Source organism: Crocosphaera sp., assembly GCF_030064895.1.
Lineage (GTDB): Bacteria > Cyanobacteriota > Cyanobacteriia > Cyanobacteriales > Microcystaceae > Crocosphaera.
This window is the reverse complement of record NZ_JASJEB010000007.1, coordinates 1-57,671: the sequence shown is the minus strand read 5'-3', so window position 1 is coordinate 57,671 and position 57,671 is coordinate 1. Positions and strand designations below refer to the sequence as shown.

Annotated in this window: 51 protein-coding genes and 3 pseudogenes (1 of these 54 running past the window's edge); 29 read left to right on the top strand and 25 right to left on the bottom strand. The window is 35.8% G+C overall.

Features of this window, described 5'->3' with window-relative positions; all coding sequences use genetic code 11:
* The 4 genes from gyrA to QNJ66_RS03165 form a co-directional block, all read right to left on the bottom strand.
* A protein-coding gene (gene gyrA, locus QNJ66_RS03180) for a DNA topoisomerase (ATP-hydrolyzing) subunit A (RefSeq protein ID WP_300502968.1) crosses the window boundary here: on the bottom strand, positions 1 to 718 show its beginning. It extends 1,862 nt beyond the left edge of the window; only the first 718 of its 2,580 coding nucleotides appear in the window; it begins with the start codon at positions 716 to 718; its stop codon lies beyond the left edge, outside the window.
* Between the two features lie 483 nt (positions 719 to 1,201).
* The gene (locus tag QNJ66_RS03175) at positions 1,202 to 2,029 is read right to left on the bottom strand and encodes a hypothetical protein (protein ID WP_300502966.1); all 828 of its coding nucleotides are present in this window, start codon (positions 2,027 to 2,029) and stop codon (positions 1,202 to 1,204) included.
* 229 nt (positions 2,030 to 2,258) lie between these two features.
* Positions 2,259 to 2,660 (bottom strand): preQ(1) synthase, encoded by a 402-nt coding sequence (gene queF / locus QNJ66_RS03170; protein WP_300502964.1) that lies wholly within the window; start codon positions 2,658 to 2,660, stop codon positions 2,259 to 2,261.
* A gap of 69 nt (positions 2,661 to 2,729) precedes the next feature.
* Positions 2,730 to 4,007: an ATP-binding protein gene (locus QNJ66_RS03165; RefSeq protein WP_300502962.1), complete on the bottom strand. Its 1,278-nt coding sequence runs from the start codon at positions 4,005 to 4,007 to the stop codon at positions 2,730 to 2,732.
* 238 nt (positions 4,008 to 4,245) lie between these two features.
* Here QNJ66_RS03165 and QNJ66_RS03160 point away from each other — a divergent pair, with 238 nt between their 5' ends.
* Complete coding sequence (locus tag QNJ66_RS03160; protein ID WP_300502960.1) at positions 4,246 to 4,569, top strand: DUF3155 domain-containing protein; 324 nt, start codon at positions 4,246 to 4,248, stop codon at positions 4,567 to 4,569.
* A gap of 75 nt (positions 4,570 to 4,644) precedes the next feature.
* On the opposite strand, the gene QNJ66_RS03155 is transcribed toward QNJ66_RS03160, so the two are convergent.
* A complete protein-coding gene (locus QNJ66_RS03155; protein WP_300502958.1) occupies positions 4,645 to 5,178 on the bottom strand; it encodes a cofactor assembly of complex C subunit B in 534 nt (177 codons plus the stop codon).
* Between the two features lie 260 nt (positions 5,179 to 5,438).
* Between QNJ66_RS03155 and QNJ66_RS03150 the strand changes: the two genes are divergently transcribed.
* From QNJ66_RS03150 to rbsK, 4 genes are all read left to right on the top strand, one after another.
* Entirely contained in the window at positions 5,439 to 6,596 is a 1,158-nt protein-coding gene (locus QNJ66_RS03150) for a ferrochelatase (RefSeq protein ID WP_300502957.1), read from the top strand.
* A gap of 197 nt (positions 6,597 to 6,793) precedes the next feature.
* On the top strand, positions 6,794 to 8,536 hold the full coding sequence (locus QNJ66_RS03145; RefSeq protein ID WP_300502955.1) for an ABC transporter ATP-binding protein: 1,743 nt from the start codon (positions 6,794 to 6,796) through the stop codon (positions 8,534 to 8,536).
* Between the two features lie 136 nt (positions 8,537 to 8,672).
* On the top strand, positions 8,673 to 9,821 hold the full coding sequence (locus QNJ66_RS03140) for a DUF2235 domain-containing protein (protein ID WP_300502953.1): 1,149 nt from the start codon (positions 8,673 to 8,675) through the stop codon (positions 9,819 to 9,821).
* A gap of 175 nt (positions 9,822 to 9,996) precedes the next feature.
* Positions 9,997 to 10,926: a ribokinase gene (gene rbsK / locus QNJ66_RS03135; RefSeq protein WP_300502951.1), complete on the top strand. Its 930-nt coding sequence runs from the start codon at positions 9,997 to 9,999 to the stop codon at positions 10,924 to 10,926.
* Here the strand turns inward: rbsK and QNJ66_RS03130 are convergent.
* From QNJ66_RS03130 to QNJ66_RS03120, 3 genes are all read right to left on the bottom strand, one after another.
* Positions 10,890 to 12,839: a diguanylate cyclase gene (locus tag QNJ66_RS03130; protein WP_300502949.1), complete on the bottom strand. Its 1,950-nt coding sequence runs from the start codon at positions 12,837 to 12,839 to the stop codon at positions 10,890 to 10,892. The genes rbsK and QNJ66_RS03130 overlap by 37 nt on opposite strands.
* A gap of 736 nt (positions 12,840 to 13,575) precedes the next feature.
* Positions 13,576 to 14,490 carry a histone deacetylase gene (locus QNJ66_RS03125; protein ID WP_300502947.1) on the bottom strand — a complete coding sequence of 305 codons (915 nt, stop codon included), beginning with the start codon at positions 14,488 to 14,490 and terminating at the stop codon, positions 13,576 to 13,578.
* 130 nt (positions 14,491 to 14,620) lie between these two features.
* On the bottom strand, positions 14,621 to 15,862 hold the full coding sequence (locus tag QNJ66_RS03120) for a transposase (protein WP_300502945.1): 1,242 nt from the start codon (positions 15,860 to 15,862) through the stop codon (positions 14,621 to 14,623).
* Positions 15,863 to 16,180: 318 nt separating this feature from the next.
* Between QNJ66_RS03120 and QNJ66_RS03115 the strand changes: the two genes are divergently transcribed.
* Complete coding sequence (locus QNJ66_RS03115) at positions 16,181 to 17,293, top strand: hypothetical protein (RefSeq protein WP_300502943.1); 1,113 nt, start codon at positions 16,181 to 16,183, stop codon at positions 17,291 to 17,293.
* Positions 17,294 to 17,319: 26 nt separating this feature from the next.
* Complete coding sequence (locus QNJ66_RS03110; RefSeq protein WP_300502941.1) at positions 17,320 to 17,601, top strand: hypothetical protein; 282 nt, start codon at positions 17,320 to 17,322, stop codon at positions 17,599 to 17,601.
* Positions 17,602 to 17,642: 41 nt separating this feature from the next.
* Here QNJ66_RS03110 and trxA read toward each other — a convergent pair whose 3' ends face one another.
* The 4 genes from trxA to egtD all read right to left on the bottom strand — a co-directional run bounded on the left by trxA (position 17,643) and on the right by egtD (position 22,461).
* Positions 17,643 to 17,960 (bottom strand): thioredoxin, encoded by a 318-nt coding sequence (gene trxA, locus QNJ66_RS03105; protein WP_300502939.1) that lies wholly within the window; start codon positions 17,958 to 17,960, stop codon positions 17,643 to 17,645.
* 325 nt (positions 17,961 to 18,285) lie between these two features.
* The gene (locus QNJ66_RS03100) at positions 18,286 to 19,497 is read right to left on the bottom strand and encodes a GTPase (protein WP_300502938.1); all 1,212 of its coding nucleotides are present in this window, start codon (positions 19,495 to 19,497) and stop codon (positions 18,286 to 18,288) included.
* 398 nt (positions 19,498 to 19,895) lie between these two features.
* Positions 19,896 to 21,239, bottom strand: a complete 1,344-nt coding sequence (gene ovoA / locus QNJ66_RS03095) for a 5-histidylcysteine sulfoxide synthase (protein ID WP_300502936.1) — start codon at positions 21,237 to 21,239, stop codon at positions 19,896 to 19,898.
* Between the two features lie 214 nt (positions 21,240 to 21,453).
* Positions 21,454 to 22,461 (bottom strand): L-histidine N(alpha)-methyltransferase, encoded by a 1,008-nt coding sequence (gene egtD, locus QNJ66_RS03090; RefSeq protein ID WP_300502934.1) that lies wholly within the window; start codon positions 22,459 to 22,461, stop codon positions 21,454 to 21,456.
* A 12-nt stretch (positions 22,462 to 22,473) separates the two neighbouring features.
* On the opposite strand from egtD, the gene QNJ66_RS03085 reads away from it, so the two are divergent.
* From QNJ66_RS03085 to QNJ66_RS03070, 4 genes are all read left to right on the top strand, one after another.
* Entirely contained in the window at positions 22,474 to 22,635 is a 162-nt protein-coding gene (locus tag QNJ66_RS03085) for a hypothetical protein (RefSeq protein ID WP_300502932.1), read from the top strand.
* A 161-nt stretch (positions 22,636 to 22,796) separates the two neighbouring features.
* The gene (locus QNJ66_RS03080; RefSeq protein ID WP_300502930.1) at positions 22,797 to 23,357 is read left to right on the top strand and encodes a hypothetical protein; all 561 of its coding nucleotides are present in this window, start codon (positions 22,797 to 22,799) and stop codon (positions 23,355 to 23,357) included.
* Between the two features lie 86 nt (positions 23,358 to 23,443).
* Complete coding sequence (locus QNJ66_RS03075) at positions 23,444 to 23,878, top strand: hypothetical protein (protein WP_300502928.1); 435 nt, start codon at positions 23,444 to 23,446, stop codon at positions 23,876 to 23,878.
* Positions 23,879 to 24,053: 175 nt separating this feature from the next.
* Entirely contained in the window at positions 24,054 to 25,229 is a 1,176-nt protein-coding gene (locus QNJ66_RS03070; protein WP_300502926.1) for a DUF2235 domain-containing protein, read from the top strand.
* A 639-nt stretch (positions 25,230 to 25,868) separates the two neighbouring features.
* Here QNJ66_RS03070 and QNJ66_RS03065 read toward each other — a convergent pair.
* Positions 25,869 to 26,183, bottom strand: a complete 315-nt coding sequence (locus tag QNJ66_RS03065) for a DUF3593 domain-containing protein (RefSeq protein WP_300502924.1) — start codon at positions 26,181 to 26,183, stop codon at positions 25,869 to 25,871.
* Positions 26,184 to 26,498: 315 nt separating this feature from the next.
* On the opposite strand from QNJ66_RS03065, the gene QNJ66_RS03060 reads away from it, so the two are divergent.
* Positions 26,499 to 26,900 carry a fasciclin domain-containing protein gene (locus QNJ66_RS03060; RefSeq protein WP_300502922.1) on the top strand — a complete coding sequence of 134 codons (402 nt, stop codon included), beginning with the start codon at positions 26,499 to 26,501 and terminating at the stop codon, positions 26,898 to 26,900.
* An 84-nt stretch (positions 26,901 to 26,984) separates the two neighbouring features.
* Here QNJ66_RS03060 and ndk read toward each other — a convergent pair whose 3' ends face one another.
* Positions 26,985 to 27,434, bottom strand: a complete 450-nt coding sequence (gene ndk, locus QNJ66_RS03055) for a nucleoside-diphosphate kinase (RefSeq protein WP_300502920.1) — start codon at positions 27,432 to 27,434, stop codon at positions 26,985 to 26,987.
* Positions 27,435 to 27,640: 206 nt separating this feature from the next.
* Between ndk and QNJ66_RS03050 the strand changes: the two genes are divergently transcribed.
* The 3 genes and pseudogenes from QNJ66_RS03050 (at position 27,641) to QNJ66_RS03040 (ending at position 33,098) form a co-directional block, all read left to right on the top strand.
* Positions 27,641 to 32,254 (top strand): tetratricopeptide repeat protein, encoded by a 4,614-nt coding sequence (locus QNJ66_RS03050; protein WP_300502919.1) that lies wholly within the window; start codon positions 27,641 to 27,643, stop codon positions 32,252 to 32,254.
* A gap of 196 nt (positions 32,255 to 32,450) precedes the next feature.
* Positions 32,451 to 32,788: pseudogene (locus QNJ66_RS03045) on the top strand (type II toxin-antitoxin system RelE/ParE family toxin).
* Positions 32,789 to 32,792: 4 nt separating this feature from the next.
* Complete coding sequence (locus QNJ66_RS03040; RefSeq protein WP_300502917.1) at positions 32,793 to 33,098, top strand: transcriptional regulator; 306 nt, start codon at positions 32,793 to 32,795, stop codon at positions 33,096 to 33,098.
* A gap of 93 nt (positions 33,099 to 33,191) precedes the next feature.
* Here the strand turns inward: QNJ66_RS03040 and sufC are convergent, their stop codons facing one another.
* Entirely contained in the window at positions 33,192 to 33,962 is a 771-nt protein-coding gene (gene sufC / locus QNJ66_RS03035; RefSeq protein ID WP_300502915.1) for a Fe-S cluster assembly ATPase SufC, read from the bottom strand.
* A gap of 84 nt (positions 33,963 to 34,046) precedes the next feature.
* Positions 34,047 to 35,489 carry a Fe-S cluster assembly protein SufB gene (sufB, locus tag QNJ66_RS03030; protein WP_300502913.1) on the bottom strand — a complete coding sequence of 481 codons (1,443 nt, stop codon included), beginning with the start codon at positions 35,487 to 35,489 and terminating at the stop codon, positions 34,047 to 34,049.
* Positions 35,490 to 35,769: 280 nt separating this feature from the next.
* Between sufB and sufR the strand changes: the two genes are divergently transcribed.
* The 6 genes and pseudogenes from sufR to QNJ66_RS03000 all read left to right on the top strand — a co-directional run bounded on the left by sufR (position 35,770) and on the right by QNJ66_RS03000 (position 39,742).
* Positions 35,770 to 36,429 carry an iron-sulfur cluster biosynthesis transcriptional regulator SufR gene (gene sufR, locus QNJ66_RS03025; RefSeq protein ID WP_300502911.1) on the top strand — a complete coding sequence of 220 codons (660 nt, stop codon included), beginning with the start codon at positions 35,770 to 35,772 and terminating at the stop codon, positions 36,427 to 36,429.
* Positions 36,430 to 36,606: 177 nt separating this feature from the next.
* Positions 36,607 to 36,906 (top strand): type II toxin-antitoxin system HigB family toxin, encoded by a 300-nt coding sequence (locus QNJ66_RS03020; RefSeq protein ID WP_300502909.1) that lies wholly within the window; start codon positions 36,607 to 36,609, stop codon positions 36,904 to 36,906.
* Positions 36,869 to 37,288: a transcriptional regulator gene (locus QNJ66_RS03015; protein WP_300502907.1), complete on the top strand. Its 420-nt coding sequence runs from the start codon at positions 36,869 to 36,871 to the stop codon at positions 37,286 to 37,288. Before QNJ66_RS03020 ends, QNJ66_RS03015 begins: the two co-directional genes overlap by 38 nt.
* An 84-nt stretch (positions 37,289 to 37,372) precedes the next feature.
* Positions 37,373 to 37,630, top strand: a complete 258-nt coding sequence (locus QNJ66_RS03010; protein WP_300502905.1) for a hypothetical protein — start codon at positions 37,373 to 37,375, stop codon at positions 37,628 to 37,630.
* A pseudogene (locus QNJ66_RS03005) lies at positions 37,623 to 37,868 on the top strand (DNA cytosine methyltransferase); the annotation flags it as partial. The gene QNJ66_RS03010 and the pseudogene QNJ66_RS03005, both read left to right, overlap by 8 nt.
* A gap of 170 nt (positions 37,869 to 38,038) precedes the next feature.
* Entirely contained in the window at positions 38,039 to 39,742 is a 1,704-nt protein-coding gene (locus QNJ66_RS03000) for a protein adenylyltransferase SelO family protein (protein ID WP_300502902.1), read from the top strand.
* Between the two features lie 35 nt (positions 39,743 to 39,777).
* Here QNJ66_RS03000 and QNJ66_RS02995 read toward each other — a convergent pair whose 3' ends face one another.
* Positions 39,778 to 40,269 carry an SH3 domain-containing protein gene (locus QNJ66_RS02995; RefSeq protein ID WP_300502900.1) on the bottom strand — a complete coding sequence of 164 codons (492 nt, stop codon included), beginning with the start codon at positions 40,267 to 40,269 and terminating at the stop codon, positions 39,778 to 39,780.
* Positions 40,270 to 40,490: 221 nt separating this feature from the next.
* Between QNJ66_RS02995 and QNJ66_RS02990 the strand changes: the two genes are divergently transcribed.
* Positions 40,491 to 41,663, top strand: coding sequence for a MerR family transcriptional regulator (locus QNJ66_RS02990; protein WP_300502898.1), 1,173 nt, complete (start codon positions 40,491 to 40,493; stop codon positions 41,661 to 41,663).
* 34 nt (positions 41,664 to 41,697) lie between these two features.
* On the opposite strand, the gene QNJ66_RS02985 is transcribed toward QNJ66_RS02990, so the two are convergent.
* Positions 41,698 to 43,200 carry an AAA family ATPase gene (locus QNJ66_RS02985; protein ID WP_300503027.1) on the bottom strand — a complete coding sequence of 501 codons (1,503 nt, stop codon included), beginning with the start codon at positions 43,198 to 43,200 and terminating at the stop codon, positions 41,698 to 41,700.
* 171 nt (positions 43,201 to 43,371) lie between these two features.
* Here QNJ66_RS02985 and QNJ66_RS02980 point away from each other — a divergent pair, with 171 nt between their 5' ends.
* Together QNJ66_RS02980 and QNJ66_RS02975 are read left to right on the top strand one after the other, a co-directional pair.
* A complete protein-coding gene (locus QNJ66_RS02980; RefSeq protein WP_300502896.1) occupies positions 43,372 to 44,010 on the top strand; it encodes a histidine phosphatase family protein in 639 nt (212 codons plus the stop codon).
* A 5-nt stretch (positions 44,011 to 44,015) separates the two neighbouring features.
* Complete coding sequence (locus QNJ66_RS02975; protein ID WP_300502895.1) at positions 44,016 to 44,990, top strand: DUF4351 domain-containing protein; 975 nt, start codon at positions 44,016 to 44,018, stop codon at positions 44,988 to 44,990.
* A 96-nt stretch (positions 44,991 to 45,086) separates the two neighbouring features.
* Here QNJ66_RS02975 and QNJ66_RS02970 read toward each other — a convergent pair whose 3' ends face one another.
* The 3 genes from QNJ66_RS02970 to QNJ66_RS02960 all read right to left on the bottom strand — a co-directional run bounded on the left by QNJ66_RS02970 (position 45,087) and on the right by QNJ66_RS02960 (position 48,258).
* Positions 45,087 to 45,923 carry a TIR domain-containing protein gene (locus QNJ66_RS02970; RefSeq protein WP_300502894.1) on the bottom strand — a complete coding sequence of 279 codons (837 nt, stop codon included), beginning with the start codon at positions 45,921 to 45,923 and terminating at the stop codon, positions 45,087 to 45,089.
* Positions 45,924 to 46,017: 94 nt separating this feature from the next.
* A complete protein-coding gene (locus QNJ66_RS02965) occupies positions 46,018 to 47,361 on the bottom strand; it encodes a caspase family protein (protein WP_300502893.1) in 1,344 nt (447 codons plus the stop codon).
* Between the two features lie 393 nt (positions 47,362 to 47,754).
* Positions 47,755 to 48,258 (bottom strand): tetratricopeptide repeat protein, encoded by a 504-nt coding sequence (locus QNJ66_RS02960; RefSeq protein ID WP_300502891.1) that lies wholly within the window; start codon positions 48,256 to 48,258, stop codon positions 47,755 to 47,757.
* A gap of 81 nt (positions 48,259 to 48,339) precedes the next feature.
* Here QNJ66_RS02960 and QNJ66_RS02955 point away from each other — a divergent pair, with 81 nt between their 5' ends.
* The 3 genes from QNJ66_RS02955 to QNJ66_RS02945 are packed head-to-tail and all read left to right on the top strand — an operon-like array spanning position 48,340 to position 52,923.
* Positions 48,340 to 51,045 (top strand): CHAT domain-containing protein, encoded by a 2,706-nt coding sequence (locus tag QNJ66_RS02955; protein ID WP_300502889.1) that lies wholly within the window; start codon positions 48,340 to 48,342, stop codon positions 51,043 to 51,045.
* Positions 51,046 to 51,086: 41 nt separating this feature from the next.
* Positions 51,087 to 51,527: a hypothetical protein gene (locus QNJ66_RS02950; protein WP_300502887.1), complete on the top strand. Its 441-nt coding sequence runs from the start codon at positions 51,087 to 51,089 to the stop codon at positions 51,525 to 51,527.
* Positions 51,508 to 52,923 carry a hypothetical protein gene (locus QNJ66_RS02945; protein ID WP_300502885.1) on the top strand — a complete coding sequence of 472 codons (1,416 nt, stop codon included), beginning with the start codon at positions 51,508 to 51,510 and terminating at the stop codon, positions 52,921 to 52,923. The genes QNJ66_RS02950 and QNJ66_RS02945 overlap by 20 nt, the downstream gene beginning before the upstream one ends.
* Positions 52,924 to 52,983: 60 nt before the next feature.
* Here the strand turns inward: QNJ66_RS02945 and rpsD are convergent, their stop codons facing one another.
* The 3 genes from rpsD to dndD form a co-directional block, all read right to left on the bottom strand.
* The gene (gene rpsD, locus QNJ66_RS02940; RefSeq protein WP_300502883.1) at positions 52,984 to 53,592 is read right to left on the bottom strand and encodes a 30S ribosomal protein S4; all 609 of its coding nucleotides are present in this window, start codon (positions 53,590 to 53,592) and stop codon (positions 52,984 to 52,986) included.
* Positions 53,593 to 53,697: 105 nt separating this feature from the next.
* Positions 53,698 to 54,081 (bottom strand): DNA sulfur modification protein DndE, encoded by a 384-nt coding sequence (gene dndE / locus QNJ66_RS02935; protein ID WP_300502881.1) that lies wholly within the window; start codon positions 54,079 to 54,081, stop codon positions 53,698 to 53,700.
* A 352-nt stretch (positions 54,082 to 54,433) separates the two neighbouring features.
* Entirely contained in the window at positions 54,434 to 56,434 is a 2,001-nt protein-coding gene (gene dndD, locus QNJ66_RS02930; RefSeq protein WP_300502879.1) for a DNA sulfur modification protein DndD, read from the bottom strand.
* Positions 56,435 to 56,546: 112 nt separating this feature from the next.
* Here dndD and QNJ66_RS02925 point away from each other — a divergent pair, with 112 nt between their 5' ends.
* Together QNJ66_RS02925 and QNJ66_RS02920 are read left to right on the top strand one after the other, a co-directional pair.
* Positions 56,547 to 56,888 (top strand): DUF6883 domain-containing protein, encoded by a 342-nt coding sequence (locus QNJ66_RS02925; RefSeq protein WP_300502877.1) that lies wholly within the window; start codon positions 56,547 to 56,549, stop codon positions 56,886 to 56,888.
* Between the two features lie 14 nt (positions 56,889 to 56,902).
* Entirely contained in the window at positions 56,903 to 57,154 is a 252-nt protein-coding gene (locus QNJ66_RS02920) for a DUF4926 domain-containing protein (protein WP_300502875.1), read from the top strand.
* 159 nt (positions 57,155 to 57,313) lie between these two features.
* Here the strand turns inward: QNJ66_RS02920 and QNJ66_RS26150 are convergent.
* Positions 57,314 to 57,544, bottom strand: a pseudogene (locus QNJ66_RS26150) (DNA phosphorothioation system sulfurtransferase DndC); the annotation flags it as partial.
* Positions 57,545 to 57,671: the final 127 nt, after the last annotated feature.

Here is a 57,671-nt window from a genome sequence, read left to right as displayed (position 1 = left end):
AACCCCGTCCGCTGAGGTAAGCGTCGTGGATGCCGGAACGACCTAATATTTGTCCACCGGTGGGAAAGTCGGGGCCGGGGATGATTTTAATTAGTTCTTTTTCTGTTAATTCTGGGTTATGGATGAGGGCGATAGTCCCGTCGATTAATTCTCCCAGGTTGTGGGGGGGAATATTGGTGGCCATTCCTACGGCGATACCGGAGGAACCGTTGAGGAGAAGTTGCGGTATTCTGGCTGGTAATACTATGGGTTCTTGTTGCGAGCCATCGAAGTTATCGGCAAAGTCGACTGTATCTGCTTCAATATCTCTGAGTAAGGCGTTGGTTGATAAAGCTTGCAGACGACATTCTGTGTAACGCATGGCTGCGGGGGGGTCGTTATCCACCGAACCAAAGTTACCGTGGCCTTCTATGAGGGGACTACGCATGGAAAAGTCTTGGGCCATGCGCACTAAGGCATCATATACTGCTGTGTCACCGTGGGGGTGATATTTCCCTAATACTTCCCCGACAACACGGGCGCATTTTCTAAAGGGGCGATCGGGAGTTAAACCCAGTTCATACATAGCGTAGAGGATGCGACGATGAACCGGTTTTAAACCATCCCTGGCATCGGGTAATGCTCGTCCCACAATAACGCTCATGGCGTATTCTAAATAAGAACGGGACATTTCATTACTCAAGTCTGTGGGGATAATTCTATCTTGAGGGATGGTCATAAGTGTCTTAACTCCGTTAACAAGGATAGTTTAGAGGATGATTTTCTTATATTTTTGACAAAAAAGCCCAATATTAATTTTAATTAGCTTATTTTATCGCTCACCACCCTACATTTTAACATAAAAAGAAGGACAAATGGATCTATCTAATCCCTCTATATAACCCATTTGGGATCTTTTTTTACAAGCATAAATCTTATTTAATAATTTACTTGCTCAATCACTAAACTATTTAGAATTAGTTTCAAGAACTATTTTCTTAAATTAGCTATCATGTATATGCGGTTATCTAGATAGCAGTACATACAAAATAAAATTTTGATAAACTATCTCCAAGTAGATTTTATATTTTAGATTTATTGTTGATTTAATAGGGGTATATTTTAGATTTACCAATCGAAATAAAAGGCTTGTATTTACTCAATCTGCAATCTGCTTTTCGACAATCTACAATTTTCGATCAATTTGGCATCTAAATAATTGCTAATCTTTTGAGCATAAGTCTAACCAAACATACTTAATGAAAACCACTATAAGTTTGGTAGAGTTTTTTTTTAACTTAATTAATAACAGCAAAACTAGACTAATGACTAAGGATATAACACTATAGGTAAACATGATAATAAACCAACTTAAAACTGAGAAGTTGTAAAATGTACAAATACTAATAACATAAATTCTACCAACATATAATGCAACTATGGCAAAACAAATTATAAAACCAATAGACAATAGTATAGATATTCCAGAACCAAATTTTTTACGTATTTCTAATATTGAATTAAATGTTGAATTGAGAATAAAAGAAACATTCCAATGCCATCTTTTTGCTCTTTTAAGAGTGACCAAGATATCTGTGTCATTAGTGAACGATTTAATCAAATAAATAGTGCCATAGACAAAGGCAATGATAATTGCCAAACTAATAATAATAGTAAGTGACGGAAATAATATCAATGCGATGATAGTTAAAGAAAAGACAACTGACTTTACCAAATTTATCTGATGCCCTTGCAGAATTGCATAAATGTAGTAAACAAGCCCTGTATTGAAAAAAATATATCCTAGAAAACTATCAATGTTCTCTTTGCTATAATTAGGTAATAATTCATTTTCTTTATAAGATTTATACAATCCAAAACCAAAACTAATGAACCCAAATAATACTACAAAAGTTGCATAAATAACAATTAAAGGTGACAAAGTTTTTTGAATATTATTAAGATTTTCAATCCAACTAATAGTGAAAGTTTTAGGTTCCCACAAAAATATTAACAGATATTCAATTATTTTTCTTATCGAGTTAAACATTTAAAGAACTTCCTTGTAATGTAAATTAAGCTTATTTAATTACATTCTTTCTGAAAAACTTGAAAATGTCTACCTAAGTTTAAGGACTTAACAATTAACAATTAATAATTACCTCTCACTAAGAGTGAGAGGATTGACTTTAAAGGCAAAATTTTTTTTCCTTAAAATGGGAGGCTTCAAACCAGAATTATTTAATTAATCCATTATCCATATTATCCATTGTTAATTATTAACTCTTTTTATGACTCACTTCAATCACAGTATGAACATTACCTCTGGGGTTAAAATCACCTTTTAAGGTTGCTTCCAATGGGTCACAAGCTGCTACAAAATCATCTAAAATTTGGTTAACGGACTCTTCATGAGAAATATAGCGATCGCGATAACTATTAATGTATAATTTAATGGCTTTTAATTCCACAACTTTTTCATTAGGAACATAAGTTAAATATAAGGTTGCAAAGTCAGGATAACCAGAAAAAGGACATTTACAAGTAAACTCTGGTAAAGTAACATTAATTTTATAATGACGACCCATACGAGGATTAGGAAAAGTAACTAATTTTCCTGCTTCAATTTCCCGTTCCCCGTATTTTATTGATGAAGTTTCAGTATTTTGAGCTTGAGTCATAGTAATAACTTAAAATAGTTTCCTAATTCTAATATAACAGTTATCAGGGAACATTCAGCAATTAAAAATTTAATTACTAACCAGCCAAATAATAAACCTTGTGCCTCTATCATTTTCTAAAATTGGACTAAATAACTCAATTAATCCTCCCATTTGGCTAATTATTTCTTTAACAATAGCCAACCCTAAACCGCTTCCTGCAATATCACTATTGGTTTGAATTCCTCTATAATGCCTTTCAAAAATACGCTTTTGCTCCTCAATAGGAATCCCATAACCTGTATCTTCAATTAAGATTCCTTGATATTTTTTATCATCAATTATCTTAGATAAACCTAATTTAATTGTTACTTCTCCCAATGCAGGTGTATATTTAATACTATTATCAATTAAATTACTAAAAACTTCTCTTAATGCCAAGTTGTTTCCTAATACAGATTCTAAATTTTCAGTTTTTTCAACTCGTAAATCAACACCTTTATTCTCAGCAATAGACTCCGCAGATATCAGAACTGTTTCTAAGACTTCCCAAATATAAACTTGAGTCAAAGTTAAAGACTTTTCAGGAGGCAAAGATAAAGATTTCTGTTCAGAAACTGCCACAGATTCCGTGTTTAAGGTAATCACTTCCTCCTCATTACTGAGGGAGTTTTCATAACCCTCAAACTCTTTAATCAAATCTTGCAAATGCTCCCCTTCTCGTACTATATTAGTAGCAATGGAACGACTCTGCTCATCAGTACCCAAACGCTTTAATAATAGTTTCCCAAACACTTTTAAAGCGGTCAAAGGGTTCCTCAACTGATGAAATAAATCATCAATACGATCCCGTTGTTGCTGTTCTTGTAACTGTTGTAGTTGTAGTTGTTTTTCGTACCACTCCCGACGTTTATCCAATAAACAGGCAATGGCTAAAGTATCTGCTATTTGCTGAACTTGACTAAATTCTTCTGGTTGCCAGGGATAGGCTTCTCTGTACGTCACCAGAACACCTAAAACAGCCTCCTTATACACTAAAGGTAACACAATCTGATAATCTTTAGCCTCAATCTTCTCATTTTCTGGGACAATCAAAGAGCGATCAAGATTACTAGATAAACCCTTAGATAAGTTAGATAGGGTTATCTCCTGTTTATCTTCCCTCAACTGCGTAGGTTGCTCTATGGTCTCTCTCAAAGGATAAATCAACACAGGAATTAAATTAACTGCCTTACCCTCTTCTTCTGAGGTTAAATAAACTGCACTCCACTCTGCTTGCAAAGTTTTGGCTAACAATGTCACTTGAGAGTGACATAAAGCGATAAAGTCTTGACTGGGATCAGGAATACTAGCAGTAGCAGAAAACATAAGAAAAAAAACTTTATATTAATCTTTGTAACAAATAATTAAGTTTTGTAACAACAAATCATGGTACTCAAGGATAATAAACTCTACAATAGCATGTCTGGCCTGGCATAGAGAAGATTATGAAAACTTAACATTTATGTAAGCAATGCTTGATTTTTGGAAATTAAAGGGATATAATGACCTCGGATTTTGTAACTATGACTACAAATAAATGTAGTCTAAACAGGAGGTAATGAGGTTGGCAAGAAAGCGCAAACGGAAGAGTCGTCGTCGCCAGGAAGGCCGGAAAATTCTCGAACTTGTACCCCAGTATAATATCGAAAGTGGCGAGGATAAACCAGTTACAGCCGCTAGAAAGTATATTCACGCCATTGGGATACAACCGCCGGCCTTACTTATTGTAAGACGAAACGAACACACCACTGATAGATACTTCTGGGCAGAGAAGGGTTTATTCGGCGCGCAATACGTTGAAGAAAACCATTTTCTCTTTCCCAGTCTCAAAGAATACCAGCCGCAAGTGCCTAAAGCGCAAACAAAGACTCCTGCTGTTACTGGTTAAGACGACTAAACCAAAAAAAGGACCAAATCCCCCACCGCCATTCAGGGGGATTTTTGTTCGCTAGATCATTATATCTCAATTGGCCGATTTGAGGGGGAATGTTTGTTTTAATTGGATCACTTCGTCACGATGGGCTGTTAAAGTTAAAAGACTACCGGTGTGTGATCCTTGTTGGTTCAGACTTTCCAGGGAAAAGGAAACAGTTTCTACTCTTTCGGCTTTTTTCCAGTAAAAAATTCCAGCGATGGGGGAGAGAAGTTCTAGGGCAATAAATAAGGGAGTTAGGGCAGGATAAACAAAGGATAGAACTAATATTAAGCAAAAAAGTCCTGATGCTGCTAACATACTTAGAAAAATTGCTAAAAACCAACTGGGGCGTACTAACCCTTCAAAAGTTATGGTATCTTGACCGGCATCAGAGGCTGTGATGTTGTAGGCCCGTTGTGTAAAATAGTCTTTGAGTTGCTCTAATAAAGAGGTTTTGGGGACATCTGAGATCAGTTTAACTTGTTCGGTACGATCCTTAACCGAAGCGCGAATAAAGAAAAATAACCCTACCATCAACAGAAGGGTGAGAAAAAAGGTTGAACTTAAAACAGGAGTATTCACAATCTTAAAATATTAAATCATTTACGTTAATCCTACCATTGCCTTGTCCTCTGAGTTAGATTGAGACTCACTATAGCAATTTTCAACTGGACTCCCCACAGTCCCCATACTCCCCACAATCCCCACAGTACATTATTAAGACAGAGTTTATATTATGTCCCCCCCCAGGGGAAGGTATTTTATACTGTAGGATAGGGGGCATTTAGGGAATATCCACCGCATAATTGCTTTCGTTTTAAACTATCATTGAGGTAACAAATATGGTTGCAACGCCAGATAAACAACACATTCATCCTGTTGAGGGAACCAATAAAAGCGATCGCGTAGCGGTTTTGTTGATGGGTTATGGTGAAGTTGAAAGTTATGAAGATTTTGCGAATTATAATGAACAAGCTTTAAATTTATTGACGGCCAAATTTGCTCCAGTTCCCACATGGATTTATCCTCCTTTAGCTAAGTTATTGGCTATGTTTGACCTCCATGAATGGCAACATCAACACGATCATTTTGTTTCTCCTCATAATCATATTTTTGAGCATCAACGGTCTTCTATTGAAAAGAGTTTACAAGAAAAATGGGGCGATAAAATTCAAGTTTTTAAAGCATTTAACTTCTGTAAACCGTTTTTACCTGAGCAAGTTTTAACAGAAATTAAATCCCAAGGATTTGAAAAAATATTAATCTATCCGTTGTTAGTGGTGGACTCTATTTTCACCAGTGGTATTGCTGTTGAACAGGTTAATAATGCTTTAGAATCTTTATCAGAAGGTGATGCCCATTGGTTAAAAGGTTTACGTTATATTCCCTCTTTTTATAACGAACCAGCTTACTTAGATTTAATGGCTAAATTAGTAGAAGAAAAAATCAAGAAAGATTTAGCCGATAAATACCTTCCTTCTCAAATTGGGATTATTTTATTAAATCATGGTTGTCCCCATGAAGCGAAAGGATTTACATCAGGAATTGATGAAAGTCAGATATTATATGAATTAGTTAGAGAAAGATTGATTCATCGTTATCCTTTGATTTCTGTAGGTTGGTTAAATCATCAAACTCCCTTGATTAAATGGACACAACCTAACGCAGAATTAGCTGCTAAAAATCTCATGGAATTAGGTGCAAAAGCAATTATATTTATGCCTATTGGTTTTGCTACAGAAAATCATGAAACTCTCTTGGATGTAGAACACATTATTCATGGTTTACATAAGAAATATTCCGATGTTACTTATGTACAAATGCCTTGTGTTAATGATGAACCAGAATTTTGCAAAATGGCTGCACAATGGGCAGATAAACACATTACAGAGTTATTATCAGCAGAAGCTTTAACAGTTAATCCTACTTTAGCAGTGGGTAATTTAGATGTTAACCATCATCATCATGATCACGGGAATGGACATCATCATCATCATTAATTGATCTTAAAAATAGGGGTAAAATTTAATAGTTTACTCCTATTTTTTCCGTCATCAGTGATAAGTTTTTTGTAGGGACATAATAGTATTATGTCCTTATTATTTATATTAATTTTTCCCAAATTTTTCAATTTTTCCATCAAATAGACGTTTTTATGTTACAATACGAAGTTAATTTTGCTAAATTCATAATTATAATGAAAAAAAGATCAAATTGGTGGCGATTATTACCTTATTTATTAACAGAATGGCCGTCATTATTAAAAGGGTTTTTATGTATTTTAGGCTTTGTTTTAGTGACATTAGCTTTACCTTATTTAGCAGGACAAGTTTCTTTAAATATTGGACAAGGTAATCTAGAAAAAGTTGCTTATTGGTTGGGTTTAGGAACTTTAGCTTTTTTAGTTCGGGGGATTTTTCAATACGGGCAAAATATCTTTATGATCGATGCTTCTTTGGAAATGGTGTTAAGTGTTCGTAACAAAGTTTATGCTCATTTACACAAACTGGGACTCGATTATTTTGAAGTTGCCAAGACAGGGGACTTAACCTACCGTTTAACAGCAGATATTGACAAAGTTGGCGAAATTGTAGACAAATTATCCCATCAATTTGTATCTAATGTACTGCAATTAATTGTCATTCCTGCTTATATGTTATATCTAAACTGGCAACTAACTATTGCTAGTCTAATTTTAGCCCCTCTTATGGCTACTTTGGTGAGTATGTTTGGCGAAAAAGTATTAATATTATCTCGTCGTAGTCAAAATCAAATTTCTAATCTTTCTGCCCTGTTAACAGAGGTTTTTAGTGGTGTTCGTGTGGTTAAAGCTTTTGCTGCACAAGATTATGAAGTAAAAAGATTTGCACAAGAAGCTAAACAAAATCGTCGGGCAAGATATAGGGCAGAGAAATTAAAAGCCACCCAATATCCTGTAGTGGGATTCTTACAAGCAGTTAGTATTATGTCCCTCTTTTTTATTGGAGGATGGCAAATTTCTCAGGGTAATTTAGCATCAGAAGAATTTGTTAGTTATTTAGCTGCGGTTGCTATTTTGTTACATCCTATCGATTTAATGACAAGTAATTATAATGAATTCAAACAAGCAGAAGCATCGGTTGATCGCATTTTTGAACTGATGGATGAAAAACCCACAGTTAAGGAAACAGAAAATAGTTTAAAACTGCCACAAGTTACAGGAAAAGTAGAATTTTCTGACGTTAGTTTTGCTTATAAATTAGATAAACCAGTTCTCAGAAAATTGAGTTTATTAGCAGAACCGGGACAAATTATTGCCTTGGTAGGTTCCTCTGGTGCAGGGAAAACAACATTAGTTAATTTACTGCCTCGTTTCTACGATCCCCAAGATGGAGAAATTTTAATCGATGGAATTGATATTAAAGAGGTTAGTTTAAAAAGTTTACGCCGACAAATTGGGATTGTTCCCCAAGAAACCACTTTATTCTCAGGAACTATTGCTCAAAATATTGCCTATGGCCAAGAAGAATTAGATTATGAAGCAATCGAAAATGCTGCAAAAATTGCCAACGCACACTCATTTATCAGTCAATTTTCTCAAGGGTATCAAACTTGGTTAGGAGAAAGGGGTGTTAATCTCTCAGGGGGACAAAAACAAAGAATTGCGATCGCTAGAGCCGTATTATTAAATCCTCGTATTATGATCTTAGATGAAGCAACATCGGCCCTTGATTCTGAATCAGAAGCGTTGGTACAAGAAGCATTAGAAAGGGTAATGAAGAATCGTACCGTTTTCGTCATTGCTCACCGTTTAAGTACCGTCCGCAGTGCTGATTGTATTTTGGTCTTAGAAAAGGGTCAAGTGGTGGAGTCAGGCAACCATGATGAGTTATTAGGAAAACAAGGCCGTTATGCCAAGTTTTATCAACAACAATATGCTAAAGGAACAGAAGAATTTTAGGATAATTTCTAGATATTAATGTTTAGTTTTGTCTATGATTGTATAGTTTATTATCTTTTAGGAAAAAACTCAATTTGCTTAACTCGAAATTAGGTTAAAATTGGGACAGATAATTCTTGAAATAATATTAACAATAATGACTAATCAAAACGGAAAAAATATTGTTATCTGTCTGGATGGAACAGGAATCCAATTTAGAGAAAACAACTCCAATATTGTCAGATTATATAGTCTGCTTGAGAAAGATTCAGAGTCTCAGTTAGCTTATTATGATCCTGGCGTGGGAACGTTGGGTGATCCCAATTTCAAAACCCCCATTGGGAAAAATATAACTCGCTTTTTGGGATTGGCTTTTGGTAGGGGTATTATTCAGAACATTGAGGAAGCTTATTCTTACCTCATGGAACACTATAACAATGGCGATCACATATTTATCTTTGGATTTAGTCGTGGAGCTTATACAGCGAGAGCCTTAGCCGGTTTTGTTCATAGTTTTGGTTTGTTAGACTCTGGCTGTCAAAACTTGATTCCTTATGCAATGAAATTGTATCGCTCTGAGCCTAACGACCAGAAGAAGAAGGATCTTATGAAGAGATTTAAGCAAACATACAGTAGAGAATGTAGAATTCATTTTTTAGGACTTTGGGATTGTGTTAAAAGCTTTGGATGGATCTATAATCCTATTTTTCTGCCTCATACTACTGACAACGAAAGTGTTGATATTGTTCGTCATGCTATATCTATTGATGAAAGACGTAATTTTTTCCAACCAATGCTTTCGGGAAATCGACAATCTTCGAGTCAAGATATAAAACAAGTGTGGTTTGCTGGAGTTCATGGTGATGTAGGAGGAGGATTTGATGAAAATGAATCAGGACTGGCTAAAATTGCCCTTGAATGGATGATCGAAGAAGCTTTGACCTGTCAACACGACCTTAGAATTAATGAAGATCAATACAGAATATTTAGGGAAAATATCAATAAAGATATACCTACTGCTAAGCTTCATAATTCATTAATTGGGACATGGTGGCTAATTCAATATTTACCAAGAATTATTTGGGATCTTAACGATGAGGAGGAGAAAAAAGTCTTGAAGTTTCCCCAAAAATGTCGTACAGTTCCCTCGGGATCTACTTTACATTCATCAGTCTGGGAAAAATTAATTGCTGGTAACTATCAACCGAAAAGTTTGGAATTGAGTAGTTATGATCCTAATCTTATCGAAAAGGCAATTTCCGAACGTAATTACTCCTTTGAGCCTCCTTTATCAACAGATGATTGATATAAAACCCGTCGCTAACAACGGGGTCTAATTCTGTGAAAAACCTCTTCTTTCAAGGAGAAAAAAGATACATTACCTTTTTTCAATTCTCTTTCCTTTTAGGAAGAGGTAATTATATAAATAAGACTCTACCGTTAACAGCACAGTTTAAATTAAGACTTACCACCGAGTATTTATGAGTATTGTTATTTTTGGCAGCATTAACATGGATATGATCACCCAAACGCCCCATCTCCCTAAACCTGGAGAAACGGTTATTGGCGATCACTTTATTACCTTACCTGGGGGAAAAGGAGCAAATCAAGCGGTTGCAACGGCAAAATTAGAGCGTTTAACCTATTTTGTGGGACGGGTTGGGGGTGATAATTTTGGGAGAGAATTATTGAAGCGATTAGAATCATTTAACATTAATACTCAAGGGGTTTTTATTGATCAGAAAACTTCATCAGGAGTAGCGATGATTAATGTAGAAACATCGGGGGAAAATACTATTGTTGTCCTTCCTGGAGCCAATGGCAATATTGATGAATCTGATATCACCCGTCTAGAGAAAATTCTCTCTAAAACTAGCCTGTTATTATTACAATTAGAAATACCTTTAAGAGCAGTGGAAATGGCAGCGAGAGAAGCCAAAAAATTAGGGATAACAGTAATGTTAGATCCTGCACCTGCTCCCGAAAAATTACCCGATCGCTTATACCCTTTAATTGATATTATTACCCCCAATCAAAACGAAGCAGAAAAATTAGTTAGTTTTCCTTTAAATAATGAAGAAGATATCAAAAAAGCAGCTAATATTTTACTCAAAAAAGGTATCAAAATTGTTGTAATTAAATTGGGAGGAAAAGGAGCATTTTACGCCACAGAAACTGAGCAAGCTTTTGTCCCATCTATCAAGGTTAAAAGCGTCGATACAGTTGGTGCTGGAGATGGGTTTAATGGGGGAATAGCTGCTGCTTTAGATCGAGGTTTACCCCTAAAAGAAGCCCTCAAATGGGGAACAATAACTGGAGCTTTAACTACCACAAAAGAAGGCGCACAAACTGCTTTACCTGACTTAGATACGGTTCAATCTTTGCTGTTATCTGATAACTCTTCAGTGTAAATAACAGTGCGATCGCGTCCTTGTTTTTTAGCTTCAAAAAGGGCAAGATCAGCATAATGAATTGCATCTTCTCCAGTTAACCCATGTCGAGGAAAATTAGCAACACCAATGGATACCGTAACAGAGTCTAAATGATGTTGTTGAAAACGAAAATGAAGACGTTTTATCTTTTTTCTCAAAACTTCGGCCCGTTTATGAGTATTCTCTAAATTAGCATGGGGAAAAATCAAAATAAACTCTTCTCCCCCATAACGACAAGCAATATCTGATTCTCGAATATTATTACTTAAAAATTCTCCCATATCTCTTAAAACCACATCCCCGAAACCATGATTATAGTTATAGCAGTCGCCAAAGCTATTAGGACATTTTTCTGTTCCCTGTTCCCTGTTCCCTGTTCCCTTAAAATATAATTTATGTGTCCTAACTAGCCTGTCTATTGCTATATCATTAATTTTTTTGAAATGATCAATATCTATCAAAATAATACCAATATTGCTCTTATGTCGTTGCGCTTTACTAATTTCTTTGTCCAGAAATTCATAAAGATGACGACGGTTATATAATCCTGTCAAAGAATCTCTGATACTTTGATTTTTTAAGTCTTGTCGTAATTTTAAATTAGCCAAAGATAAGGTCAGATAATCACTCACTGTTTTGGCTAAATTTTCTGTTTGTGGAGTTAATTTAGTTTGGTCGGTAGCACTTATATGAAGAATGCCTAAAGTTTTTCCTTGGGCAACAATGGGATAACATAAAGTTGCTCGAGTCATTAAATTTGTTTCCACATGAGGACAAAATAATTGACTATGATTAATATCATTATAATGGGCTTTTCCTTGTCTTAATGCCCAACATTCAGAGAATCTAAATTCTTTTTTACTGTTAAGAAAATCTCCCGAAGATGATACTAACGTTGCAAAAGTTTGCTGCTCATTAAGTTGGTAAATTCCCAAGGAACAATCACTAAATAAGGGTTGAATTAAATCGGCTAAAATTTTGTACGCTTCTTCTATACTGTTACAAGATTGTAGAAATTGACTAACTCGACTTAGTAGGGTTCGTTCCTGATTTTGTTTGGCTAATTGTCCGACAATTTGTTTTAATTTATGATTGGCTTTTTTCAGTTTAATTTCTGTTTGTTTTCTTTCTTGAATTTCCTCTACGATTCCTAGTAAGTAATCAGGACTACCATCTTTTTTATTAATAATAGAAACTGTTATATTTATCCAAATAATTAAGCCATCTCCCCTCAGTAACCTTTGTTCTAATCTAAGAGTTTGTGTCTCGTGATTTAACAGTCTTTGTATTTGCCTTTGATACTTGGGGAAATCTTCATAAAAAATAATTTCCTCTATAGTTTTTTGTTTTATTTCTTCTGAAAAATACCCTGTAATTTGAGAAAATTTTTGATTAAGTCGTACAAATTGTCCGACTAAATTAATATGATAAATACCCACTGCTGCTTGTTCAAAAGTTCCTCGAAACTTTTGTTCACTTTTTTCTAATTCTCGACGTAGTTTAACTCTGCCAACCGCTAAATATAATGATTTTTGTAAGCTTTCTTGGGTTAAATTTTCTTTGATTAGGTAATCTTGTGCGCCATTTTTTATAGCTTCCATTGCCACAGATTCATTACCAAATTCTGTTAATATTATTACAGCAAAGTTACTATAAAAAAAATGATTTTGTAGTTTCTGAAGAAATTCAATACCATTCATATCTGATAAATGGAAATCTAAGATAACCCCATCTACTTTAACTGTCGTCAGTGTTTCTAATGCTTTTTTTCCCGATGATGCTTCAAAGATTTGATAATTTTGCTCATTGTGTCTGCTTAGATAGTGTATAAGAGTCAATCTATCTTGTCGATCATCATCTATAATTAATACGCTAATAGGTTGAGAAAACATACATCATATAGTGGAATTACAAGTAAGCACAAATAAATTTAATTAATCTTACCCAACTATATGAGATAACTTATCATTTTATAAAAGTACACAAATTAGTTAGGAAATTTTCTGTGTTTTTAATTATCATGGCAAGAAAAAAAGAAAATTCTTTAACTTTCTAAACTACGGTTAGTAGTACCTTAGCTATCCATGCCTATGAGTTTAAGAAAATTATTTTGCATAACGTTTATACCAAAAATTAAGCTCTTTGGTATCGTTTAATATACTTAAATTTAGGATATATATTTTTTTATTTTCAGGGTTTTTTCGTAAATAAATCCTCAGAAATCAAAAGTTTACCTATTCCTAAAGTCAAGGAATTGTAGATTGTAGGAGGATTCAAAAAGCGTATAATCTGGGAGCATCCCAAAGTTGCAAATTGTCCTTGATTGATAATAGTTGATCTGATTAATTTCCCCCCGTCTCCCAATCGCCCCCTCTCCCCGTCAAACTCCAAGAATAAGTTTTTGGCAAAAATGGGATGCTCCCTATAATCTCGCCTTTGCACTGCAAGATTATACGCACCAACCAATGATTATTTTATATTTTATTGTTTTTCTTCTTAATAAATGAAGCAGTTTTTAATTGAGTGAATCTGGGGAATTTTGATATTTTAAGGTTTAATCTATGTAAATGAAAACTGCTGTAGGGGTCAACGGCCGTTGACCCCTACAATAATTAATGAAAATTAGTATCAAAAACAAGCTTGAATTGTTGCAACAACAGAGTCAGCCAAAGCTGATAAATCATAACCTCCTTCTAAGCCAAATAAAACAGAAGAGGTTATGGTTAATAATTGTTGAGTAAAAACACCGTAATTATCAGGTTGAAGGTTAATAGAAGCTAAGGGGTCCGCTTGATTAGCATCATAACCAGCACTAACAATTAATAAATCCTCTTTAAATGCTTCTAAAAAAGGTATAACCTTCTCAGAAAAGGCTAATTGATAAGCTTTTAAGTCACTTCCTGGTGCCATAGGGATATTTAACACATTGTCATACTGTCCCATTTCATTAGCGCGTCCGGTTCCAGGATAAGCAGGAAACTGATGCAAAGAACAATAGGCAATACTCGGGTTATTTTCAACGATCGCCTGGGTTCCGTTGCCATGATGCACATCCCAGTCCAAAATAGCCACTCGTTGCACTCCCTGAGATTGTAGAGCATAATTAGCAGCGATCGCAGCATTGGAAAATAAACAAAACCCCATGCCGGTTTTTTGGACCGCGTGATGGCCAGGGGGACGAGACAAAACAAAAGCCGGTTTCTGGGTTTGAGTGACAGTATCAACCCCATCTAACCAAGCATTCACCGCTAATAAAGCAACCTGATAACTTTGGGGAGACACAACGGTATCTCCATCTAACAATCCCCCTCCGTTAGAGGAGATCGCTTCAACTCGTTGGATATACTCGTTGTTATGATGATTTCTGATGTAAGGTAGGGGGTCTCGTTTAGCTAAAGTTGTGGGTGGTTGCCATTTTAAGCGATCGCTCCAAGAAACGGTTTTCAAAGCATTAACAATGGCTTCTAATCTTTGAGGAGATTCGGGGTGAAAGCTTCCTGTATCGTGGTTGAGAAATATATCAGAATAAATGAGAGGGAACATATAGCACTTTCGAGTTGGGTGTATCAATATTTGGTTTGGGGGAGTGTGGAAAATGTGGAAAGGCAAGAATACAAGTCGTTTATTATTTGTTGACATACTCCCGTCGACGGAGTCGAGGGATTCTAACACCTCACGATGCTAGTTTTCTGCTTCGTCCTGTGCCAACTAGAGTATTGTGAACAATACTCCCCGTCGCTTCCAGTCCACAGACATTTTTAACTACGCTATGCCCTAGCGCAAAGATTCCACGATTCCTTATCTCTTGAGAAGCTGCTACATCTCTTGTAGTTGTATATCCACACTCATTACAGTAATGAACCCTGATATCTAGAGTTTTCTTTCCTGTGTGTGCGCCACAGTTAGGACAGGTCTGGGATGTGCCGTCTTTATTTACCTTGGCAAAGTAGACATCTCTCCGAAAACATACCCACTCCAAAATATTGACAAACTGGCCAAAGCCAGCATCAGCACTATGTTTTGATAGTATTCCTCTTTGCCAACTGACAAAGTTTATATCTTCTACAAATATCATTCCAGTACCATCACAAAGATGATGAGCTAACTTAAAATGCCAGTCTTTGCGAGTATCGGAAATACGCTGATGTAGCCTAGCTATTTTCTGGTTTAACTTGTGTCGATTATTTGACCCTTTCTGTTTGTTCTTCAACCTACGTTGCAGTAATTCAACCTTGCTCTGTAAAGTCGTAAGAAATCTAGGCCGTTTAATCTCCTCACCGTCGGAAGTAGCCACAAACTTGTCAAATCCTAAGTCTAACCCTCTAGGATGACCATGAGGCATAGGACTAGGGACATCAACATCTAACTGTAGTGACAGAGCTACAAAGTAACCAGATGCTTTTCTAACAACCCTGGCTTGCTTCACTTGAAACCCTTCCCGAATTGGTCGAGATAGTCTCCACTTAACCCATCCTAGTTTGGGAAGTTTCAGAGCATCATTTCTAATGGGGTCTTTCCCCAACTGTGGAAAGACAAACGAACGCAGACGATACTTGTTTTTAAAGCGAGGGAAACCAAAGCCCCTGGCTCTCATGTCATCCCAAGCCCTGTCCAAAGTTCTTAAAGTTTGCTGAAGAACTTGAGAATGGACTGTCTTTAACTGAGGATATTGCTTTTTAGCATCGGTTAGTTCCTTGGCTTGCCTATGGTAATTTGGGAAAGGCTCATCAGCAGAAATGATATATTCACAATTGAGGGAGCAAGCATTGACAGGGGACTTACGAGAGGCGCACCAATCTTTGCGCTGCCTTAGCGCAAAATTCCAGACAGAACGACACACATCAAGAGTTTGCTCAATGATGGCAATCTGTTCAGGAGTCGGTTGCAGTTTGTACTCGTAGGTCATGGTTAGCATGGTTCTATTTTAGCTTACATAATTGTTTTTTGTGTGTAAAACTTTCTATGGCAAGCTACAGCAGTTTGCGAGTCATTAAAGTACAACTAAAGCTTAATTGTACTCTCTAAGACCTTAACTTCTTGTATTGTATAAAGTCGCAAACTGCTGTAAAAGCGGAGCGAACTGTTCGGAGGTTCCCTCCGAACCAGCACGCGCACCAAGTATAGGTTTATGTATTGGTCAGATTTTCATCCCGTCGGTAAAACCTAGGGTCTTCAATCCGACATTTTGAGATAAGCAGGTTAACATTGTAGAGTAATCAATTGCCTGATAATCATGGTCAAAAAAGTCCCATCAATGTTACTGCTGAGCTACATGGCTCTAACCTTGGGAGGATGTGGTCTTTTTCAGGGATCACAAGACTCTTCAGAAGATCCTCCCGTGGCACAGCCCCCCCAACCCCCTGAAGAAAAACCCGAGGAAGTCTTTGACGAAACACCTACTCCTAGCGCGTCTCAACCTCCAGCTGCTGGAGGTTTAATCCCCTCAACACCTCCTAGTGACAGGAGAAGGGAAATTAAACCAGGAAGAAATAACCCCTTTGCTGTTATCCCTGTTAAACCTGTTATTCGGGAAAAAACCGCCGAAAATAACGTTGGTGATCCCGAAAGACTTTGTATGCTAGAAGAGGTAAAAATACCGCCAACTACCGTCGCTCAAGCCCCAGATACAAACACGCCTGTTTCTGATATGGGACTGCCTCCCTTACTTGATCCCATTTTACCCGTTCCCAACGAAGCGAGAGGTGTTGTGGTGTCAGGGGTCATGCAACTCCAAGGAACCCCAGTGGCTATTGTCAAAGCCCCTAATGAAAATGTTGCTCGTCAAGTTACTGTGGGTGCGAGTCTTTCCAATGGACAGATAATAGTTAAAGCAATTAATGTGGCCGGTGACAAGCCTTCGATTGTACTGGAACAATACGGTTTAGAGGTTACTCGTGGAGTGGGAGAGCCAGCAGAGGAACCCGTAGAACCGCCTACTCCTGTAGCACCCAATACAGATGGAACACCTCAACCAACAGCAGGTAAACCTCAAATTCCTGCACCGGCTGGTCCCAATGGCTTTGGAATTGTTAAAAACTTGATTTTAGAACAAGTTGAGTTAACGGGTGAAGACACACCTAATCCATTAATTAACGGTATCTTATGTAATAATGGTAGGAAAACAGTAAAAGTTTCCACTATAATCTTACAAATTGTGGAAAAAGAAACCAACAAAGTCATTAACAGTATGACGGTTGAACTAGCTGCAACGTATACCTTAGAACCTGGTGTTAAAGCTGAATTTGATGGTCGTGTAGGAGCAAATGATCAAAGTCAGAAGTCAGAACTGGGTCTTCGAGGTCGTAACAAAGAAGACGTAACAATCACCTTAACTGATTGGTCTTAAAAAAATTTTTAAAGTATGTAAAAACAGTGACACACACACAAGAAAAAATCACTTATCCTTGTTTACCCTTGGCAATTTATCGGGAATTGGCTGCCCATTTATCTCAAATTGAAGGAGTTACCACTGAGTTGATTTCTCAACAGTCTCAACAGTTTGATTATGAGCAAAGTCAAATTGATCATTTAAAAATAGCTTATCCTCCCACACTTTCTGCCTTAGAAAAACAGCGACTTGAGGAAATCCTCAATTATTATGCTCAAATTCACAACTCCTATACTAGAGAAGTTAAAGAATATTGTGTATCATAATTAAGTTCTTTTGTCAACTCCTCACGCTTTTTGTTTTTTGCTTAAACCAAAAGATTAAGATGTTGTATCAATTGAGAAGCTTGCATAACACCTTCAAACTTCTCTACTGGTTGTCCTTCTTTAAATAACATCAAAGTTGGTAAAGATTGAATACCATATTTAGAGGCAATGCCTGGATACTTATCTGTGTCAATTTTAATAACTTGTAAGCGATTTCTCATTTGGGTTCCCACTTGTTCTAGGATGGGAGACATCATTTGACAAGGACCGCACCAAGTTGCATAAAAATCAATAAGAATGGGAACATTTGAGCTAGAGAACATTTCCTCAAAAGTAGAAAATTGTTTTTTAAGTGCCATAGTTGTTGAGAACGGGTTATTTATAGATTAGTTGTTCATAGTATAGCCTATTCTGCATTAGAATTTCTTATCAATTAAGGCTAAAAAATGGCCTTTTAATTAGTATTAATGAAATTTAGTTTAGATGAAATTTAGTTTAGTATCCCACATTCCGCACATCTTTCGTCTCTGTGCGATAGCGCGTCCTACGTAGTGACCTGAGTTCGGAGTTCGCAGTAGAAGTTTTTTCTATGAGATAATCAGGGTTTAAGACTCTTGATTTTGACCAGTTGTCTATAAATTTCCTTATATTGAACTCAGGTTAATGAGGGACTTCTGACTTCATTCAACTGCGCGGTTTTTTAAAGCGATTTTGTGCCTGTTTAAAAGCCTCTTGCATCACCGTTTGAATTTGAGCAGGATTGGGTTTTTTTCCCCCCATTAAATCCCCAAAATAAACACAGGCCCCTTCCCCCAAAGCCCAAGTATAAGCCCCTGCCCAAGAAGCAGCAATAATACTGCCCAAACCAGGAATAAACTTAATTAATTCTCTTCCAATAGACTGGGCTAAAAACCCTCCGGCGATGGCACTGACGATGCCACCGGCTTGGGATGGGGTCAAAATTTGCCCGTAGAGTTTGCCTAATAATGTTATCTGAGACACTTGTAAGGTGGTTAATACCGGCATAGTAGCAAAAGGTAAGGGAACGGCTGCTAAGGTAGCTGCTGCGACGGAAAAGGCCCAAATATAACGGCGAGCAACATCCCGATAAAGATTACCGATTTTTTGGCTAGTTTCTCCTTCGAGAAGTTGATAAATGGCTACAGATTCTGCTTCGGGTAACTGTTGCGCTATAGTATCTCTGAGGGTTTCTAAGCCATAAAAAACGGGAGTGTAGCCGTCTTCTTCTAGGGTAAAATCAATGAGAATGGCATCATCATAAAGTCCCTGAAAGTCGTCTTTGAGATGGTTAAACGCCCGATTAATGTCTTCAAAATTGGGAGGATAAGCGGGATGATTTTCGGTTTGGGAGGGATAAATTTCATGAAGAGAAGTAATCACCAAAAGATAGGGAATTTTTGGTGATAGTTGACGCAATTTTTTGGCTACTGTAGCTAGGGTTTCTGTGGCAAAGTCATTAATTTTAACGGTTAAAATAACAACTCTAGCCTGGTGATTGGATTCTTGTAATTTATCGGTTAATTCTTGAATAATAGAATCGGTATTTTGCTGTACGTCACCCAACCCAACTGTATCGGTAAAAATGAGTAAAGGTAAGTCGTCGTTGGGATAGGCATATTGGTTAGTATGTTTAGTATGGGGACGAAATCCTTGACCAACAATTTCGGCTGAAACCCCGGTTAATCCTCTAACAATTGAACTTTTTCCTGATTGGGTTTTACCAATTAAAATGGCTTCAGTAGTTGGTAATTTTTCCCTGACAGTTTCTAAAATTTCTGCCATTTGTGCATCACTAACTTGAAACAATTGGGGTATTTTTTTTAGTGGCAATTTATTTGTGAAAAAATTTTTAGTTGACTGGAAAAATTGATTCATGGCTGTAATATCAAGGCAATAATCAGAATTTAGAATTAAAGAATCTTTCTTTATAAATTATTTTACTTTAAGAAGAGGTAAAGATGAGTGACTTTTTACGTCTAATTTTTGGTAAGCATTCAGCTATCAGCTATCAGCCATAAGATTAAAAATAACGCATAAAAAGGGAGATTTGAGCTTGAGAAACTTTAGAGAATTAAACTAATGCTTTACCGCTTTCATCTTTTAGCTGAATAGTTACAATTTTTGCAATTTTTGACTTGTGAAAGTTCCCTAAAATTGAAGATTTAAAACAAGGAATATTTTTCTTGTAACCCCCTTGAAAGGAGAAGATTTAAACCTTTTTTTGGTAACTGTTCGCTGTTCACTGTTCACTGTTCACTGTTCACTGTTCACTGTTAATTCTTAACAATCCTAAAACCTGCGTGTTGATAAAAGTTAGGACGGAACCAATTACGATAATATTTTAAGGTTTCTGTTCCTTGAGTTACCCAAGCCCCCCCTAACATCATTTTATGGTTATTATCGAAAAAAGGTGCAGAATTATCTTCATAAAGAATATGAGGTTCAAACCCTGGTAGTGGTTTAAAATCTTCCTCTAACCATTCCCAAACATTGCCCCTTAAGTCCCATAACCCTGAGTGGCTTTGGGCTGTTTTTAATAACCCCACTGGACTTGGTGAACCGAACTTCAAGTTAAGATTATAATCTTTTACCTCTTCCATGTCCACTTGATAGTTATTATTCGTTCCATAAGTAGCTAAATTCCATTCTGCTTCACTCATCAATCTTGTTTCTTTTCCTTGCCAACGACAATAGGCCATAGCTTCGTAATAATTAACTTCTACAGGCCAATCTAAGGGTAAAGGTATTTCATCAAACATAGCACGATAGTAATATTCTCCATTATCTAATCGCCAAAATTTAGGATTTTTTATCTTATTTTGTTCTTTCCATTGCCAAGATTTTTTATTCCAATAAGCTTGATTTTCGTAACCTTTACTATTGACAAATTTCTGAAATTCTGCATTGGTAATTAAATATTTACTGGCAAAAAATGGCTCAACTTTAACCATTAGATCGCCATATTCACAGTCCCATCCATACAAAGGATTATCTTTAGCTTTGCCTAGTTTAACATGACCTCCTGCCACTAAAATCATGTCATTATTGTTAGTAACTTGTTGAGAAGGTGCATATTGCCATCCTTGGGGTTTTTCTAGTTTTTCTGTGGTAATTTGTCTAAATAACATGGAAGATGTTTCAAAGTGAATTCTTTGATGCTCCATCCCCATCATTAAGGACCAAAGGGGATGTTTTTGATCAACAGGAAGCTCCAAAGACACATTTTTAATCACTTCTAAAATAACTTCATAAGCTGTACTTCGATATTGCCAAATATCCGCAACTTTTGGCCAATTAATATGAGAAATTGCTTGGTTTAATTCTTCTGCATTTTCTGGATCAACCCCAAATTCAAATAATATTTCATAATCGGAATTAATTCCTATTTCTAATAACTCAACTTGAATTAACTTATTAATATAAAATGCTGCCGAATGACCCAAATAAAAAATTAAGGGATTTCTTAAGGGATCGGGATTAAGATAAAATGTTTCATCATCGATAATACTCTTCATTAGTATGTCTTCCAATTCCCAACTATTTTGAAAGTAATTGATTAGTGAATCGTGAGAAAAGCTATCAAGAAAAAGGGGTAATTGAGATTTAAGAGATGACATGATAATTTCTAGTTACTGTTGATAAAAAATGTACATTTTAAGTAGTCGGACATAAGTAAACAGCACTGTATTAACTTATGTAAATATAGTTTTAGCCTTACTCCTGCCTCCTGCCTCTTCTCAACTGTAAAGTTTATTTTTGTCCAGGCACTTATTTTTTCATGCTGTAACATAAGCAGACAATTTGTTACAGCCTAGAAGGTTGTTTTACTGCTTATTTTACAACTTGGCAAAGGATTAAAGCAAACCATTGATTTTCATCCGTGAATACTTTAAGATTTTTTAATTGTTTAGACTCTAATTTATCCTTAGTTTTCTCCACATCAAACTTACGAGAAATTTCTGTCAATATTTTTTCTCCTTTTTGTAATTTTACCTTTAATTCAAGTTTTTTTAGACTTATTTCTTGTTCTTTTTCAGACAATAAATACATTTCAATTTGCTTTTTATCTTGGTTATAAATAGCTTCATGTTTAAAATTATCTATATCAAAGTTACCCTCAAATTTATTGTTTAAATGAGTCAGCATATTTAAGTTAAAAGCAGCCGTTACTCCTTGACTATCATTATAAGCTGCTTCTAAAGTAGATTTGGGCTTTTGTAAATCTATTCCTAATAAAAAATAATCTCCATTTTCTAAAACCTCTGCAATTTTGTTTAGGAAATTATCATAATCACTCTCACTGAAATTGCCGATTGAACTTCCTAAAAAGAAGAGCATTCTTGCTGGCCAAGCACTGGGTTTTAATTGAGTTAATGCTTGCTCATAAGTTCCAACCAATCCTTTAATTTGTAAGGAATTATAATCTTGTTTTAATTGGATAGCACTTTCTTTAAGAATTCCTGCACTGACATCAATAGGCATATATTTGAATACCTCATTTTCCTGATGATAAGCATCTAATAGTAAGCGAGTCTTGGTAGAACTCCCACTTCCTAATTCCACCAATTCACAAATACCTGTAATTTGAACAATTTCCTCAGCATATTGTCTTAAAATACTAGCCTCTGTTCTAGTAGGATAGTATTCTGGTAGCTCACAAATTTGTTCAAATAATTGAGATCCTTGATCGTCATAAAAATATTTAGCTGGTATAGTTTTAGGACGTTGACTCAACCCTTCTTTTATATCTTGTCCCCAGGATTTTTTTGAGTCCTTTCTTGTTTCAAGGGGTTCTAAATACTCAATTTGAAAATGTTCTGGTTGAGTTGGATTTAACATAGGATAACTCAAATGATTCTCATAAAATTTGGCATTCTTATTTTAAAACAGTTTAGCCTCAAAAAACAAATTATCAAGGGAAAAAATTTTTTAAATGCTTCAGATATTTTCTTCCGTCGCAATACCATAACTTTTGTCAGCATTAAAATTAACTTTGTTCATCTTGAAAAATAAGGAATAATTATGATACTGATTTAGATCAAGGAAAAATTAAGATTAATGTTTTTTAATGAATAATTATCAAAAATAAACACTGCAAAAAACAAATAGGTTTATACTAATAGGTAGGGAGCATAAAAGTTCTTATCAGTCACACCATAAGGTAGGTAAAAGCCATGATGAGCTTTGTAGAATTGCCCAGAGATGTTATTAGTCAAGTATTAGAGAATGCTTTTACTTTTTTTGAGGAATTATCTCCTGAAACCAAAGAAGTTAAAGGCCTAATTAATAATGCGATCGCAGTCATTGATGCTAATCTAAATGCACGCTGTCGTGACGATAGCTGCAATATTTCTCTAACGGATTTTACCCTAGCTTTGAAAGAATATCCCCTAGATTTTGTCTCCCGAGAATTCCTATACTTATTAGTGGGGATTTTATCCTTTGGAACCCCTCAAGAAAAATATGCAAAACACTGTTCCATTCGGGTCATTTTTCTCACCAGTAGTAGTCGAGACTGGTTCAAAGAACAACTGATTTATCGAGGAATTGAAGCCGAAAAAGCCGAAAGAATTGCACAGTGGACAATTCGGGCTGATTGTGTGTATAACGTACAAAGAGAAGAGAATGCACCCCAATGGTTAAAAGACGGTGGCTTTGATGTGTTACAGAGCATTAAAAAGTTCATTTGTCAAGAACTGGATGCTGCTCAAACTTCTATTGTATGTAGTGTCTAAATAAAATTTCTTCTCAGTGAAACTAACCAGACAAATTTGGGAATAATAGGGTAAAGGAGTAAAATTACTGGCAGAGAGGAAGTTTCATGTCTAAAGCACAGACAAAAAAACGTTTAGGAACTATCTTACAAGAGGCCAAACTTATCAGTCACTATCAGCTTGAGACGGCACTCAAAGAACAAAAGAATAATCCTCAACGCCGTCTAGGGGAGATTTTAGCTCAAAAAGGTTGGATTAAACAACAAACCGCCGATTTTTTCGCTGAGGAGTGGGAAAAGGTTATCCAACAAGCTCAACAAGGAACTCCCCAATCTTTAGGCTACTATCTAAGAGAAGCGGGCTTAATCGATGACCATCAACTTAGTGACATTTTAGCAGAACAGGGACAAGGGAGAATGTGGATGAGAATAGGGGCTTTAGCAGTATTCAAAGGTTGGCTCAACCAAACCACCGTTGATTTTTTGCTCCAGCATCTCCACCCTAACAAAGCAGGGGACTCCCCTTTTATTCGGGAAAAATAATACGTTCTGGTAGGGGTCAACGTCCGTTGACCCCTACAATATCATTGTTGATGTCGTTAATTTTTGCTTCTTTCTTGCCTTGATAATTAAAAACTCTTGTAATAATGGAACTAGAACAAATAAATTTGTTTTTTCAACTCTTCTAGAACGATACAGAAGCAGGAGGTTAGTTATTATGAAAAACCGTCTTATTGTCTGTTGTGATGGTACGTGGCAAGATTTATCTAAAGGCTATCCGACCAATGTGGTTAAAATAGCTCAAGCCATAAAACCGATAGATGATGTTGAGAATATTCCTCAAATTGTCTACTATGACGAAGGAATTGGGGCAAAACAAATTAATAACATAGAAAGTAACGCAATAGATACTTGGATGCAAGCAGCAGGAAAAGCAATAGACCTGCCGATTCAATTCTTAGGAGGAGCTTTCGGCTTGGGAATTGACTACAAAATTTTGGATGCTTATCATTTTCTTTGTCTAAATTATCAACCAGAAGACGAAATTTATCTCTTTGGTTTTAGTCGTGGTGCTTACACTGTTCGCTCTTTAGCCGGATTAATTTATAATAGCGGTCTCTTAAAACGAGAAAATATCCGACAAATACCAAAAGCCTATGAGATTTATCGTGATCGGCTCAATGAGCATAAAAAACCGCAAGGGAAAACGGCGAGGGAATTTCGCCAAGAATATGCACATGGCAGTCCAGATAAATATCAAGTTCCCATTAAAGCGTTATGTTGTTGGGATACCGTTGCTTCTTTAGGCATTCCCGATCTGATTAGTTCTCTACCCTTAGATGAAATAATCAATGAAGGACATAGTTTTCATGATCACAAGGTTAATTCTATGGTTGAAAACGCCTTCCATGCGGTTGCCATTGATGAAAATCGCCACGTTTTTGACGTAACCCTGATGGAACCTAGCCAAAACGTAACTCAGGTTTGGTTTCCTGGTACTCATGGTGATGTGGGTGGTGGTTCAAGTGAACGGGGATTATCCGATGGTGCTTTGGATTGGATGATGGAACAAGTTGAAAGGTTAGGATTATCACTAGATCGCGGTCTTGTTACCCATCCCATTAATGGAACAATCGTTAGGGGAGTTAGCCCCAATTATATGGCACCGATGAATGATACATCCTCATTACTCTGGAAGATATTGAGTCCCCTTTCATGGAATATTTTGGGAAACCCAGGTCGTGAGATAACCACGGATAATTTTGCTGATCTGCACGAAAGTGTCAAGAAACGTTGGCAAGATAACCCTAACTATCGACCAGAAAATCTCGAGAAGTTCACAACACAACTCAATTATTCTTCCAAGTCTCAACTTCCAATGCCAGTAAAATAAAGCTGAAAAGTTGATTAAATAGGGACTGTGGGTAGAATTTAGTTTGTAGAGTGGGCAAGAGATTTAATTTTTCGGCTAATCAAGAGATTTTCCAAACTTGCTCACCACTTTTTAATCTTTAGTTTTGATTGTCATCTGTCTTAAAATTGTTAAGATACATGATTTTTTTAGAGTTTTTTGATTAAAACGAGAAAAACACTCGGGAGTCTTGCCGTGTTTCGACCCCAAGTGTTTTTCTACTAACTCACTCACACCACATAGTATCGATTAATTATCGATATAATACAATCGTAGAGTCATAACTTTTGAAATTCAATAGATGGGGGACAGTTTAATAATTGTCACATTGTATGCTCATAACTGTCTCAAGAAAGTTACTATAGAATCTTATCAAGATACAAATGACTTAAATAATTCATAAAAATTCGGGATTGTTTGCGATTGATAGACAATTTGACTTTAGAGATTAAACAAAGAAAAAAAATATTGGATGGTTGATTTAAACAATAACCAACTAAAAGTATTTAGAGATTTAGATCAAGGAAATTATACAACAGAATTAACTCTAACTGAGTGAAATATTACTCCTTTATGTTTGACAAATGTAGTTATCCCTGTTAAAAAAATTATCAGTCTTGGTTAATCATTCGTTTGTGTTTCTTCTTGTTTCTTCTGATATTCTATAATTCCTTGACGGAAACCCAAAGCAACTAAAATATTAGATAAAGTTAAGAAAGATTCTGCGCTACCATGTAACCAATCAACATTAGCTAATTCTGCACCATAGTGAACTCTAGCATAAATTCCAGCAGGAATAGTTACAGCAACAAATACTAATAAAACATAGAAACCAATTAAAGCTAAACGGGGAGTTTCTGGAGAACGAGAGAGAAACCATAAAAAACCCAAATAGGGAAATAAAGAAACAGCAAAAAGATTGTCTTTAGAAAACATTTCAAATTAGCTAATATAGAACACACTTTAGTTTAGCATGTTTAGATTATCTTGAATACTTTTAAAAACTGCGATCGTAGAAATACTAGAAAAATTTGTCTTTTAAATTTTCATTCTGAGAGAACTGCGAATCTCATATATAAGTTTAATTCTGAAGAAACGAAGAATCTTCTATTAATGGTCATTCCAAGTAAACAAGTAATCTCCTTAACCGATTAAATATTATAAAATTGATAAATTAGAAAACAATAATAATTTTAGGTCACTCTTAGTTTATAATCAATAAAAAGGATGATCAAAAGTGAGCTTAAAAAGATGCCTGATATTGTTGATATTGCCGTGAATACAGAAGGTTTTGAAACCTTGGTTACTGCGGTAAAAGCAGCTAATTTAGTAGATGCTTTAAAAGGAGAAGGCCCTTTTACAGTTTTTGCCCCCAATGATGCTGCCTTTGCTAAACTACCTCCTGGAACCATTCAAACATTAGTCCAAAATGTACCGCAACTAGCGCGTATTTTAACATATCATGTGGTTGCAGGTAAACTAATGAAAGCAGATTTAGCTAAAGTTAATTCTGTTATTTCTTTAGAAGGTTCTCCCATTTCTATTGATTGTTCTGACGGTTTTGAAGTTAAAAATGCCACCGTTATTGCTGCCGATGTGGAAGCAGATAATGGAGTCATTCATGTCATTGATAATGTTATTTTAATGGGATAAGACCCCGTCTTTAACAATAGGGTTTAATTCGGCGCAAAAAAGGTGCGTTTTTGACGCACCTAAATAAAAATGTTAGATTAATATTTATTCGTATAACCAGGTGTTAACGGTGGGTTCCCAAGAGACTAACTCTTTTTCGCTAAACCAAAGAGCAATCTCTTTTTGAGCGGTTTCAATCGCATCAGAACCATGAATTAAGTTCCGTCCGACACTAACACCAAAATCACCGCGAATGGTTCCAGGGTCAGCAGATAAGGGGTTAGTTGCACCAATCAATGTCCGTGCAGAGGCCACAACTCCTTCTCCTTCCCATACCATAGCGACAACAGGAGAAGAACAGATAAAATCAACTAAACTGCCAAAGAAAGGACGTTCTTTATGGACATCGTAATGTTCTTCAGCTAATTCTCGGGACACTGACATAAATTTTAGTCCCACTAGGGTAAACCCTTTGGTTTCAAAACGACCGATGACTTCACCCACCAGTCCCCGTTGTACCCCATCGGGTTTAATCATGATAAATGTGCGTTCCACTCGCTAACTCCTTCCGATTGTTCCAATTATATAGTTTACTGGATAATGGGCAATGGATAATTGATAATTGTAATTTTGAGGGACTGCGAATATCTTAAACTTTTTAATTAGGTTAGCATAGGGAGAATTTAACAACTGTCATATAATCTTGTAAAAGAAAAAAAGCTGAATTAAAATTACAGAATACTGGCTTAATTTCAGAAGTGATGGGACAACAAATAGGGGAACGTTATCAAATCATTGAACCTTTAGGAAGTGGTAGCTTTGGAGAAACATTTTTAGCTAAAGATACTCATCTTCCTGATGAACCTAGCTGTGTGGTAAAACAGTTAAAACCTGATGATGAAGCTCATCTAGAGATTGCTAAAGGTTTATTTTATAAAGAAGCAAAAATTATCGATAAATTAGGGAAACATCCCCAAATTCCTAAATTGTTTGCTTATTTTGAAGAAGACAAAGAATTTTATTTGGTTCAAGAGTTTATTGATGGAGAAAATTTAGATAATGAGTTAAACTCAGGGAAAAAATATAGTGAGTCGGATGTTAAAAAGTTATTAATAGATATTCTGGAAATATTAACTCATGTTCATGGAAATAATGTTATTCACCGTGACATTAAACCTGGTAATATTATGCGTCGTCAAAGCGGTGAGTTAGTATTAATTGATTTTGGGGCAGTTAAACAGGTAGGAACAATTGTTAAAGAGACTGGTAAAACAATTAAAACGGTTATTATTGGAACACCTGCATATATGCCAAGTGAACAAGCTATGGGAGAACCTGAATTTAGTAGTGATATTTATGCAGTAGGAATGATAGGAATTCAAGCATTAACAGGAGTTTTTCCAGGGGTTTTAAAAGAAAAATATAAAAATAAAGAGACAGGAGAAATTGATTGGCGACATTTAGCTGATGTTAGTGATGATTTAGGTGATATTTTACATAGAATGATTCGTTATGATTATCGACAAAGATATATATCAGCAACAGAAGTTTTAGACGAAATTAAGTATAATAAATATGTGTCTATTTCAACTAAATTAATAGCAGATAAACCTAGAAATACTCGAATCCAAAGTGAATTTGAAATCGCATCTAAACCTAAGAAAGGTTTATTAAATCGCTTATTAAAACCCTTGGATATTTTTAAGGCTATTGAATTGTATAATCAAGGTTTTAAATTAGCTGATTTGGGGAAATATGAAGAGGCGATCGCTAGTTATGAGAAAGCAATAGAATTGAATCCTAAGTGTCATGAAGCTTGGTGTGATAGAGGAAATATGTTAGGTCGTTTGGGAAGAGATGAAGAGATGATTTGGTCTTATGATAAAGCTTTGGAAATTGAACCGAATGACTATTATCTTTGGAATGTTAGAGGGAATCTTTTAAAAAGATTAGGGAGGAATGAAGAAGCGATAAAGTCTTATGAAAAAGCAATTGAAATTAAAGAAAATTATGCTAAGGCTTGGTTAAATTTAGGTGATATGTGGGAGAAGTTAGGACAATATGAAAAAGCGATTGGTGTCTATGATAAATTACGAGTTATCAATGGTGATTATCCTCAAGCTTGGTTAAAAAGAGGTGATAATTGTCAGAAGTTAGACAGGAAAGAAGAGGCAATAAAATCATACGACAAAGCTATTGAACTTAAACCAGACTATCCAGAAGCATTGGAGAAAAAAAATAGTCTTTTAGAGGAGTTAGTAAGGTATCAATATAATCAAGGAAATCAATTTTTTGAGTCGGAAAAGTATGAGAAAGCAATTGGATCTTATGATAAATTTTTACAAGCAAATCCTAATGATTATGAAACATGGTTTAAGCGAGGAAATATATTAGAGTCATGGGAAAGATATGAGGAAGCAATTAGGTCTTATGATAAAGTTTTAGCCATTAAACCAGATTACGAAGACACTTGGGAACGTCGCAAAAATATGTTAAATGCTTTGGAAAACTATCAATATAATCAGGGAAATGATTTATTGGAGTTAGAAAAATACGAAGCAGCGATCGCTTGTTATAATAAGGTCTTAAATATTAAACCAGATAAACATGAAGCTTGGTTTTATAGAGGAATAGCATTACAAGATTTAGAACAATATGAACAAGCAATTTCATCTTATGATAAAGCATTAGAATTGAAGCCTAATCAATCGGAAATTTGGTATAGACGAGGAAATGGGTTAAACAGTTTACGCAAATATGAACAAGCGATGGCTTCTTATGATAAGGCTTTAAAGATTAATCCAGATGATTATTATGCTTGGAATAATAAAGGAAATACATTGAAAAATTTAGGAAAGCTAGATGAGGCAATTCTGTCTTGGGACAAAGCTTTAAGTCTTCAACCTAATAAATATGAGACTTGGAATAGTAGAGGAAATGGGTTAAGAAGTTTAGGAAGATATGAAGCTGCGATCCAATCTTGGCAGAAAGCATTAAAAATTAAGTCTGATGATCATGAAATTTGGAATAAATTAGGGTTAACTTTAGATTATTTAGAAAGACATGAAGAAGCGATTTCTTGTTGGGATAAGGTGTTAGAAATTAAACCATATCAATGGAAAGCTGTGGATAACAAAACAATAGCTTTAAAACGATCAGGTAAATTAAAAAATACAATCAAATCATACTATAAAATATTTATTATAAGACCTGAATCTAGAACTTATCAAGGTTGGGGTAATCAAGGAAATCAGTTATTCAATTCAAAAAAATATGAAGAGGCGATCGCTTGCTATGATAAAGTAATTGAGATTAAACCTGATGATAATAAAGCTTGGAATAACCGAGGGAATGCTTTAATGAAAATGGAAAAATATGAAGAAGCGATCACTTCCTTTGATCAAGCTTTAGAAATTGAACCTGATGATCATCAAGCTTGGAATAACCGAGGGTTAGCGTTAGCTGACTTAGGAAGGTTGGATGAGGCCATAGCTTCATACAATAAAGCTTTAGAAATTAAACCTAATAAACATAATACTTGGAATAATCGAGGCATAGCTTTTAAAAATTTAGGAAGGTTAGATGAGGCCATCTCATCATACAATAAAGCAATAGAAATTAAACAGGATAAATATGAAGCTTGGCATAACCGAGGGAATGTTTTATCTAGCTTAGGAAGGTTAGATGAGGCCATAGTATGCTATGACAAAGCATTAAACAATAAATCAAAATCCTCTAGCCTTTCTTTGTCTTACATTTTGTACGATAGAGGAAATACTTTAAAATTGTTAGGAAAAGTTGAGGAAGCAATTACTTCTTATAGTAAATCCATAGAAATAATATCAAACTTCTCACATTCTTGGAATTCTTACGGTCATATCTTAAAGGCGGTGACAAGATATGAAGAAGCTATTAATTCTTATGATAAAGCTATAGAAATAAACATAAAAAATCAAACAAGTCAATTTTTGGATACAGGAAATAGGTCATTATTAGTTACTGTCAAAAACTTAGATAAATATACAGTATTGAAAAATAGAGGTGACGTATCAAAACTATTAGAAAGAGATGAAGAAAGCATAAAATACTATGATCAAGCTTTAGAAATTAAACCAGATTATCATCAAGCTTGGAATAGAAAAGGGATAGCATTACTTAACTTAGAAAAGAACAAAGAAGCAATTATCTGTTTTGATAAGGCAATAGAAATTAAACCAGATAATTATGATTATTGGTATAATAAAGGGAATGCTTTAAAACGATCAGGAAGATTGGAAGTTGCTATTTACTGCTATGACAAAGCATTAGAATTTAAACCTGATTATCAATTAGCTATTAATAAGCGACAAGAAGTAATAAATAAGTTAGCAGTATCTGAATATGATAAAGCCGAAAAATTAAGACAGTTAGGAAAGTTTGAAGAAGCGATCGCAGACTACGACAAAGCATTAAAAATTAACCCTGATTTTCATGAAGCTTGGAAGTATCGAGGAGATATTTTACGCGACTTAGAAAGGTGTGAAGAAGCAATCTTATCCTACGACAAAGCAATAGAAATTAAACCTGATTATTATAATGCTTGGAATAACCGAGGGTTAGCTTTATCTAATTTAGGAAAGTTAGATGAGACAATATTATCATACAACAAAGCATTAGAAATTAAGCCTGATTGTCATGAAGCTTGGTGTAACCGAGGGAATGCTTTACATGACTTAGGAAGGTATGAAGAGTCAATCCCAGACTATGACAAAGCATTAGAAATTAAACCTGATTTTCATCAAGTTTGGAATAACCGAGGGAATGCGTTAGATAAGTTAGGAAATTATGAAGAGGCGATCGAATCATACAACAAAGCATTAGAAATTAAACCTGATGTACAACTGCATATCAACAACAGAAAAAAAACAATGGAGAAGTTAGCAATATCTGAATATAATAAGGGGGAAAATTTAAGAAAGTCGGGAAAACATGAAGAAGCGATCGCATCCTACGAAAAAGCATTAGAATTGAAACCTGATTATGTTAATGCTTGGTTTCATAGAGGGTATGTATTATATGATCTAGGAAGGCATGAAGAGGTTATAGCATCTTATGACAAAGCATTAGAAATTAAACCTGATCATCATGAAGCTTGGTATAACCGAGGGATATCTTTATGGAGTTTAGGAAGGTTTCAAGAAGCGATCGTTTCCTATGATAAAGCATTAGAATTTAAACTAGATTATCATGAAGCTTGGCATAACCGAGGGTTAGCTTTAGATAGGTTAAGAAGATATGAAGAGGCGATCGCATCTTATGACAAAGCATTAAAAATTAAACCAGATGAACAAAGTTATATTAATAACAGAAAAAACACAATGGATAGATTGAAGTAGTAAATATTCACCGTAGGGGCATAATATTATTATGCCCACAAATGCCATTATGTTGAGATAATACCTTTTATGGATTTAACAGTTTCATGGGTTTAACAGTGTTTTGGGTTTAACACTGTTAAACCCCTACGAGATAAATAAATTAGTCGAAAAAAAATTAAATTTAAACGTATTTTTTACTACATTATTATGGAATATGAATGAAAATAAATGGGAAATACAAAAATATGTTACCGACACAGAAATGTGTCCTTTCGATCAATGGTTTGAAAAACTGGATATTCAAACTCAAGTTCGAGTTGATGTACGTCTTGATCGGGTGAGTTTAGGAAATTTTGGAGACTATAAAAGCGTAGGGAAGGAGTTTATGAGTTAAGATTATTGTTTGGCGCAGGATATCGAATTTACTACGGTATAATAGGTAAAAGGATTATACTTCTTTTAATAGGAGGGGCAAAAAAGACCCAAAATAAAGACATTAAAATAGCAAAAAAATTCTGGAAAATTTATCAAAATGAACAGGGAGGTATATAATTAAATGCCAGTTAAAAATTATCGAGACGATCTTTTAAAGAGACTATGTGATCCTCGCTATTCATCTCAATATTTAAAAGCAGCATTAGACGAAACCCTAAAAGATGGAAATCAAGAAGCTTTTTTAGTTGCTTTAAAGAATATCATGGAAGCAAAAAAAACTATTAATAATATAGCAAAAGATATGAATGAATTACAAGAGAATAGTGTAAAATTTTCTTTAGAAAAAGAACCTTTGACCGTAGAAAATCTTTTATTTATTTTACATTCAGTTAATTTAACTATCGACTTTAAACCTATTTTGGAATAAATTTTTTCACTTAGTTTATTATTTTTACCCTCATTTTTATCTATAAATTATCTAGGAGTAAGTTACATCTTGCCCCTAGATAAACCTTATAATTTACGCTTTTGCGAGTAATTTCTCCTCGATGAAATCATAGCCTGATTCTTCTAATTCTAGGGCTAATTCTTTGCCACCACTGGTAACAATTTGACCATCATACATAACATGAATATGATGGGGTTCAATATAGTTTAATAACCGTTGATAATGAGTGATTAATAAGAAAGCATTATCAGGAGTTGCTAACTGATTAACCCCATTAGAAACAATCCTTAAAGCATCAATATCTAACCCAGAATCAATTTCATCTAAAATACCTAATGTTGGTTCTAATAAGGCCATTTGTAGGATTTCATTACGCTTTTTTTCACCCCCAGAAAAACCTTCATTTAAGCTTCTTTCTAAGAAAGCAGAGTCCATTTTAACAACATCTAGTTTTTCCTCTACTAAATCTTCAAAATCAAAGGTATCGATTTCCTCTAAACCTAAATGTTTACGACGCGCATTATAGGCTACTCTTAAGAAGTCTAAGTTACTGACACCAGGAATTTCTAAAGGGTATTGAAAGGCCAAAAATATACCTTCTAAAGCTCTTTCATCGGGGCTTTTATCTAGGATGTTATTTCCTTTATAAAGTACCTCACCACCTGTAATTTCGTAGTCAGGATGTCCTGCTAAAACCTTGGATAAAGTGCTTTTTCCTGATCCATTTCTGCCCATAATAGCATGAATTTCACCTGCTTTTATTTCTAAGTTAACACCTTTTAAAATAGGAGTTCCTTCTACATTGGCAGTCAAATTTTTAACGGATAAGATAACGTCGCTCATGTTTTTTTCTTGATTGTTAATTGTTGATAATACCAGTCATCATCTTGTAAAACTGATAACTGATAACTGGTCACTAATAACTGTCTAACCTACGGTTCCTTCTAACTTCAAACTCAATAATTTATCGGCTTCAGAAGCAAATTCCATGGGTAACTCACTCAAGACATCTTTACAGAAACCACTGACTAACATTGAGACAGCATCTTCTTCAGAAATACCCCGTTGAGCAAAGTAAAATAGTTGATCTTCTCCAATTTTAGAAGTAGAGGCTTCGTGTTCAACTTTTGCTGAATTATTATCAACTTGAATGTAAGGAAATGTATTAGCTTCCGCATTATCTCCAATTAACATTGAATCACATTGGGAGTAATTTCTTGCCCCTTTTGCTTTGGGTCCCATTTGCACTAAACCGCGATAACTATTTTTAGAGTTACCAGCAGAAATACCCTTAGAAATAATGGTGCTACGGGTATTTTTTCCAATATGAATCATCTTGGTTCCCGTATCAGCTTGCTGCATATTATTCGTTAAAGCAATAGAGTAAAATTCTCCCACAGAATTATCTCCTACTAAGACACAACTTGGATATTTCCAAGTAATAGCAGAACCAGTTTCTACCTGGGTCCAAGAAATCTTGGAATTAACTCCTTTACAGAGTCCTCTTTTGGTCACAAAATTGTAAATTCCGCCCTTTCCTTTTTCATCGCCGGCGTACCAATTTTGCACCGTAGAATATTTAATATCTGCATCATCTAATGCCACTAATTCCACCACCGCAGCGTGGAGTTGATTACTATCATACATGGGGGCAGTACAACCTTCTAAATAGCTGACTGATGCCCCTTCTTCTGCTACGATTAATGTCCGTTCAAACTGTCCAGTATCTCCACTATTAATACGGAAATAAGTTGATAGTTCCATAGGACATGTTACCCCTTTGGGAATGAACACAAAAGAACCATCACTAAACACAGCAGAATTTAAGGCCGCAAAGAAATTATCAGCAACGGGAACCACACTCCCAAGATACTTTTTAACTAACTCAGGATGTTCTTCTAATGCTTCAGAAATAGAACAAAAAATAACACCATCTTCGGCTAATTTTTCTTTAAAAGTTGTGGCAACCGAAACACTATCAAAAATAGCATCTACCGCTACATTACTAAGACGTTTTTGTTCCGATAAAGGAATGCCCAACTTTTCAAAAGTTTCTAATAAAGCAGGGTCAACTTCGTCTAAATTGTTGAGTTTTTCTTTCTTCTGTTTGGGGGCAGAATAGTAAATAATATCTTGATAATTAATTTGGGGATAGTTAACATGAGGCCAAGTAGGTTCCGTCATTTTTAACCATTGTTTATAAGCTTTGAGACGAAACTCTAACATAAACTCTGGTTCGTTCTTTTTAGCAGAAATAAGACGAATGACATCTTCATTTAAACCACGAGGAATGGTATCAGCTTCAATGTCAGTAACAAAGCCATATTTATAAGGTTGGTTGACTAGGTTTTTGACGGTGGTTGCACTCATTAGATTTTGTGTTCTCCGTTTCAGTTCAAGATGTTTCCCCAATAGAGGGAGAGTTGAGTAATTTCAAGGTGGCATTTTGACAGGGAATGAGTCGTTAACCCCACAAAACCCGCGTTTCTCGGATCGCGTTAATAAAACAACATTTTTGTTTCCTTATTATAGCTTACAATAGATTAACAACTCAATTGTTGTCAAAGTCACATTACCCTAAAATTTTCTGTAACTTTTTCTCAAGTGCGATCGCGGCATTTTTAATATATCTGACTTTTAAGTTTAAAAAATGACTACTATACAGCCCCCTTCCACAAAAGACGACATTTTACAGCATTTACTCAAACAAGGTAAAGCAACCGCCCATGAACTCGCTGAAACTCTTGATATCACTCCTCAAGCTACTCGCCGTCATTTGAAAGACCTAGAAGCAGAAGGGTTGCTGGAACATCATCCCTTACAGGAAGGGTTAGGACGACCACAATATGTCTATTCTCTCAGTAAACAGGGTCGCGATCGCTTTCCTAATCAATATGGGGAGTTTGCCGTGTCTTTTTTGGAGACATTAATGGACACAGTGGGAGAAACTCAGGTTAAAGAGGTTCTACGTAAACAATGGCAACGCAAAGCAGAGGAATATCGGCGACGTATTGGCCAAGGTTCTTTAAAAGATAGGATAGATCGGCTGGTTAAAATGCGCCAGGAAGAGGGTTATATGGCTGAAATACATAGGGCAAATGTAAAAAATGGCTTAAAAAGTCAAGAAGAGGGTTATCTCTTGGCTGAGCATAATTGTGCCATTTCTGATGTGGCTGAATCTTATCCGACGGTGTGTGGTCATGAGTTAGAAATGTTTGCTGATATTCTGCCCGATTGTATTATAGAAAGAACCCACTGGATTAATGAAGGGGAACATAATTGTGGTTATTTAATTAAATTTAAGGGTTAGGAATTAATTTTAACCATTTAGTCATTTTTTTAGTTAGTCATCTTGACCATTGTTTTACAATGTGGAATTTTACTTGACAACATACTCTCATTTTGAGAGAATATAACGATGTCAATCGAATTGTAATCATGATGAACACTAATCTTTGTCAAACTAGAAAAATTATTAATTATCTAAATGAAACTTATTGCAATTTCTCGCTTACGTCAAGATGCAAACCGTTATCCTGGCGTTAAAAAACAAGTTGAAAATTGGTACAAAGTTGTTAAAAATGCTAAATGGAATAACTTAGAAGAAGTCAAGAAAATATATAAGACTGCCGAAGCAGTTGGAAACTTTACTGTTTTTAATCTCAAAGGAAATAATTACCGTTTGATTGTTGGCATTGATTATGAATCCCAAGTTATCTATTACAAATACTTCTTAACCCATAGCGAATATGACAAAAACAACTGGAAAAATGACCCCTACTTTTAATGAAGAAGCTTATCGTAATCTTCTGGTTGAAATTGCTCCAAAAGTAATTGAATCAGAAGCAGAATATAAACAATTATTAACCATTACTGAAAGATTAACTTTTAAGAAAAATAGAACAGTAGAAGAAACTAAAATTTATCGATTATTAGTTACATTAATTGAAGCTTACGAAACAGAAAACTATCCCATAGAAGATTGTGAACCTTATGAAATATTACAACATTTAATGGAAGTTAGTGGCACTCGTCAAGCCGATTTGATAGGTATACTTGGCTCAAGTGGAGTAGTTTCTGAAGTCGTTAATGGTAAACGATCTATTAGTAAAGCTCAAGCTAAAGCATTAGCTGATTATTTTAATTTATCTGCTAACTTATTCATTTAAACCATAAACAATGTTATGATCAAAGACTAAACTGTATTATTATGGTAAAGCTTATTAAGAAACGAATTAGATTCTATTAGGTTAATGACCAATAAAAAACTCAAGAAATATCAGAGAAATATTAACGACCTTAAAGAATTGGCAGCAATTTGGTGGCCAGAAGAATTATTACTAGAAAGTGCAACAGCTAGTATTATTCCAATACTGTTAAAAACACAAGAGCAATTTATCTCTATTTTAACCCTTTGTGATCAAAGTCCTGAACAGGTTTTTGAAGTTATTAATGCTGCTAAATTTTCGGCTAATCTTTTTCTCAAACATCTTGTTATTTTAAGTGTTTAAATTTTTAGATCCTGATAGCATCTCTATTACTTTAACCAGTGCTGATGCTCATAGATTAGGAATTGTTATTAATAATAAACCTCGCAGACTTACCCCTAGAGAATGTGCAAGATTGCAGGGTTTTCCTGATAATTTTAAATTACATCCTGATCATAGGGCTACTTATAAACAATTAGGAAATTCTGTTAGTGTTCCCGTGGTTGAAGCAGTGATGATGGATTATTTTCAAAATAATTAGCAGAAAAAAGGTAGGTATTTAATTAGATTTAAGGATTAGGAATTGATAATATTTTATCTTATCCTGATGTCGCCAGAATCACCTAATCTTCTTTCTGTTTCTAACCAATTTAGAAAAAACTATTTAAGATAGTTATAAACCAACCACTATATAATTATAAGTTAACAACAATGTCGTATAAATCTAGATCATCTGCTGAGCCTTCTGTAAATACTTTCGATGAGTTTGTGCGACTGGCGGATTATTCTCTGATGGATACCTTAAGTGCCGACCCTAAGGCCACGGTGGATGGAGATGATCACTATGCCCGCCAGGTTTTCTCTGGTCATTTCGTACCTGTGACACCTACGCCCCTTGCAGAACCAGAATATGTAACCCATAGCAGCACCTTCTTTAAAGAACTTGGGTTGAGTGACGAGCTTGCGTTTAATGAACAATTTAGCAAGATATTTTCTGGTGATATCTCTGCTACCCGTGAGCCTATGCGTCCGTTTGGCTGGGCGACAGGTTATGCACTGTCGATTTATGGCACCGAATATATCCAAAATTGTCCATTCGGTACGGGTAATGGTTATGGGGATGGTCGCGCCATATCTGTATTTGAAGGAATAATCAATGGCCAGCGCTGGGAAATGCAGTTGAAGGGTGGCGGACCAACCCCTTATTGCCGTGGTGCTGACGGGCGCGCAGTCCTACGTTCAAGTGTGCGTGAGTTTCTGGCACAAGAATATATGCAGGCTTTAGGTGTTCCCACATCGCGCTCTTTGACACTGTATGTTTCTAAATCTGAGACCGTTACCCGGCCTTGGTATTCTCAAGACTCCCATTCCACCGACCCTGATATTTTGGTGGACAATCCTGTGGCTATTTCAACTCGCGTTGCACCATCGTTTTTGCGCGTTGGTCAGCTAGAGTTATTTGCCCGCCGCGTTGGCAGTAATGCTCATCCAAGAGCATTAGAAGAATTGACCATGATAGTGTCCCATTTAATTGAGCGAGAATACAAAAGCGAGATTAATCAAAACCTTGGTTTTTCAGATCAATTGGTTGAGTTGGCTAAGCAATTTCGCCAACGTCTCACTTCACTGGTGGCTAATTGGCTACGTGTTGGTTATTGCCAGGGTAATTTTAACAGCGACAACTGCGCTGCTGGTGGCTTTACCCTAGACTATGGACCATTTGGGTTTTGTGAAAATTTTGACCCTTGGTTTCAACCTTGGACTGGCGGCGGCCAACACTTTTCATTCTTCAATCAGCCAGTTGCAGCAAAAGCGAATTATTATATGTTTTGGAAAGCTGTCAGATCCCTACTCGCAGAAGATGCTGAAGCTTTAGAACAGTTTGATCAAGTAGGCCGTGACTTTGACCTGGCAATGCAAGAACAAATCCAAAAAATGTGGGCTGCCAAACTTGGCTTCTCTGAATATCACCCAGAGTTATTTGAGAAACTAATGCAGTTAATGACGGACTCAGAGGTAGATTACACCATTTTCTTCCGCGAGTTATCCCATATACCAGAGGATGTTGAACCATTGAAAAAGAGCTTCTATGTTAAAACTTCAGAACAACTCGATGAACAATGGCAATCTTGGCTCTTAAGCTGGCGCGAACTCGTCGTTAACGAGGGCAATCTGGCTGAGATATCAAAAAATATGAAAGAGACTAACCCAAAATATACATGGCGAGAGTGGTTGATTGTTCCAGCCTACCAACAAGCCATGCAAGGTGACTACACCTTAGTCAAAGAGTTACAAGAAGTGTTTAGCAACCCCTATGATGAGCAATCACAGGAAATAGAAGATAAATACTATCGTCTAAAACCTAAGCAGTTTTTTGATGCTGGTGGCGTATCTCACTATAGCTGCTCATCATAATATTTAAGGTGGGCATTGCCCACCCTAAATTTGTCTTATTCTTCTATTTTTTCTACATTACCGGCTTTAACCCAACCTTCTCTTTGACTGCCTGGGAGACGGACTTGCTGCCAATCACCATCGGCAGTGGTTTTGAGTATGATTAGTTCGGCATCGTAGCCAACACCACCTATTCTATCGGCATCGGAAGCAGGTTGCGATCGCAGACTTAAACCGGTTGACCAAGTGACTTTAGCCCGATAGGCCCCGTCCGGTAATTCTTCGGTTTCTTCTTCTTCTTCAAAAACCGTTTCCGTGGCCGCCACTTCCTCAACGGCTTCAGTTTTGCTTTCTTGGTTAGAAACCGGTTGACTGTCAGCTTTAGCTGTAGTTTCTGGGGGTTTCTCTTCAGCAAAGGTGGGTTTTTCCGGGTTAGCACTCATACGAGCAAAAACCACATAAGCAAGGGAGGCAGTTCCCCCGACTAAGAGAAAAATACCGAGGAAAAATCCTAATAAAAATTGAAAAACGCCAGATAAACGATTCATAATGATAACAGGATATGAGATAACTTAAGGTTGCATATTAACGTTGATCGGGGTAAGTTAGCCACTGTTCCCACTAAATTACATTTATTAGCTTTTCTTTTGATTGACAATCTCCCGTCAAAATCGATGATTTAATCTTCTCCTTGACTCTCACGTTACGTCATTCTTTAGCATTTAGTTATCAACCGTAATCTTCTGAGAAATTGGAGTCAAGGCGACCTATGCCAAAACTTTTACAAATCGGGGAATTAGCAAAACAGACCGGATTATCCATTCGGACTTTGCGGTACTACGACGAGATTGGTTTACTGGTACCGTCGCATCGCACCGAGGCGGAGTATCGACTGTATAGCGAAGCCGACATTGCTAGACTTCAGCAAATTTTGTCGTTGCGACAATTGGGTTTTGCCCTCAAGGAAATTCGCGAGTGTTTGGAGAATTCGGACTTCTCACTACCGAATGTCATCAATCTGCATTTGGCGCGACTCCAAGAGCAGATAGCAGTGTCGCAGTCGCTTTTTACCAAGCTCAGCACCCTTGCCCAAAACCTCCAAAACTCCGAATCTATTGCGGTTGACGATATTATGCAGATAATAGAGAACCTCACTATGACTCAACAATATTTGACCCAAGAACAACATGATTTGCTTGAAGCCCGATTGAATCAGGGGCAGGCCGAGTGGCTCCATTTCGTGGAACAGGCAAAATCCCATATCACCCAAGGTCGTGACCTCAACGATCCAGAGGTGCGACAAATGGCATGGCAGTGGCGTTCCGACATTCGGTCATTTGTTGGTGATGACTTGCAACTCTACGAAGCCCTCATCCAACTCTATCAGCAAGAGGGAGCCGAAGCCGCTAGCTGGGGTACATTAGATGCCCCCACGCTTGAATATATTCTCAAGGCGGTGGCGCTATTGTCAGTACGGGAAGAGATGGTCGGGTTTTCCTGGGATCGCCTCACCCCCGAAACCCGTGAAGTGCTGAACAGAGGGCAGGAAGCTATGCGAGAGCTAAACCTCAACTTTTTCGGCACAGAAGGGCTAATTTTAGGGCTGTTAACTGTGGAAACAACCCCAGCCGCACAGGCTCTGAAGAACCAGGGCGTAGACTTGGTCATTGCACAAAACCTCATTGATGACTGGTTAGCTAACTGTAAAGTTTCTGCTACAGATATTCCGGCAGAAATTCCCTTTACACCTCGTACCTACCGGGTGCTGGAGCTAACTGCTGAACAGGCAAACCAGCAAGGTCACAAAAAGATAACCCCACAACATCTGCTGCTTGGCATTTTGCTTGAAGGCGAAACGACGGGTGGTGGTCTGGCAATGCGAGTTCTACGGGAGTGCAAAGTGGACTGTCAGAAGCTCAAGCAGCAGCTTAAAAGTGTCTAACTTATAATTGTGTCGCAGTTGCTGGATAATAAGGTTAGGGAGTCAGAGAATTTAAGCCACTTTGACGAGAGGCTAACCGTGCTTTTCCAGCAGCAGCCCACTGTTGCAAAAATTCAATTTCTTCTTGTGCAGTTCGGGCTAAAGGGATAATTTGACTTGCTGCTTCTAGGATATCATCGGTGCTAAAGTCACGGTTTTGACTAAAGCCAATGTGCATAGCCTCGATTAAAGTTTGTTCGATTTCTGCCCCCGAAAAATCTGGGGTTTCATAAGCCAGTCGCTTGATCTCGTAAGTCTTGAGATTATGGGGGCGCAGTCTGGATAAGTGGACGTTAAAAATGGCTTCTCGTTCCCCTTGACTGGGTAAACCTACAAAGAAAATTTCGTCAAAGCGGCCTTTACGTAGCATTTCTGGGGGTAAGGCTTTAATATTGTTGGCTGTTGCGACTACAAACACCGGGGATTTTTTTTCGGCTAACCAGGTAATAAATGTCCCAAAAACACGGCTGGTGGTGCCTCCGTCTCCTTTTCCTTCTACTCCGGCAAAGGCTTTATCTATTTCATCGATCCATAATACACAAGGGGCTAAGGCTTCTGCTAAACTTATCATCTGACGGGTGCGAGACTCGGACTCTCCTACTAAACCCCCAAACAGTCGGCCTACATCGAGACGGAGTAAGGGTAGGTGCCAATGGTGGGAAATGGCTTTGGCGGTGAGGGATTTTCCTGTGCCTTGAATACCTACTAATAGTAGTCCCCGAGGGTGTGGTAAGCCGTAAGAACGGGCTTTTTCGCTAAATGCCCCACCTCGGCGCAGTAACCAGTCTTTAAGGTTGTCTAAACCGCCAATATCGGATATTTGTTCGGTGGCTGGATAGAAGTCGAGAATTTGGGTTTGACGGATGGATTGACGTTTTTCTTCTAAAATTAGTTCTACGTCTTCTGGTTCGATGCGTCCATGACTGGCGATGCAACGGGTTAAAACACGGCGTATTCTCTCTAAGGAGAGTCCTTGGGCGGATCTGACTAATTCATCTACTAAGGTATCAGATAGGGGCTGTCCTGTGGCTCCTAGAAGGCGTTGTATTTCGCTTTTTATTTCTGTGCCGGTGGGTAGGGGAAAGTCAACTACGGTGAGGACTTCGCTTAGTTCTTCGGGAATTTGTACCTGGGGGGCAATGATGATGATATTTTTGGGTTGAGATTTTAAGCTACGGGCGAGGTTGCGGAGTTTACGGGAGATGGAGACATCTTCTAAGAAGCGTTGAAAGTCTCTTAAAATGAAGATTCCCCCGATGTTATTGGGCATTTTTTCGACAAATTCTAAGGCTTGTAGGGGGTTGCGTCTGCCTACTCCTTCGTTATTGGGGTTATCTTGATAGCCGTCTACGAAGTCCCAAATATAAATAGTGCGGTTTTGTAGGGTTTGTCCGCATTGGGCGATCGCAGTTTCTAGTCTTTCTTCTTCTGTGGTGGGAATATATATTAAGGGGTAACAAGCTCGCAGCAGTAGTTCAAATTCTTCTCGAAAGGTCATCATTAAATTAGAATCGTTGGTTATCTTTTTAGGTTAAGGTAGATATTGCTTACTTTAGCAGTTAATGGTTATTTTAAGTAACATAGCATACATCAATTCTATCTTAGATTTGATTACTATTATTCATGGTAGTAAAAATTATTTTATCTAGGAAAATTAAGGAGGATTGTTATGAGTTTAACTTTATATTTTTTGCGTCACGGAGAAACAGAAAATAGTCTCAATGATAGTTTTTGTGGGATTCTTAATCCTGATTTGACTCCCCAAGGAAAGGAAATGGCCCAAGCGTTTGCTGATAGTTACAAATCTATTGATTGGTCTGGAATTTATGTTAGTCCCATGAAGCGGACTATTGCCACTGCAACACCTCTTTGTGAGGCAGTAGGGATGGAAATGCAGCTTAAAGATGGAATCAAAGAAATGAATTTTGGTCAATGGGAAAATCGCACCCGTGACTGGGTTAAAGAGCATTATTTAGAGGACTATATTAATTGGATGACTGAACCTGCTTGGAATCCTCCTTCTGATGGAGAAACTGCTGTACAGGTGGGAAGTCGTGCGATGTTGATTATATCAGAAATTGAGGCAAACTATCCCGATGGAAACGTTTTAGTTGTCTCTCATAAAACTACTATTAGAATTATTTTATGTCATTTATTAGGCATTGATTTAGGTTGCTATCGTGACCGTATTGATATTTTACCAGCATCGGTGAGTATGGTTCAATTTGGGTTACATGGTCCTCTGTTGAAAAAGTTAGGCGATCGCTGTTATATGAGTCAAGAATTACAAGATCGTACAGGGATTTAAAAAGAATGATTGATCACGATCACTTATTTAAGGAATTACTTTCAACCTTTTTTGTTGAATTTATCGATTTATTTTTCCCCCAAGTTATGACCTATTTTGATGGGACTTCTATCAAGTTTTTGGATAAAGAAATTTTCACGGATGTTACTGAAGGAGACAAATATGAGACTGATTTAATTGCTCAAGTTAATTTTAAAAATAAGCCTTCTTTTTTCTTAATTCATATTGAAGCACAGTCTAGTTCACAAAGTAACTTTAATCGACGAATGTTTTCTTATTTTGCTCGTCTTCATGAAAAGTTTGCTTTACCTATTTATCCTATTGTTGTCTTCTCTTATGATTATCCTCAAAAAGAAGCAGACAGTCAATACAAGGTTGAATTTCCTGATTTAGAAGTGTTAAACTTTAACTACCGTGTGGTGCAGCTTAATCAATTAAATTGGCGAGATTTTATTAATCAAGCTAATCCAGTTGCATCAGCATTAATGGCTAAAATGAAAATAGCGGCTCAAGATCGTGCTAAAGTCAAAGCGCAATGTTTAAGGTTATTAGTAACTTTAAAACTAGATCCAGCTAGAATGCAATTAATTTCTGGATTTATTGATACTTATCTAACTTTAAATCCAGTAGAAGAAAACATTTTTCAATCTGAATTAAACACTTTTCTACCCCAAGAACAGGAGGACGTTATGCAAATTGTTACCAGTTGGATGCAACAAGGTATTGAGCAAGGTATTGAACAAGGTATTGAACAGGGTATTGAACAAGGTATTGAACGGGGTATTGAACAGGGTATTGAACAGGGTATTACTAGAGAAAAGAACCTAGTAATTCGTTTAATTGAACGGAAATTAGGTGCAATTAACCCTGAAATAAAAATGCAGATTCAAGGTTTAGAAATTGAGGAAATTGAAGCTTTAGGAGAAGCTATTTTTGATTTTGCAAATGTAGAAGATTTAAGAAGTTGGTTGAACCAATAATTATCTTTATTTATAGGTGAGCAACTTTTTTTAAAAAAGAGGATGAAGATCAATATCTATAACGATTTGAAGCCAAGTTTAATCTTTTTCAGATAATTAACTCTCTTTTTCTTGTAATCGATCAATAGCAATTAAAATGTCTTGAAAGCCATTGTTATAATCATGGCGTAAATCTGCATATCGTTTAGTTTTTAATAAAGCTGGTATTTCACAATCTTCTAAAAGAACTGGAAGAACCTGAATTGTTCCTTTTTGCACTTCATCCCAATATTTAGTTTGCCATTCTCGTTCTACCCAATTAGAGTTAACTGAATGTTCTGATAAAAGTACAATAACAAAATTAGCTTCTGTAACTCCTTCAGATATTTTTTGAGGTATACTTTCTCCAACAGTTATATCCCATTGATCAAACCAAGGAGTATGTCCAGCATTTGTTAAATCAGTTGATATCCAGATCGCAACTTTTTTATCCTTGGATGAATGAGAGATAAATACCTTGGCACCATTTTTTTTATTTGAATATCTTGCTTGTATCATTCTATCAACTAAAATTGAATCTACATAATGTAATTCTGCCCAATAATCTAACTGTTCATATTCATCTACAATTAACTCAGGGTTATCAATGGGTTTAAATCCACCACATAATCTATACAACTCTTCTCTACGTTTCATCAAGTCATCTGTCGTCACTAGACGAATATGCTCAAAAGGGATCATATAATAACCTCTATTTAAGGTTAATAACATATCACCAAAGTAGACAATAGCAACGTCTTTGCCTTCTACTGTTTCAGCTTGTTCCTCAGACATAGATGACCAGTCAATATCGTCATCGAATTCTATCTCCTCACAATCATAGTAACCAATCCTTCCAATATGTGGACCAGCAATAATTTTGACTGGGCCGTAAGGTATGTCATTGAAATCCATCTGTGCTTTAATTACGATTATTGCTTAAGATAGTATAGCTAATAACATCAGAAGTTGCTTAAAATCTAACTTTAGTTTATGGACAAGATTATATCTATTTCCAAGAGCTTGATTCACAGTTAATTAAACGTTCTAAAATAGCTATTTCTTCTGGATTATTACTTTGCCTAACTTTCTGTTCCATTCTCACGTTTAATAGTTCCATCAATAGTCTAACTCTATAAGCTTGTTCTACTTGGGTTGTTCTTTCATAAGGATTGATGGTTTCTAATATTTCTAAATAAGATTTTTGGCTATTAAATCCCAATATTTTAACTAAAGAATTAATGACATATTTCTGTTGAGGATTAGCAACTTTTTCTAGTTCAATAATGGGTATATCGAGCAACTGGTTAATATCTTCTTCACTCGCTTTTTGTTGTAGCCAAACTTCGGAGGTAGATACGGGTAAATCAGTGGTTTTTTCATCTACTTTAGCAAACCCATGTGCTTCTGAATAACTAACTCTGCCATCCTTATTATAGTCAGCAGAAGCAACTTTTTGACCTGTACGACTAACTCCACTTAATCCAGCAAAAAAACTGGAACTATAATCTTTATAATCTGCTTCATTAACTTCAGGAGTACAACCCACAGATGGCAATGTTTTAATAGTAGCAAAAAATCCACATCTCGTCTGTTTTGTCAAGGGTTTATTGGGGTCACCATTTTCATAAATATAATTGGCAAATGATCCTGAAAAACATTGAGCCATCATGGTAACAATATGACTATCTTGGGGTAATTTATTGAGAGTATTTGATAATTTTGCTACGGTTACGGGGGTATTATTCCAGAGCATTAAAGCATTATTATCACTGTTTCTTTCATTGAGAATTCCATGACCTGTAAAATAGAGAAATATGGGTTTATGCGCTTCTTTATTTTGATTATTTTTATCAATCCAACTGTTAATATTATTGAGATTTGCTGAACCATCTAAATCAGGAATATTGGGAATTTTAAAGCGTTGTTGGCGTTGCGGATCAAGATAACGAATACTCGCTTCTCCATTATTTCCATTGGCAAAGAAGATGCTGGTTGATGGAGAGTTAAAACCCATATTTTTTAGGGTTCTTTGGAAATAAAGGACATTTTTTTCTAAAGCTATTTCATTAGATTCGGGACTTGCACCACCAGCAATTACTAAAAAATTAGGTTCTGATGTTTTGGGTTCACAATCTTCTTTTGATTGATCATTTACTTGGCTAAAAAAACGGGAAATAGCGGAGGTTTTAATGGGTAGTTGAGGGGGTTTTCTTCCTCCATCTTGTATTAAGTTGAGAAACCATCCTTGAAAAGATTGATTAGCAGGAGATCCTGTAGATGAGGATTTTCCTAATAATCCGGTTAAACTTATGGATAAGAGAACAATAGCAATTTTCTGATGATTTTTCATATTAACTTAGACAAACCTGAAAGATAAACTTGTTGACTCTTAGCTTAACCTAAATAACTTGAGTTCGGAGTTCGGAGTTCGGAGTTCAGAAGTAGAATGGGCAAAACTAACTCATCTAATTATGTCATTCCGAGGAACGAGGAATCTCTTCGACAATTAACAATTAATAATTAATAATGAATGATTGTCATTGCGAGGGAGGTTAATTACTATTAGATACTGATTTGTCTTTATCATGCTCCCGAAGCAATCTCTATTTTTTTAGTTGTTTTAGAGATTGCTTCGGAGACAGAATTAAGTCTTAAACAAGCTGCAAATAAAAGTTTGGCCTCCTCGCAATGACAGTTTACTCTAGTTGACACTAATGGGGTTGGGTTAACTCCTAACTTTAATTTAATAATCAATTTCTGCTTCCCCACTGTTTAATTTATAAGCTTTTTCTTCAAGCGATCGCTGATAATAAAGTTTTGCTTCTGCTGCTCTTTCCTCTTCATCATCCTTGTATTTTTTATCTTTTTTCGGCAAAGGATCGAACTTGGAAGGAATAGCACTAATTAAACTTTGTACAGTTCTAGCTAAAGCGTGATCTGGTTCAATGGTACGCACTTTCTCAAAACAAGTTAAAGCGTTATGATACTGTTTAATTTTGCAGTAAATGGTTCCTTTGTTGTACCAAAGATCAGCAGTGTTGGGATTTATTTTTATGGCTTCGTCGTAACAAAGAATAGCAGCTTTATAACGTTGTAATTTTTCTAAGGAAATACCTTGATAGATCCAAGCAGGGATAAATTTGTCGTTGAGTTCGATGGTTTTTTGGAAACAGTTGAGAGATTCTTCATATTGTCCCTGTTGTTGAAAGGTTAGACCTTTTTCAAACCAAGTTTCGTAAGATTCCATGATTATTTCTCAATTCTTCTCAAGGGGGAAAGTCTATAATTATTTTAGCGTGGTTAAAAAGAAGCGATCGGATTTTTTAAGATGTCAGAGCAAGAGCAAGAAATTAAAAGGTTAGTTGAAGTATTGCGCACCAGTAACAGTGAGTACAGACTTCTGCAAGCTGCTGAGAGTTTAGGGAAAATAGATCCTGGCAACCCTATAGCTATTGATGCTCTGGTGGAACTATTGCGCACCAGTAACAATGAGTACAGACTTCTGCAAGCTGCTGAGAGTTTAGGGAAAATAGATCCTGGCAACCCTATAGCTATTAATGCTCTGGTGGAACTACTGCGCACCAGTAATAATAAGTCCATACTTCAGCAAGCTACTGAGAGTTTAGAGAAAATAGATTCTGGCAACCCTGTAGCTATTGATGCTCTGGTGGAACTACTGCGCACCAGCAACGATAAGGACATACTTCGGCAAGCTGCTAAGAGTTTAGGGAAAACAGATCCTGGCAACCCTGTGGTTATTGATGCTCTAGTAGAACTATTGCGCACCAGTAACGATGAGTATACACTTCGGCAAGCTGCTGAAAGTTTAGGGAAAACAGATCCTGGCAACCCTGTGGTTATTGATGCTCTAGTAGAACTATTGCGCACCAGTAATAATGAGGACATACTTCGGCAAGCTGCTGAAAGTTTAGGGAAAATAGGTGCTGACAACCCTCTAGCTATAGAGGCTCTGGTGGAACTATTGCGCACCAGTAATAATGAGGACATACTTCGACAAGCTGTTGAAGGTTTAGGGGAAATAGATCCTGGGAACCCTGTGGCTATTCATGTTCAACCTCTGGTGGCACTATTGCGCACCAGTAATAATGAAACTACAGAGGTACTGGTAGAACTAATATTAAATACTACTCAAAGTTCAGATTACAGACTTTTGGCTGCTAAAACTCTAGAAAAAATTGCTAGTGGTAATATCAAACTAATTGAAAAACTCCGAAATATTCGACATAATCAAGATACTTATACTCGTTGGCTAATCAATGAAATTTTAAAGAAAATAGATACACCTGACCACAACTCAGAACAAAATAAAGAACAGGAATTATCCTTATTTTTAGACATCACCAGAGTTCAAGCTACGGTTGATTATTACTTTACCCTCAAAGACTCTCGAAAAGCTGAATTTTGTTATCATCGCATTCTTGCTTGTCTGGATAAAATGCAAACAGGAACGGATATTTTTACCCGACGCACCTTATTAGAATGCTATTTAGATACTTATCAAAGAATTATTACTTTTGCTCTCAAACAACGAGAATTTAAACGACTGTTTTTATATACAGAAATTTTCAGAAATCGTTATTTAGTAGAACGACTCGCTAAACAAGATATTCCCTTACCTAATACAGTTTCCTCTGAACTATCTCAAAAGATACAAGAAGCCAAAAGAATAGAAAAAAAGGCACTCAATATTTATACCAATAAACTGAATGAAGGTTTACCAGAACTAGAATTAAATCAATTTTCTCAACAATGGGATAACGCTAAAGCAGACTTAGAAAAGTTATATCAGCAAGTAGCTAAACATGAACCAGAGTTCATTGCTAAAACAAAAGTAACCCCATTATATTACTCAGAAGTTCAAGAACTATTGCCCTCAGATACAGCAATCATAGAATTTTTCTTCACCAAATATAAACTAATTACCCTGTTAATTCTTCCTGGGGTAGAATCTCCTCGTATTCCTGATGCGTTATCCGTTGATTTATCTTCAATCAACTTAGAAGGTATTGCTGATAATTGGATCAATAATCTCAGTTCTCAGTCAAAAGATAAACAAGAAGACATTGAAAAGACAAAAACTGATTTAGATAATATCATTGATGAACTTTCTATCTTTCTCAGATTTAATCAACTATTGAACTTCATTCCCGATAACATTAAACATCTAATTATCGTTCCCCATAATTACTTGCATTTATTTCCTATTCATGCACTTTGGATTAATAAAAAAGAAAATAAACGCCTCATAGATAAATTTTCTGTCAGCTATTTTCCCAGTTTGCAAGTATGGAAAATCCGCCAAAACCGTCAGCGATCGCAACAATCTTTATTAGCGATAGAAAACCCAACCGAAGATAAAGATTTAATTTTTGCTAAAGCAGAAATAGCCAGTATTTCTCAACATCAAAATTTTAACCAACAACAAACTTTAAACGAAAAAAATGCAACAATCGAAAACATCTTAAAAAATGCACAAAACTATCACTGTTTGCACTTTTCAGGTCATGCAGAATACAATTTCAAAAATCCTTTGCACTCCTATCTAATGTTGTCCCGTAACACCACAGACAACCTCACCCTAAATACCATCTTCTCAGACCTATATATACCCCACACAGACTTAGTTATCCTTTCCGCTTGTTGTACCAGTGTAGTGGACGCTTCCCAACCCACAGAAGAACATTTAGGACTGCCTACAGGGTTCCTTTTAGCCGGCGCAAAAGCAGTTATTGCTAGTCAATGGAAGGTCAACTCCATCGCCACAGCATTCCTCTTTGATGAATTTTACCATCAACTACAAACCACTAACAATAAAGCGATTGCCTTGAAAAATGCTCAAATATGGTTGCGTTCCCGTACTGCTGAACAGTTAAGAAACCGTGCTAAAAAATGGAATTTGAGTAAACTAGAATCAAAGGAGAAGTTTCGTCTAGATAGGGCCTTGAAACGTCTTAGAGATATTCCTTTTCAACATCCTTATTTTTGGGCAGCTTTTACCCTCACAGGAAAGTAAACAATTAACTATTAACTATTAAACCCAGATAACTTTAAATTATGTTTAATTCCCACACAACTATCAGTGATTATTATATCTGTGAAGCATTTAAAACAATCTTGACTGCATCATCAGATACCTTTAAACAAAAAATAGAGACTCCCTCTTATCAAGACATTTATAATTATTTAGATGGTTTACCAGAAACCGATAAAAATGAGCCAGCAAAAATGGCAAATCATATCACTTCTTTTTGTCAGCAACCTGATAATGAAACTCTTTATAATTGGTTAGGAGAAATTTATGATCAACTTGATAAAGATGGAATCGATAAACTTGTTAAAAAAACAGGTGATCCCTCAGAGGAAGCAGACGATACACCAGAAATGGAACGATTAATTACTCAAAAAAGTCGAGATATTTGTCAAGAATTACAAAAATTAGCAGCAGAAAAAGCCCAAAATAATTCCGAGGAGCAACATGACTCAAACTCAGACTAACACCAGTATTAAAATGATATCGCCGACATTACATCTCTATTATTATGTATTGCGTAATGGGATGAATGAACCTGTAGAAGAACTAGAAAAAAGACGACACTTTTTTAACGAGAACTTACAAAAGATTACTTCACATTTAACTAGCAAAAATGGAGAAAATGCGGCTAAATTTATAACATTATTGCCTCTTCAACAAGATCCCAAAATTACAGGTAGCGTTCTAGATTTTTCTAAGATTCCAACTGAATGCAAAAAGAACAATAATGATCGAGTTTATTTAACCACAGGAATCATTAATAGTCGCCTTGCTGCACGTCGTTTAAATGATACCTATTTATTGCGATTAACACGCTATATTTCTTCAATTGAAGGTCAACAGTCCCTAAATATATTCTCGAATCTTAGTGAACATTTAAGTAATTTAGAACTTGAATTAGGTCAAACTGTTATTCTTGCCGGAATCTTACCAGATACAACAACATTAGAACAAAATAGAACCATTGCAACCCATTCTTTAAATCAATATTATAACCAAGAAATTGATACTAATAAACTTATTACTGATGAATTTTTAGACAGTCCTTTTTATATTTATACCCAATCAGTTGAAGTTAAAAAATCTAATAAATATTCCGTAGAAGCTATCAAATTAGCTTGTGTTTTTCTCTATAAAAACGAAACAGTAGAAACAAAATCTGCGACCGCTTACCGAATTTTGCAAAACTTACTTTTAAGCTATCATAAAATAAACTTTTTCTATTCTCAAAGTCTGGTTCTTAAAACCCTACTAGAAGAACAATATAAAAAGATTGAATGTTTAACTGAAGACTATGCAAAACAGGAATGGGATAGTAAAAAACTAAAACAAATTCCTCAAGACTCCCTTAAATATTATCAACGGTTATCCTTTTTAGAAGATCAAGCTAAATTAGTAGAATTTAACTTAAAAAATTATCAAGAATGTTTACAACAAATAAAGGATAAAACGGGTTACGAATTACCAAAATTCTTTCAAAATTTTGCAGGGGAGAGTGAGTTTTATTTAGAACAAATGCAAGCTAATATTGCCTTTCTGCAACCAGCACTTCATTTATATGATAAACTAATGCTTAGTGTGCAAACTCAAGTTAGTATTGAGGAGGCACAAAGACAAGAAAATAAGAGCAAAAAAGAGGCACAACTTGCTCAAATTTTCACAGGAATAGGAACTGCGATCGCTGTAGGACAACTATTAACGGAACCCTTAATAAAAACTATTTCTCAATACCTCGAACCAACGCAACAAAACCCATCTTTAAAAAGTTTATGGTTGGGAACTATTTTCAGTATTTGTATTAGTCTTATGGTAGGTTTTATTATTAGTTGGATTGCTTATAAATGGTTAAAAAAAGATTAGTATCTGACCTATAAATTATTGGTAAAAAAGAGGACAACTATGGAAGTTGTCCCATAGCGATTAAACTTTCCGAGAATAATATTCAACTACTAGCAGTTCATTAATTTGTAATGCTATCCATTCCCGTTTGATAATATCATTAACTTTACCTGTCAGGGTATTTTTATCAAATTCTAGATGGTCGGGAAGGTTAGCTAAACCAGGATACTGCATATTAGCTTCCACTAAACGGCGTGAGTTGTCCTTATTTCTCACAGAAATAACATCTCCAGGACGACACTGATAGCTGGCAATATCAACAATACGTCCATTCACCATAACATGACCATGATTAACCAGTTGACGCGCACCTGGAATGGTTCCTGCCATACCTAAACGGAACACTGTGTTATCCAAACGCATTTCTAGCAGTTCTAATAATTTTTGTCCCGTAGAACCGGTGGCACGACGGGCTTTTTTCATGTAACGAACTAGCTGCTTTTCGGTAACACCGTAGTTATACAATAATTTCTGCTTTTCTTCGAGTCGGATGGCATATTCTGACCGTTTCCGACGGCCTTGACCGTGTTGACCTGGGGGATAAGCACGACGGGGGGTTTTTCTACTTAATCCTGGCAGTTCTCCTAGTCTTCGTACGACTCTCAGACGAGGTCCTCTATAACGAGACATATAAGCTATTTTCTCCTAATACACAATTTACTCCAAAATGGCCATCATAGCATATTTTTGGGGTAATGAGTATAATAAAAATTTTAGTTGGGATATCATCCCTCTTTACTTTCTTGTTAAATCAATTAAATTTTCAATTTTCTTTATTTTAATATCTCCTGCTAAATAACCAATTCCTCTATGTAAATGCAGTCTGAATTGTGTTATTAAAGTTTCTTTGTCGGTTCCTAAACCGTCTTTATAGCAGCGTTGTTTTAAGGCAATTAATAAGATATCTCCCATCTCTCCTCCGAACACTCTCCAGTTCATTTCTACATTACTATCGAGAATAATGGGTACAGGAGAAGGGATACTGGGTTCAGCTAAAGAACGACACAAACCCCAACGACACAAGATATTCCACTGTTCTATTTTAGTATATCTTTTGAGTTTAATTAGTTGTTCTTTTGCTGTTTGAGATAAGCGTATTTGTTTGATAGGAGATTCCATAATTATTCAACGTAGGGTGCGAAATTTTATACGTATTTTAACTCTTATAACCTATTTTTAACTTGCCCACCTGACTGAAATGGTGGGTTACGACGGGTTGTTATCTTCTTGTTATAACCTAAATTATCTCCGTCTAACCCACCCTACCTTGAAGGAGGTTAAAGAAAAGGGGGTTGCTAAGGGGCAAAATTTATGTAAAAATGAAAATGTAAGCTTCATAATGGAAACATAAGCATTTAATTTAAAAAATTCTACTAGTCCCCATTATGAAACACTGTATCATGAACCGAAAGCTTTTGCAAGGTTTAGTGCAGAAATTTTCGATTTTTTTTCAAGCTTTAAAACAAAAAAATTACCAAAAATAGCGATCGCAGTGAACAGTAGTTTGGCGATCATCTGGATTATATTCTAGCAGATATTGATGAGCGATCGCATCTTGTTGAGTCAGTTGTTGTAACTCATTTTGTCGTATTTCGGTATCAGTAGAAAGGAGAATAACTTGATGGGAAGCAGTGGGAAAATAGCGTTCAACTAAGTTATTACGGTGGGAAGAGTCGAGTCTTCCTAAAGGAGTATCAATAGCGATAGGTAAGTTACGTCCGGATACTCTTGCTAACCCCCATAAAAATGCGATGGATAAGAGTTGTTTTTCTCCTGCGGATAAACGGTGTTTGGGGACGGTTTCTCCTTGAGGATCATAAAGAGATAAACTAAAGTTATGGGTATCAATAGCAACCCTATGAACGAGATCAGACTTATGGAGTAAATAACGGAAACATTCGGTTACTTCTCCTTCTAGTTTATTTAGTTTTTTAAGGGTTAATCTTTCTTTAAATAGTTGTAGGGTATTTTGGACTTTAGCAGCAGATTTAATAATATGTTCGTTATTTTGTTTTTCTAATGCTTTATCTGTATAACTTTTCAGGTCTTTAATTGTTATTTGTACTGCCCTTTCTGCTTCTCTAATGCGTTTTTCTGCGGAGTTATATTCTGTTTGACATTTAGCAGCTTCTTTTTGTGCATTAGTGAGTGCATCACTAAGTTTTTGATAGTCTTCTGGAGAAGCAGCAACCTGTAATTTTCTTTCATTATTATCTAAATCAATTTCTATTTTTTCTAAATTTTCTAGTTGTTTTTTAGCGTTATCTAGTTGTAGAGGTAATTTATGTTCTAGTAAAGCATTCAGTTGATTTAATTCGTCTTCTGTTATCCCTAAACTGTGAGCAAGATTATTTTGAGAAGTTTGGTTAATGGTCTCGTATTCTTCTGACAAAAATGTTTGTATTTTCTGCAATTTTTCTCGAGTAAGTTCGAGAGTTTGTAAATAATCAAGTAACTTTTGATCTCGTTGTTGTAAGACAGTTTTGGCCGTGATAGCTTGTTGTTGTTTAATTTCAGCTTCACCTTGTTCCTTTGTATCGTTAAGCAAGGGAGTAATTAAAGCTAGAGGTAAACTGGTTGCTGCTAATGTTACTAACTCGTTGCGTTGCTGTTGTAATTTCTCTTTTAATTCATCAATTTTACTTTTAAGGGTACTACTTTCTGCTGATATTTTCCCTCCTTCTATTCTAAATTTTTCAGATGCTTGTTTAACTTTCTTATTAGCGCGCTCTAGTTCATTTTGTATAGATGATTGATCTTGTTTAGCATTGTCTAATTCTTGCTTATAGTGATTTAATTTATCTTCAATTTCTTCTATAGTTTTAAGTTGAGATTGAGTAGCTAACTTTTTCTGTTTACGATTAACCAAAACATCTAAATCAACGGCCAATCTTCCCACTAATTCCAATCCTAATAAAGACTGTATAGACCTAATAACAGTGGTGGGAGGAGTTTCTTGTTCAGCTAATTCCTTAACCTGTTCACCATCGAATAAAAATAAATTAGAAATACCCAAAGGTAACAAAGTTTCTATGAATTCATCCCAGGTTTCAGCTAATGCTTTATCTGGCCAGTCATAATTATCTGGTCCAGTTTCCAAAATTCCTAAAGTATCTTTACCATCTTTTGGTTGTTTATTCCAGCGTCTAACAATGCGTAATTGTTTCCATTGATCATCAATAAAATGTTCAAAAGATAATTCTATTCTTGTTTCTTCTCCTAATGGTGTTTTATTATTAATTGCTTGAATCAAAAAGTCGCTATAACCAAGATTATTCCGTGTTGAACATTGGGCGCGTTGTCCATATAATGCGAGACGTATCGCATCCATAAGAGTGGTTTTTCCCCCTCCATTCATTCCCCCAATGAGGATAATAGGACGAGTTTCATTATCTTTTTCTGTACGTAGATTAATAATATTTTTGCCAGCATAAGGACCAAAGTTTTCTAAGACCAATTCAGTAAACAACATAGTTTTACCAATAAAATTATCTCTTTTTTTTCATGATACTATTAAATATAGCACAATTACCTGAGCAAGTATCAAGAAAATTAAGAGAAAATGAATCTATAGGAACAGAATAATGAAATTGCCTAATAGAGATAGAATTAACCAAGAGCAAATAATTGAAAAATTAACTACCTATGCGCTCAATTTTCAGCATACCGACGGTAAACATAAAGCACGTCTTTTTAATGCTAAATTAGGGATAACTCTAAATAATAAAGAAAAGCTAATAAAAGCCATTTTTAATGCAGTCAACACTGAATCAGTCAGTTACACTACAACCAGTAAATATGGATATAAATATGTGATTGATTTTATAATGGAAACAGAGGTAGGAAGGTCAAAAATCAGAAGTGCGTGGATTATTACTTTTAAGGAAGACTATCCCAGATTAACTTCTATTTATCCTATTCAATAAGGAGAATAAGTAAAATGAATTCAATCAAACTACATGATACTATTGCGCTTTTAGAAGATGTTAAAACTTGTCAATTTATGACAGATTATTCCCTTATTTTACCAAAAGGACAAGTAGGAACAGTAGTAGAAATTTACAATAATGGAGAAGCTTATGAAGTGGAATTTGCTGATAACAATGGACAAACTTATGCTTTAGTTACCCTTACCTCTGAACAATTAATATTTCTTCATTATGAAAAACCTTGCTTAACTGTAGTCAATTAACTTTAATTATGTATATAGCAATTGGTAATGATATGTGAGAAACAAAAATCTATAGGACATAATAGTATTATGTCCCTACAAACACACCCTAGTAGGGATTTAACACTGTGTTTTATCCTTATTTTTGACCCATGACATCAAGATTTAGGGAATAATTAATCATAGATTTTCCTCATTTTCTGTCTTGTCAGTGGGTTGACCAAATTTAATTTGTCCCCAAGAAAGTTGTTTTTCGGGTTGTTTTTCTTCGGGGTTGAGACTCTTTTTAAGTTCTTGCTTAACTTTGTCAATATCTTCATCAGCGATCGCATTTTTTAGGTTGCGTTTTTGGTGTGCATTTTCGATAGCATCATCTTGCGATCGTGAACTGGTTTCAAAGCATTTTTCTAACCTGCATTATTCATGAAGAAAAAACAAAACCTAAAAAATAAGAAATTGGCATCAAAAATTATTTTTTATGAAATGGATTTTTTAAAAATCGTGAATTCGGCTAATTCAATCACTAAAAACTAGCGAA

Excerpts from the sequence above, each read along its gene's own strand:
- QNJ66_RS03175 (WP_300502966.1), bottom strand. The coding sequence starts at position 2,029 with ATGTTTAACTCGATAAGAAAAATAATTGAATATCTGTTAATATTTTTG.
- queF (WP_300502964.1), bottom strand. The coding sequence starts at position 2,660 with ATGACTCAAGCTCAAAATACTGAAACTTCATCAATAAAATACGGGGAA.
- QNJ66_RS03165 (WP_300502962.1), bottom strand. The coding sequence starts at position 4,007 with ATGTTTTCTGCTACTGCTAGTATTCCTGATCCCAGTCAAGACTTTATC.
- QNJ66_RS03150 (WP_300502957.1), top strand. The coding sequence starts at position 5,439 with ATGGTTGCAACGCCAGATAAACAACACATTCATCCTGTTGAGGGAACC.
- QNJ66_RS03145 (WP_300502955.1), top strand. The coding sequence starts at position 6,794 with ATGAAAAAAAGATCAAATTGGTGGCGATTATTACCTTATTTATTAACA.
- QNJ66_RS03140 (WP_300502953.1), top strand. The coding sequence starts at position 8,673 with ATGACTAATCAAAACGGAAAAAATATTGTTATCTGTCTGGATGGAACA.
- rbsK (WP_300502951.1), top strand. The coding sequence starts at position 9,997 with ATGAGTATTGTTATTTTTGGCAGCATTAACATGGATATGATCACCCAA.
- QNJ66_RS03130 (WP_300502949.1), bottom strand. The coding sequence starts at position 12,839 with ATGTTTTCTCAACCTATTAGCGTATTAATTATAGATGATGATCGACAA.
- QNJ66_RS03125 (WP_300502947.1), bottom strand. The coding sequence starts at position 14,490 with ATGTTCCCTCTCATTTATTCTGATATATTTCTCAACCACGATACAGGA.
- QNJ66_RS03120 (WP_300502945.1), bottom strand. The coding sequence starts at position 15,862 with ATGCTAACCATGACCTACGAGTACAAACTGCAACCGACTCCTGAACAG.
- QNJ66_RS03115 (WP_300502943.1), top strand. The coding sequence starts at position 16,181 with ATGGTCAAAAAAGTCCCATCAATGTTACTGCTGAGCTACATGGCTCTA.
- trxA (WP_300502939.1), bottom strand. The coding sequence starts at position 17,960 with ATGGCACTTAAAAAACAATTTTCTACTTTTGAGGAAATGTTCTCTAGC.
- QNJ66_RS03100 (WP_300502938.1), bottom strand. The coding sequence starts at position 19,497 with ATGAATCAATTTTTCCAGTCAACTAAAAATTTTTTCACAAATAAATTG.
- ovoA (WP_300502936.1), bottom strand. The coding sequence starts at position 21,239 with ATGTCATCTCTTAAATCTCAATTACCCCTTTTTCTTGATAGCTTTTCT.
- egtD (WP_300502934.1), bottom strand. The coding sequence starts at position 22,461 with ATGTTAAATCCAACTCAACCAGAACATTTTCAAATTGAGTATTTAGAA.
- QNJ66_RS03085 (WP_300502932.1), top strand. The coding sequence starts at position 22,474 with ATGATTCTCATAAAATTTGGCATTCTTATTTTAAAACAGTTTAGCCTC.
- QNJ66_RS03080 (WP_300502930.1), top strand. The coding sequence starts at position 22,797 with ATGATGAGCTTTGTAGAATTGCCCAGAGATGTTATTAGTCAAGTATTA.
- QNJ66_RS03075 (WP_300502928.1), top strand. The coding sequence starts at position 23,444 with ATGTCTAAAGCACAGACAAAAAAACGTTTAGGAACTATCTTACAAGAG.
- QNJ66_RS03070 (WP_300502926.1), top strand. The coding sequence starts at position 24,054 with ATGAAAAACCGTCTTATTGTCTGTTGTGATGGTACGTGGCAAGATTTA.
- QNJ66_RS03065 (WP_300502924.1), bottom strand. The coding sequence starts at position 26,183 with ATGTTTTCTAAAGACAATCTTTTTGCTGTTTCTTTATTTCCCTATTTG.
- QNJ66_RS03060 (WP_300502922.1), top strand. The coding sequence starts at position 26,499 with ATGCCTGATATTGTTGATATTGCCGTGAATACAGAAGGTTTTGAAACC.
- QNJ66_RS03050 (WP_300502919.1), top strand. The coding sequence starts at position 27,641 with ATGGGACAACAAATAGGGGAACGTTATCAAATCATTGAACCTTTAGGA.
- QNJ66_RS03040 (WP_300502917.1), top strand. The coding sequence starts at position 32,793 with ATGCCAGTTAAAAATTATCGAGACGATCTTTTAAAGAGACTATGTGAT.
- sufC (WP_300502915.1), bottom strand. The coding sequence starts at position 33,962 with ATGAGCGACGTTATCTTATCCGTTAAAAATTTGACTGCCAATGTAGAA.
- sufB (WP_300502913.1), bottom strand. The coding sequence starts at position 35,489 with ATGAGTGCAACCACCGTCAAAAACCTAGTCAACCAACCTTATAAATAT.
- sufR (WP_300502911.1), top strand. The coding sequence starts at position 35,770 with ATGACTACTATACAGCCCCCTTCCACAAAAGACGACATTTTACAGCAT.
- QNJ66_RS03020 (WP_300502909.1), top strand. The coding sequence starts at position 36,607 with ATGAAACTTATTGCAATTTCTCGCTTACGTCAAGATGCAAACCGTTAT.
- QNJ66_RS03015 (WP_300502907.1), top strand. The coding sequence starts at position 36,869 with ATGACAAAAACAACTGGAAAAATGACCCCTACTTTTAATGAAGAAGCT.
- QNJ66_RS03010 (WP_300502905.1), top strand. The coding sequence starts at position 37,373 with ATGACCAATAAAAAACTCAAGAAATATCAGAGAAATATTAACGACCTT.
- QNJ66_RS03000 (WP_300502902.1), top strand. The coding sequence starts at position 38,039 with ATGTCGTATAAATCTAGATCATCTGCTGAGCCTTCTGTAAATACTTTC.
- QNJ66_RS02995 (WP_300502900.1), bottom strand. The coding sequence starts at position 40,269 with ATGAATCGTTTATCTGGCGTTTTTCAATTTTTATTAGGATTTTTCCTC.
- QNJ66_RS02990 (WP_300502898.1), top strand. The coding sequence starts at position 40,491 with ATGCCAAAACTTTTACAAATCGGGGAATTAGCAAAACAGACCGGATTA.
- QNJ66_RS02985 (WP_300503027.1), bottom strand. The coding sequence starts at position 43,200 with ATGACCTTTCGAGAAGAATTTGAACTACTGCTGCGAGCTTGTTACCCC.
- QNJ66_RS02980 (WP_300502896.1), top strand. The coding sequence starts at position 43,372 with ATGAGTTTAACTTTATATTTTTTGCGTCACGGAGAAACAGAAAATAGT.
- QNJ66_RS02975 (WP_300502895.1), top strand. The coding sequence starts at position 44,016 with ATGATTGATCACGATCACTTATTTAAGGAATTACTTTCAACCTTTTTT.
- QNJ66_RS02970 (WP_300502894.1), bottom strand. The coding sequence starts at position 45,923 with ATGGATTTCAATGACATACCTTACGGCCCAGTCAAAATTATTGCTGGT.
- QNJ66_RS02965 (WP_300502893.1), bottom strand. The coding sequence starts at position 47,361 with ATGAAAAATCATCAGAAAATTGCTATTGTTCTCTTATCCATAAGTTTA.
- QNJ66_RS02960 (WP_300502891.1), bottom strand. The coding sequence starts at position 48,258 with ATGGAATCTTACGAAACTTGGTTTGAAAAAGGTCTAACCTTTCAACAA.
- QNJ66_RS02955 (WP_300502889.1), top strand. The coding sequence starts at position 48,340 with ATGTCAGAGCAAGAGCAAGAAATTAAAAGGTTAGTTGAAGTATTGCGC.
- QNJ66_RS02950 (WP_300502887.1), top strand. The coding sequence starts at position 51,087 with ATGTTTAATTCCCACACAACTATCAGTGATTATTATATCTGTGAAGCA.
- QNJ66_RS02945 (WP_300502885.1), top strand. The coding sequence starts at position 51,508 with ATGACTCAAACTCAGACTAACACCAGTATTAAAATGATATCGCCGACA.
- rpsD (WP_300502883.1), bottom strand. The coding sequence starts at position 53,592 with ATGTCTCGTTATAGAGGACCTCGTCTGAGAGTCGTACGAAGACTAGGA.
- dndE (WP_300502881.1), bottom strand. The coding sequence starts at position 54,081 with ATGGAATCTCCTATCAAACAAATACGCTTATCTCAAACAGCAAAAGAA.
- dndD (WP_300502879.1), bottom strand. The coding sequence starts at position 56,434 with ATGTTGTTTACTGAATTGGTCTTAGAAAACTTTGGTCCTTATGCTGGC.
- QNJ66_RS02925 (WP_300502877.1), top strand. The coding sequence starts at position 56,547 with ATGAAATTGCCTAATAGAGATAGAATTAACCAAGAGCAAATAATTGAA.
- QNJ66_RS02920 (WP_300502875.1), top strand. The coding sequence starts at position 56,903 with ATGAATTCAATCAAACTACATGATACTATTGCGCTTTTAGAAGATGTT.